Source organism: Acinetobacter sp. (assembly GCF_041919735.1).
In the GTDB taxonomy this organism is placed as follows: Bacteria; Pseudomonadota; Gammaproteobacteria; order Pseudomonadales; family Moraxellaceae; genus Acinetobacter.
In genome coordinates this window covers 1-52,823 of the sequence record NZ_JAYRTF010000023.1, presented here as the reverse complement: position 1 = coordinate 52,823, position 52,823 = coordinate 1, and the positions used below count along the sequence as shown (strand labels likewise).

52 protein-coding genes and 1 tRNA gene are annotated in these 52,823 nt (G+C 44.1%); 22 read left to right on the top strand and 31 right to left on the bottom strand.

Annotated features, from left to right (window positions below):
* From ACE3T3_RS12990 to ACE3T3_RS12980, 3 genes are all read left to right on the top strand, one after another.
* On the top strand, positions 1 to 386 hold a 386-nt coding region (locus ACE3T3_RS12990), incomplete at its 5' end, for an FAD-dependent oxidoreductase (RefSeq protein ID WP_374667060.1).
* 463 nt (positions 387 to 849) lie between these two features.
* Positions 850 to 1,098 (top strand): hypothetical protein, encoded by a 249-nt coding sequence (locus ACE3T3_RS12985; RefSeq protein WP_374667593.1) that lies wholly within the window; start codon positions 850 to 852, stop codon positions 1,096 to 1,098.
* Between the two features lie 319 nt (positions 1,099 to 1,417).
* Positions 1,418 to 1,612, top strand: a complete 195-nt coding sequence (locus ACE3T3_RS12980) for a hypothetical protein (RefSeq protein WP_374667591.1) — start codon at positions 1,418 to 1,420, stop codon at positions 1,610 to 1,612.
* Here the strand turns inward: ACE3T3_RS12980 and ACE3T3_RS12975 are convergent.
* Positions 1,603 to 2,241, bottom strand: coding sequence for a LysE family transporter (locus ACE3T3_RS12975; protein WP_374667589.1), 639 nt, complete (start codon positions 2,239 to 2,241; stop codon positions 1,603 to 1,605). The genes ACE3T3_RS12980 and ACE3T3_RS12975 overlap by 10 nt on opposite strands.
* A gap of 136 nt (positions 2,242 to 2,377) precedes the next feature.
* Positions 2,378 to 2,953: an FxsA family protein gene (locus ACE3T3_RS12970; RefSeq protein WP_374667587.1), complete on the bottom strand. Its 576-nt coding sequence runs from the start codon at positions 2,951 to 2,953 to the stop codon at positions 2,378 to 2,380.
* 122 nt (positions 2,954 to 3,075) lie between these two features.
* Here ACE3T3_RS12970 and ruvC point away from each other — a divergent pair, with 122 nt between their 5' ends.
* A complete protein-coding gene (gene ruvC, locus ACE3T3_RS12965; protein WP_374667585.1) occupies positions 3,076 to 3,621 on the top strand; it encodes a crossover junction endodeoxyribonuclease RuvC in 546 nt (181 codons plus the stop codon).
* Positions 3,622 to 3,744: 123 nt separating this feature from the next.
* On the opposite strand, the gene ACE3T3_RS12960 is transcribed toward ruvC, so the two are convergent.
* The 3 genes from ACE3T3_RS12960 to ACE3T3_RS12950 form a co-directional block, all read right to left on the bottom strand.
* Positions 3,745 to 4,146 carry a hypothetical protein gene (locus ACE3T3_RS12960; protein WP_374667583.1) on the bottom strand — a complete coding sequence of 134 codons (402 nt, stop codon included), beginning with the start codon at positions 4,144 to 4,146 and terminating at the stop codon, positions 3,745 to 3,747.
* A 123-nt stretch (positions 4,147 to 4,269) separates the two neighbouring features.
* Positions 4,270 to 4,548, bottom strand: a complete 279-nt coding sequence (locus tag ACE3T3_RS12955; RefSeq protein WP_374667581.1) for an acylphosphatase — start codon at positions 4,546 to 4,548, stop codon at positions 4,270 to 4,272.
* A gap of 39 nt (positions 4,549 to 4,587) precedes the next feature.
* Positions 4,588 to 6,060 (bottom strand): NAD(P)H-hydrate dehydratase, encoded by a 1,473-nt coding sequence (locus ACE3T3_RS12950; protein WP_374667579.1) that lies wholly within the window; start codon positions 6,058 to 6,060, stop codon positions 4,588 to 4,590.
* A gap of 22 nt (positions 6,061 to 6,082) precedes the next feature.
* On the opposite strand from ACE3T3_RS12950, the gene queG reads away from it, so the two are divergent.
* The 7 genes from queG (at position 6,083) to ACE3T3_RS12915 (ending at position 14,455) form a co-directional block, all read left to right on the top strand.
* Entirely contained in the window at positions 6,083 to 7,177 is a 1,095-nt protein-coding gene (gene queG, locus ACE3T3_RS12945; protein ID WP_374667577.1) for a tRNA epoxyqueuosine(34) reductase QueG, read from the top strand.
* Between the two features lie 287 nt (positions 7,178 to 7,464).
* The gene (gene bioB, locus ACE3T3_RS12940) at positions 7,465 to 8,454 is read left to right on the top strand and encodes a biotin synthase BioB (RefSeq protein WP_374667576.1); all 990 of its coding nucleotides are present in this window, start codon (positions 7,465 to 7,467) and stop codon (positions 8,452 to 8,454) included.
* 597 nt (positions 8,455 to 9,051) lie between these two features.
* Positions 9,052 to 9,585, top strand: a complete 534-nt coding sequence (locus ACE3T3_RS12935) for a fimbrial protein (RefSeq protein ID WP_374667574.1) — start codon at positions 9,052 to 9,054, stop codon at positions 9,583 to 9,585.
* Positions 9,586 to 9,661: 76 nt separating this feature from the next.
* Complete coding sequence (locus ACE3T3_RS12930) at positions 9,662 to 10,393, top strand: molecular chaperone (RefSeq protein WP_374667572.1); 732 nt, start codon at positions 9,662 to 9,664, stop codon at positions 10,391 to 10,393.
* Positions 10,394 to 10,454: 61 nt separating this feature from the next.
* The gene (locus ACE3T3_RS12925; RefSeq protein WP_374667570.1) at positions 10,455 to 13,025 is read left to right on the top strand and encodes a fimbria/pilus outer membrane usher protein; all 2,571 of its coding nucleotides are present in this window, start codon (positions 10,455 to 10,457) and stop codon (positions 13,023 to 13,025) included.
* Positions 13,022 to 14,047, top strand: a complete 1,026-nt coding sequence (locus tag ACE3T3_RS12920) for a fimbrial protein (RefSeq protein WP_374667597.1) — start codon at positions 13,022 to 13,024, stop codon at positions 14,045 to 14,047. The genes ACE3T3_RS12925 and ACE3T3_RS12920 overlap by 4 nt, the downstream gene beginning before the upstream one ends.
* Positions 14,048 to 14,188: 141 nt before the next feature.
* Complete coding sequence (locus ACE3T3_RS12915) at positions 14,189 to 14,455, top strand: hypothetical protein (RefSeq protein ID WP_374667568.1); 267 nt, start codon at positions 14,189 to 14,191, stop codon at positions 14,453 to 14,455.
* Positions 14,456 to 14,489: 34 nt separating this feature from the next.
* Here the strand turns inward: ACE3T3_RS12915 and ACE3T3_RS12910 are convergent, their stop codons facing one another.
* Positions 14,490 to 14,717 (bottom strand): hypothetical protein, encoded by a 228-nt coding sequence (locus ACE3T3_RS12910; RefSeq protein WP_374667566.1) that lies wholly within the window; start codon positions 14,715 to 14,717, stop codon positions 14,490 to 14,492.
* Between the two features lie 558 nt (positions 14,718 to 15,275).
* Between ACE3T3_RS12910 and ACE3T3_RS12905 the strand changes: the two genes are divergently transcribed.
* On the top strand, positions 15,276 to 15,554 hold the full coding sequence (locus ACE3T3_RS12905; protein ID WP_374667564.1) for a hypothetical protein: 279 nt from the start codon (positions 15,276 to 15,278) through the stop codon (positions 15,552 to 15,554).
* Positions 15,555 to 15,713: 159 nt separating this feature from the next.
* Here the strand turns inward: ACE3T3_RS12905 and ACE3T3_RS12900 are convergent, their stop codons facing one another.
* The 9 genes from ACE3T3_RS12900 to dsbD all read right to left on the bottom strand — a co-directional run bounded on the left by ACE3T3_RS12900 (position 15,714) and on the right by dsbD (position 26,563).
* Entirely contained in the window at positions 15,714 to 16,445 is a 732-nt protein-coding gene (locus ACE3T3_RS12900) for a 5'-nucleotidase, lipoprotein e(P4) family (protein WP_374667562.1), read from the bottom strand.
* A gap of 191 nt (positions 16,446 to 16,636) precedes the next feature.
* Positions 16,637 to 17,224, bottom strand: coding sequence for a nicotinamide riboside transporter PnuC (gene pnuC, locus ACE3T3_RS12895; protein ID WP_374667560.1), 588 nt, complete (start codon positions 17,222 to 17,224; stop codon positions 16,637 to 16,639).
* A gap of 13 nt (positions 17,225 to 17,237) precedes the next feature.
* Positions 17,238 to 19,409: a TonB-dependent siderophore receptor gene (locus tag ACE3T3_RS12890; RefSeq protein ID WP_374667558.1), complete on the bottom strand. Its 2,172-nt coding sequence runs from the start codon at positions 19,407 to 19,409 to the stop codon at positions 17,238 to 17,240.
* Positions 19,410 to 19,613: 204 nt separating this feature from the next.
* Positions 19,614 to 20,780: a phosphotransferase enzyme family protein gene (locus ACE3T3_RS12885; RefSeq protein ID WP_374667556.1), complete on the bottom strand. Its 1,167-nt coding sequence runs from the start codon at positions 20,778 to 20,780 to the stop codon at positions 19,614 to 19,616.
* Between the two features lie 342 nt (positions 20,781 to 21,122).
* Positions 21,123 to 21,815: a GntR family transcriptional regulator gene (locus ACE3T3_RS12880; RefSeq protein WP_374667554.1), complete on the bottom strand. Its 693-nt coding sequence runs from the start codon at positions 21,813 to 21,815 to the stop codon at positions 21,123 to 21,125.
* A gap of 222 nt (positions 21,816 to 22,037) precedes the next feature.
* Entirely contained in the window at positions 22,038 to 22,481 is a 444-nt protein-coding gene (locus ACE3T3_RS12875) for an Sbal_3080 family lipoprotein (protein WP_374667552.1), read from the bottom strand.
* A 517-nt stretch (positions 22,482 to 22,998) separates the two neighbouring features.
* Positions 22,999 to 23,745, bottom strand: coding sequence for a thiol:disulfide interchange protein DsbG (gene dsbG, locus ACE3T3_RS12870; RefSeq protein ID WP_374667550.1), 747 nt, complete (start codon positions 23,743 to 23,745; stop codon positions 22,999 to 23,001).
* A 17-nt stretch (positions 23,746 to 23,762) separates the two neighbouring features.
* Entirely contained in the window at positions 23,763 to 24,605 is an 843-nt protein-coding gene (locus tag ACE3T3_RS12865) for a prolipoprotein diacylglyceryl transferase family protein (protein ID WP_374667548.1), read from the bottom strand.
* Positions 24,602 to 26,563, bottom strand: a complete 1,962-nt coding sequence (gene dsbD / locus ACE3T3_RS12860) for a protein-disulfide reductase DsbD (protein WP_374667595.1) — start codon at positions 26,561 to 26,563, stop codon at positions 24,602 to 24,604. The genes ACE3T3_RS12865 and dsbD overlap by 4 nt, the downstream gene beginning before the upstream one ends.
* A gap of 117 nt (positions 26,564 to 26,680) precedes the next feature.
* Here dsbD and ACE3T3_RS12855 point away from each other — a divergent pair, with 117 nt between their 5' ends.
* A complete protein-coding gene (locus tag ACE3T3_RS12855) occupies positions 26,681 to 27,343 on the top strand; it encodes a response regulator (protein WP_374667546.1) in 663 nt (220 codons plus the stop codon).
* Positions 27,344 to 27,348: 5 nt separating this feature from the next.
* On the top strand, positions 27,349 to 28,713 hold the full coding sequence (locus ACE3T3_RS12850) for a sensor histidine kinase (RefSeq protein WP_374667544.1): 1,365 nt from the start codon (positions 27,349 to 27,351) through the stop codon (positions 28,711 to 28,713).
* Between the two features lie 114 nt (positions 28,714 to 28,827).
* Here the strand turns inward: ACE3T3_RS12850 and ACE3T3_RS12845 are convergent, their stop codons facing one another.
* The 12 genes from ACE3T3_RS12845 to paaA form a co-directional block, all read right to left on the bottom strand.
* A complete protein-coding gene (locus ACE3T3_RS12845) occupies positions 28,828 to 29,430 on the bottom strand; it encodes a gamma carbonic anhydrase family protein (RefSeq protein WP_374667542.1) in 603 nt (200 codons plus the stop codon).
* A 59-nt stretch (positions 29,431 to 29,489) separates the two neighbouring features.
* On the bottom strand, positions 29,490 to 30,431 hold the full coding sequence (paaX, locus tag ACE3T3_RS12840) for a phenylacetic acid degradation operon negative regulatory protein PaaX (protein WP_374667540.1): 942 nt from the start codon (positions 30,429 to 30,431) through the stop codon (positions 29,490 to 29,492).
* A gap of 65 nt (positions 30,432 to 30,496) precedes the next feature.
* A complete protein-coding gene (gene paaK, locus ACE3T3_RS12835; RefSeq protein WP_374667538.1) occupies positions 30,497 to 31,789 on the bottom strand; it encodes a phenylacetate--CoA ligase PaaK in 1,293 nt (430 codons plus the stop codon).
* Between the two features lie 62 nt (positions 31,790 to 31,851).
* The gene (gene pcaF, locus ACE3T3_RS12830; protein ID WP_374667536.1) at positions 31,852 to 33,063 is read right to left on the bottom strand and encodes a 3-oxoadipyl-CoA thiolase; all 1,212 of its coding nucleotides are present in this window, start codon (positions 33,061 to 33,063) and stop codon (positions 31,852 to 31,854) included.
* A 12-nt stretch (positions 33,064 to 33,075) separates the two neighbouring features.
* Positions 33,076 to 34,629 carry a 3-hydroxyacyl-CoA dehydrogenase gene (locus tag ACE3T3_RS12825; protein WP_374667534.1) on the bottom strand — a complete coding sequence of 518 codons (1,554 nt, stop codon included), beginning with the start codon at positions 34,627 to 34,629 and terminating at the stop codon, positions 33,076 to 33,078.
* A 3-nt stretch (positions 34,630 to 34,632) separates the two neighbouring features.
* A complete protein-coding gene (paaG, locus tag ACE3T3_RS12820; protein ID WP_374667532.1) occupies positions 34,633 to 35,424 on the bottom strand; it encodes a 2-(1,2-epoxy-1,2-dihydrophenyl)acetyl-CoA isomerase PaaG in 792 nt (263 codons plus the stop codon).
* Positions 35,424 to 36,212, bottom strand: a complete 789-nt coding sequence (locus ACE3T3_RS12815; protein ID WP_374667530.1) for an enoyl-CoA hydratase-related protein — start codon at positions 36,210 to 36,212, stop codon at positions 35,424 to 35,426. Before ACE3T3_RS12815 ends, paaG begins: the two co-directional genes overlap by 1 nt.
* Positions 36,213 to 36,255: 43 nt before the next feature.
* Complete coding sequence (gene paaE / locus ACE3T3_RS12810) at positions 36,256 to 37,314, bottom strand: 1,2-phenylacetyl-CoA epoxidase subunit PaaE (protein WP_374667528.1); 1,059 nt, start codon at positions 37,312 to 37,314, stop codon at positions 36,256 to 36,258.
* Between the two features lie 67 nt (positions 37,315 to 37,381).
* The gene (gene paaD, locus ACE3T3_RS12805) at positions 37,382 to 37,882 is read right to left on the bottom strand and encodes a 1,2-phenylacetyl-CoA epoxidase subunit PaaD (protein ID WP_374667526.1); all 501 of its coding nucleotides are present in this window, start codon (positions 37,880 to 37,882) and stop codon (positions 37,382 to 37,384) included.
* Positions 37,883 to 37,910: 28 nt separating this feature from the next.
* Positions 37,911 to 38,666 (bottom strand): 1,2-phenylacetyl-CoA epoxidase subunit PaaC, encoded by a 756-nt coding sequence (gene paaC, locus ACE3T3_RS12800; protein WP_374667524.1) that lies wholly within the window; start codon positions 38,664 to 38,666, stop codon positions 37,911 to 37,913.
* An 18-nt stretch (positions 38,667 to 38,684) separates the two neighbouring features.
* Positions 38,685 to 38,975, bottom strand: a complete 291-nt coding sequence (gene paaB / locus ACE3T3_RS12795) for a 1,2-phenylacetyl-CoA epoxidase subunit PaaB (RefSeq protein ID WP_374667522.1) — start codon at positions 38,973 to 38,975, stop codon at positions 38,685 to 38,687.
* A 28-nt stretch (positions 38,976 to 39,003) separates the two neighbouring features.
* Positions 39,004 to 39,945: a 1,2-phenylacetyl-CoA epoxidase subunit PaaA gene (gene paaA, locus ACE3T3_RS12790; RefSeq protein ID WP_374667519.1), complete on the bottom strand. Its 942-nt coding sequence runs from the start codon at positions 39,943 to 39,945 to the stop codon at positions 39,004 to 39,006.
* 261 nt (positions 39,946 to 40,206) lie between these two features.
* Between paaA and paaZ the strand changes: the two genes are divergently transcribed.
* From paaZ to ACE3T3_RS12775, 3 genes are all read left to right on the top strand, one after another.
* On the top strand, positions 40,207 to 42,318 hold the full coding sequence (gene paaZ, locus ACE3T3_RS12785; RefSeq protein WP_374667517.1) for a phenylacetic acid degradation bifunctional protein PaaZ: 2,112 nt from the start codon (positions 40,207 to 40,209) through the stop codon (positions 42,316 to 42,318).
* 198 nt (positions 42,319 to 42,516) lie between these two features.
* Complete coding sequence (locus ACE3T3_RS12780; RefSeq protein WP_374667515.1) at positions 42,517 to 43,947, top strand: spinster family MFS transporter; 1,431 nt, start codon at positions 42,517 to 42,519, stop codon at positions 43,945 to 43,947.
* A 187-nt stretch (positions 43,948 to 44,134) separates the two neighbouring features.
* On the top strand, positions 44,135 to 44,407 hold the full coding sequence (locus ACE3T3_RS12775) for a hypothetical protein (RefSeq protein ID WP_374667513.1): 273 nt from the start codon (positions 44,135 to 44,137) through the stop codon (positions 44,405 to 44,407).
* 180 nt (positions 44,408 to 44,587) lie between these two features.
* Here the strand turns inward: ACE3T3_RS12775 and ACE3T3_RS12770 are convergent.
* Positions 44,588 to 44,664, bottom strand: a tRNA-Ile gene (locus ACE3T3_RS12770).
* An 801-nt stretch (positions 44,665 to 45,465) separates the two neighbouring features.
* Here ACE3T3_RS12770 and ACE3T3_RS12765 point away from each other — a divergent pair.
* Positions 45,466 to 46,035, top strand: coding sequence for a 1-acyl-sn-glycerol-3-phosphate acyltransferase (locus ACE3T3_RS12765; protein ID WP_374667511.1), 570 nt, complete (start codon positions 45,466 to 45,468; stop codon positions 46,033 to 46,035).
* Between the two features lie 105 nt (positions 46,036 to 46,140).
* On the top strand, positions 46,141 to 46,890 hold the full coding sequence (locus ACE3T3_RS12760) for a YebC/PmpR family DNA-binding transcriptional regulator (protein ID WP_374667509.1): 750 nt from the start codon (positions 46,141 to 46,143) through the stop codon (positions 46,888 to 46,890).
* A 309-nt stretch (positions 46,891 to 47,199) separates the two neighbouring features.
* Here the strand turns inward: ACE3T3_RS12760 and ACE3T3_RS12755 are convergent, their stop codons facing one another.
* On the bottom strand, positions 47,200 to 47,670 hold the full coding sequence (locus ACE3T3_RS12755) for an Lrp/AsnC family transcriptional regulator (protein WP_374667507.1): 471 nt from the start codon (positions 47,668 to 47,670) through the stop codon (positions 47,200 to 47,202).
* A 365-nt stretch (positions 47,671 to 48,035) separates the two neighbouring features.
* Positions 48,036 to 48,800 carry a glutathione S-transferase family protein gene (locus tag ACE3T3_RS12750; RefSeq protein ID WP_374667505.1) on the bottom strand — a complete coding sequence of 255 codons (765 nt, stop codon included), beginning with the start codon at positions 48,798 to 48,800 and terminating at the stop codon, positions 48,036 to 48,038.
* A gap of 249 nt (positions 48,801 to 49,049) precedes the next feature.
* On the opposite strand from ACE3T3_RS12750, the gene ychF reads away from it, so the two are divergent.
* Both ychF and ACE3T3_RS12740 read left to right on the top strand, forming a co-directional pair.
* Entirely contained in the window at positions 49,050 to 50,141 is a 1,092-nt protein-coding gene (gene ychF, locus ACE3T3_RS12745) for a redox-regulated ATPase YchF (protein ID WP_374667503.1), read from the top strand.
* Between the two features lie 324 nt (positions 50,142 to 50,465).
* Positions 50,466 to 50,858: a hypothetical protein gene (locus ACE3T3_RS12740; RefSeq protein ID WP_374667501.1), complete on the top strand. Its 393-nt coding sequence runs from the start codon at positions 50,466 to 50,468 to the stop codon at positions 50,856 to 50,858.
* 130 nt (positions 50,859 to 50,988) lie between these two features.
* Here ACE3T3_RS12740 and ACE3T3_RS12735 read toward each other — a convergent pair whose 3' ends face one another.
* Positions 50,989 to 51,522 carry a DUF962 domain-containing protein gene (locus ACE3T3_RS12735; RefSeq protein ID WP_374667499.1) on the bottom strand — a complete coding sequence of 178 codons (534 nt, stop codon included), beginning with the start codon at positions 51,520 to 51,522 and terminating at the stop codon, positions 50,989 to 50,991.
* A 135-nt stretch (positions 51,523 to 51,657) separates the two neighbouring features.
* Here ACE3T3_RS12735 and ACE3T3_RS12730 point away from each other — a divergent pair, with 135 nt between their 5' ends.
* Positions 51,658 to 52,359 (top strand): Crp/Fnr family transcriptional regulator, encoded by a 702-nt coding sequence (locus tag ACE3T3_RS12730; protein ID WP_374667497.1) that lies wholly within the window; start codon positions 51,658 to 51,660, stop codon positions 52,357 to 52,359.
* The last annotated feature ends 464 nt before the right edge of the window (positions 52,360 to 52,823 follow it).

Sequence of the window (52,823 nt, the reverse complement as noted above, 5' to 3'; positions counted from 1 at the left end):
AAGTGCTGCAGGACAAACTGCACAGCTTGCCGAACACCACAGTGATCATGAATGCATTATCAACTGAAGTCGTCGGTGACGGTTCACAAGTGACTGCATTGAAATACAAAGACCGCGCGACCGATGAGATCAAAACAGTTGAATTGGCAGGGATCTTCGTGCAAATCGGTTTATTGCCGAATACGGATTTCTTAAAAGAAAGCGCTGTAGAGCTTTCAAACCGCGGCGAGATTGTGATTAACGAACGCAACGAAACCAATGTGAAAGGCGTGTTTGCTGCCGGTGACTGTACAACTGTGCCGTACAAGCAAATCATCATCGCCACAGGTGAAGGCGCGAAAGCATCGCTGTCTGCATTTGATTACATCATCCGTTCTGGACAGTAATTGCTGCTGAATCAAACAGCCAGTCCCCGTGACTGGCTGTTTGATACGTGTTTTTCCCGCCAGTTTATAAGCTTTGGTATTTTCTCCTTTTATTTGCTCTTTTTTCTTGATAGCTCTCTGTTTTGCAATGAAGCCTTTCGGTATCAGCCTTTACCTGCATAAAAAAACCTTTAAATAACCGTCATCATCCAGTCATCTTCTCCGTGTTTAATGGCACCAAAATCAATCTTGCAGATGCGGCCCCAGCCGAATATTTGTAACAATCATTGAATTGTAAAAACTGTAATTTATTTTTAAATCAGCGCCTTAAGCCGCAGAATCAGCATCCTTTAAAAATGTGACTGTACAAGGCAAATGACCGCGCTTGTCTATCTGCATTTCATCCCCTAAGATAAATAATCGGTCATGAAAATATGATTAGAAATAAAAAAACAAACGATGTCAGAAAAACAAGGAGAAGAATATGCACTATCAGTATCACTGTGCTTGCTGCAATAAAGTTGTTGCTTCTACTGACAAAGAATGTGCCGATTGCGGATCACATAATATTAAAAGCCCCTACGGATTTTGGATTTTTTGCATTATGACCTGCCTTATTGCTGCAATCGTGTTTAAAACTGCGCGCGTCTATCTGCAAGATCACCAAGAGGTTCCTGTACAGCAGTCTCTGTTTGATGTCTTGCAGCAAGATGGAAAAACACCCGGAAAGTAGCTTTATACAACTGGAGTGTAAAAAGCCTGAAATCATTTCAGGCTTTTTACAGCGATAAGCTTCATTCTCATCATCCCGCAATAGCATTGCACTTCAAATCGAACAGCAGCCACGCTTTGCTTTAGAGGTGAGTTCAGTATTGAGCGCTCTGGCCCACTCGAAAAGAGATTTTTTATACAGGCCTGCATCTGAGCAGTATTCGATACTTATTTTCTTAAACTAGCCAATTTTTCATACTTAACTGTTTTGAACTTTCATTTGGCTGAAGCGCTGCAGGAAAATTCGTTTAGAATATGCAATTCAGACAAAAGGTTCAGTTATGGTTCAACTCATTAAAAAAGGCGGATTGCGTGAGCGCGCCAACCGCAGCCGCAGCTACAAAGGTTCAGAAAACACTGAAACAACTTTACAGCCCAACCGTTACCGTACAGATGAAAAAAAAGAGGAAACTGCTGTTCCCTCTTCTGCTCATGATCAATCTAACGCTGAAAGCTCCAGCGCCAATCAGGCATAAAATATTTTAATGGCGTCATACCAGAGCCAAACCGCAAAGACCAAAAACAGTACGCCTGAGATAACATCAATGTAACTGCCTGCATGCTGATACAGCACTTTAATTTTTGGCATTGAAACGATCATCATCAGCAGGCTGAAGACCAGAAAAGTTTGAATTGGAATAATAAATGCCAATTGGGTTTTTAAATCTGAACCCGCAGATGAACTCAAGGCCAAAGCAAATACGCTGCTGAAATAAATCAGCGTTTTGGGATTGGATAAATTGGTAAACAGCCCCTGTAAAAAATAATTCTGCGGTTTTTCCAGTTCTTCAGGACTATCCAAAGCAACATCTTGCTTGAGTGTCTTTAGCCCGGCATTGAGCATACCCCAGCCCATTTTTGCTAAAAACAAGCCACCAACCAGCATGAGTACTTGCTGAATCCACGGGAACTGCTGTACCAAAACAGTAAAGCCCATGAGCGTGAGTACCACCCAAACCACAATTCCTGCGGAGATGCCTGCAATAATTTTTAATGTATTGATACGTGTATTGGACGCTGCGCTTTTTGCAATCAGCAATACATCTGGCCCTGGACTGAGCTGCGCCACAAAATGCAGCAGGCAAATGGTCAAAAGAAGTGACATAAAAGCAGAACAGAAAGTATAAAAACCGCATTATATCGTCTGTTCAAAATAAATGCGCAGGCAGATAAAATTCCGGCAATAAAAAAACCGAATCATGCGATCCGGCTTTTCATGCATTCAATTGCATCCAAACTTTTTATTTTGGATTGATGTCTTTCATTTCAATTTTTTTGGCTTCTGGCGATACTTCACGCGCTTCGCCATCAATCACGCTGGAATCGCGGCTACCGCCCTGCTGTTTTTGCATTTCCTGCATTTGACGCATCATGTCTGCAAATGGGTTCTGACCTTGAGCACCGCCCATGCCTCCCATATCCCCCATCATGCCGCCCATCATTTTTTCCATCATCGCTTGCTGACGTTTTGCCATCACATTCATCATGGTCGCTTTAAGCGCATTTTGCACAGGCGGAAGTAAAATCAGCACTGCTAAAACATCAGAAATCAGACCAGGAATCATTAACAGGAAACCAGCAATAATCATTGGCAAATTGCCTGAAAGCGCTGGATCTGCACTCATCTGACCCGCTTGCATCTGCTGCATTTGCGGCATTAAGCCGGCAGCATGCTTACGCACGATATTCAGCCCGATGAAGAACGCAGCAATAAACCAGAAAAATACATACCACATGCTGCCGACGAGGTCGCCCACGCCGATCCATACAAAGACTTCAAGAATTAAGCCCGCAAGGACAATTAGAAATAATTTCATGAAAATTAATCAAATCTCTATTAAATAAATAAGGTGCATCACTCAAGCGGTCAAACCGTATCAAGCTTTTTTGATCTGCTTATGTAACAATATGGGCGTTATTCTATTTTTAAAGGGCCAGCATGTCATTAATTATCGGTATCGATCCCGGTTCGCGCCTGACCGGTTATGGCATTATTGAACATGAAGGCTCTAAACTGCGTTTTGTAGATGCAGGAACCATCCGTACCGAAACCACTGAGATGCCAGAACGCTTGAAGCGAATTTTTGCTGGTGTCGACCGCATTGTTAAATTTCATGGGCCGACCGAAGCTGCCGTAGAGCAAGTCTTTATGGCGCAAAACCCTGACTCAGCCTTAAAACTCGGCCAAGCACGCGGTGCAGCCATTGCAGCTTTAACCAATTTGGATTTAAAAGTAGCCGAATATACGGCGCGTCAAATTAAGCAGTCTGTGGTCGGCTATGGCGCTGCAGATAAAGAACAAGTTCAGATGATGGTGATGAAACTGCTCAGCTTGGATATTAAACCGCAGCAGGATGCGGCAGATGCCCTCGCTGCAGCCATCTGCCATGCGCATGCTTCTGGCAGTATGAGCAAAATGGCGGTGCTGAATGCCTTAGGCGGCATGGCGCGCGGACGCAGCCGCTACAGCAGCAGACGGCGTTAAGTTCAATTTAGCCGAAACCGCTGTTGTATTTAATTTAGCCTGTGATCAAAAAACTAGCCTTATAATAAGAGGCTTATCGAATAAAACAGCCTTAGCAAAGATATGGGGTAAAATCAGCGCGCATTATTTCTTCAACAGATACTGCTGTTTCTTGGCATTGTATTGATGGCGATGCACCGCATTAACCGGCGCTGCTTTCTGCTTTCCACCAGAATCTTTTAATTTTGTTCCGCTATATTGAATTTCTATATCGTATAAACCGTCATGCTGACTCAAGTTCGACGTGCTATTGAGCAGCTTATACCGGGCTTTCTTATAGTAAGTCACTTCCTCACCAGAATCTTCATGATCACTGTCCAAATCCAGTGCATTGGACTGCATCAAGGGCTGATCATCAGCTATCGGCATCACGTAGAGCTCGCTAATACGCTCACCATGGGTGGCTTCTGTAATTTCTTGAAGTATGCCTTGCTGTGCCGGACCCAGCCTGCGCATATTTTTAGCAATCTGAGCGGGGTAATACATTTGCTGTTCATATGCTGGCGCATACCAGCCATGATTTTCTGGCGAACGCGCCGTCAGTTGAAATTTACCATCTAATGATTTTTTAAATAAAAAACATCCGTCAGCAGAAAGTTTGCGTGACTGCTAGTCACGCTGTATCTGAAAGCTGTGACATGCAGATGCCTCTATAGAAGGCTCAGTACATTCAATGTGATGCACTTTTGCATGCAATGGCCCCTCCATACTGATTTCAAGCAGCTGATTCACAGCATCCTCAACACCGCAAATCACAGCTTCAATATCGCCATTTTCTAAATTTTTCACATAGCCTTTTAGGCCCAAAGCAATCGCCCGCTGTTCAAACCAGCGGCGGTAACCGACACCTTGCACTTTGCCGTGAATCTGCAATTTCAACGCTTTCATATAGGGCCTGTTTTATATCAATACTTTTTATGAGCAGATTTATAAGTTGACGGCATGATAAACCGCTTGCGCCATATCCTGCGCCTGCAAGCCGCGCATGCCGCGCTGCGCCAAATAGTCACCCGCCAGCGCATGCAAAGTCACAATTTCATGCAAATGCACAGCTTGATGAAATTGGGCTTTCAAACTGGCGGTCATGCCTGCCAGCACATCGCCCATGCCGCCCGTTCCCATGCCGGCATTTCCTGCGGTGCAAATCCAAAGCTGGTCTTGCAAAATCAAGCTGCCAGCGCCTTTCAGCACCCATTGACCTGCATATTTTTCCTGCAGCTGATGAATCGCCTTGATGCGGTCAGCTCCCACCTCTTGCACTGTGATTCCGAGCAATTTAGCGGCCTCCCCAGAATGCGGCGTGGCATAACTGTTTACTTTTAATTGTTCTGGAGATTCAGCCAAGAACCATAAGGCATCCGCATCTAAAACGGCTTCTAAATCCGATTGCTGAATTAAAGGAAACCAAATATCAAATTGCTGTTTTGCCCAATCATCACGGCCCAGCCCCATGCCGAAACTGATCGCATCGACATGCTGTATTAAGCCTTGAACATCTTCAGGTGATAAAGCATTCATGTCGCGCAGCATAATATTCGGTGCGCGCGATAAGATTGCCGTATGATGCCGCGCATCACACACCACCGTGACTTTTCCAGCGCCCGCATGAAAAGCAGCTTCTGCCGCCATAATCACGGCGCCGCCCATGGTGGCATGGCCGCCTGCAATCAGCACATGTCCATAACTGCCCTTATGCCCAAAAGCCTGACGCTGCGGCAAATGAATATCCGTTGGCGAAAGCTGGGCAATCGGCTGCAGTTCAGCATCAGCTGGAATGGCATCAATCACCTGCACATGACCGCTGTATTCCTTGCCTTGCCCTGTAAACAAGCCTGCCTTCAAGCCCAAAGCAGTAAAGGTATAGTCAGCCTTTATTGCGCAAGGCAACGGCTGGCCGCTATTAGCGTTCAAACCGCTTGGAATATCAATCGCGATTTTCAAACCCGGCTGCGCATCAATACGCTGAATAATGCTTTGCCATTCAGCATTTAATTCACGGTTTAAGCCAATGCCAAACAGTGCATCAATATAGGCATCGTATGCCTGCTGAAAATGAAAGCCTGAAAGAATGCGCACGCCTGCTTCACGGGCTTCCTGTTCTGCGGCATGCAAATCTTTGGACATGCCCAGCGGCGCAGCATAGACATCCACACGCAAACCCGCTTGCAGTAAATACTTTGCTGTTAAATAGCCATCGCCCGCGTTATTGCCTTGACCGCAGCAGATAGCCGCTTTTTCAATGCCCTGTTCGCGGAAAATAACGATGAGGCGCTGCGCAATCGCCCACGCCACTTGCTGCATCAAGCCATAAGAACTATTTTGCTGAGCAAACCAGCGCTGCTCCCAAGCTTGAATACTTTGGCTATGATAAACAGGGCTATGGTAAACTTGCTGCTGCATTCTTCTTTCTTCCAAATGGTTTATGGCAACTTCTGCTCAGTCAAAAATTCAGCTCAATCAAGATGATCCTGAAACGCTTAAAGCATGGATTAAAAATCAAGCGCTGGCTTTGGGTTTTTCTGATTGTGTCATTGCCAAACCGGATGCTCAAGCGGAATTGCCGCGTTTTAAAGAATATTTAAAGCGCGGCTATCATGGCGACATGAAGTTTTTAGAAGAAAATTTAGACAAGCGCGCCGATCCGACATTGCTCATTCCTGGCACCAAAAGCATCATTTGCGTGCGCATGGATTATCTGGTCGAACCCCCAAAACCCCGTTATGTGCCATTTGAGCCGAATGCCGCCATTATTGCCCGCTATGCGCGCGGCCGTGATTATCACAAAACCATGCGCGGGCGCTTAAAAACACTGGCATCGATCATTCGTAAAAAAGTGGGCGATTTTGAATCACGCCCCTTTGCCGACTCTGCGCCCATTTTTGAAAAATCACTGGCTGAAAATGCCGGCATGGGCTGGACAGGCAAGCACACCCTGCTGATTCATAAGAAATCCGGTTCTTTCTTTGTCCTTGGCGAGCTATTTACCGCTTTAGATCTGCCTTTTGACAGCCCTGCAGAAAAACACTGCGGTTCTTGCACCGCCTGCATTGATATCTGCCCAACGCAGGCCATTGTTGAACCGTATATGCTGGATGCCCGAAAATGCATTGCTTACTTAACCATCGAATATAAAGGCATTATTCCTGAAGAATTACGCCGAGGCATTGGCAACCGCGTATTTGGCTGCGATGACTGCCAGCTGATCTGCCCGTGGAACAGTTTTGCTAAGAAAACATCCATTGAAGATTTTCACCCGCGCCATGGTTTGGATCAGGTGTCCTTGCTAGACCTCTGGCAATGGGATGAAGCAACGTTCTTGGCTTGCACCGAAGGCAGTCCCATCCGCCGCACAGGCTATCAAAGCTTTATGCGCAACATTGCCATTGGCCTCGGCAATGCAGATTATTCGCAGGAAATCATTCACTCTCTGAGCCAAGGCCGTGAATTGCATGATGAGATTGTGCAAGTCCACATTGATTGGGCGATTGCTGAACAAATTGTTAAAAAACCAGCATAACAGGTTTTTTCTGGGCGGATTTCTGGGATCCAGTTCTTCTCCAAGTTTGCAAGATTCAAAAGCCGAGCCTACCTATTCTCAGCAAAATTTATTTTTCCATAAAAAACTTTGCAGCAAATGAACAAGTATTTCCCTTAACTTTGCAGGCAAATATACAATCTTATATTTCAATTCTTTTCTGTATTTAATCGATAGATACTATCAAATTTGACGTATATTGCCTTTGGCTTTGGCATGCTTTCTGTATGATAAACGGCACAACATAACAATGATGATGGACAGCAATCATGAACTTACGTAATGACTGGTCTCGCGAAGAGATTCAGGCTTTATATGAGCAGCCTTTTTTAGATTTGGTTTTTGAAGCGCAGCGCGTACACCGTGAAAACTTCAGCGCCAATACCATTCAGGTCAGTACTTTGCTGTCGATTAAAACCGGCAAATGCCCGGAAGACTGCAAATACTGTTCGCAGTCCGCGCATTACGACTCGAACTTAGAAGCCGAAAAGCGCATTGCGGTAGATAAAGTTATTTCTGAAGCGAAAGAAGCCTTAGCATCCGGCTCTTCACGTTTCTGCATGGGCGCAGCATGGCGCAATCCGCATGAACGCGATATGCCTTATGTCTTGGAAATGGTACGCGAAGTCAAAGCATTAGGCTTGGAAACCTGCATGACTCTGGGCATGCTGAATGAGTCGCAGGCTGTCCGCTTAAAGGATGCGGGGCTGGACTACTATAACCACAACCTCGATACTTCACGCGAGTATTACTCACACATTATCAGCACCCGCACCTTTGATGACCGCTTAAATACATTGGAATATGTTCGCGGTGCAGGTATGAAAGTGTGCAGCGGCGGTATTGTCGGGCTAGGTGAAAACCGTAATGACCGCATTGGCTTATTGCAGGAATTAGCGACTTTGCCGATTCACCCTGAATCCGTACCGATCAATATGCTGGTGCCAATTGACGGCACGCCATTGGCAGATGTGGAAAAACTGGATGTCACTGAATGGATCCGCACCATTGCCGTAGCGCGCATTATTATGCCGAAAAGCTATATCCGCCTGTCTGCAGGCCGCGAGTCTCTTTCCGATTCTGACCAAGCTTTAGCGTTTATGGCTGGCGCCAATTCACTGTTCTCGGGTGAAAAATTGCTGACCACACCAAACGCAGGCGAAGGCAAAGACCGCCAGCTGTTTGATAAACTCGGTTTAGTCGCAGAAAAAGCTAAACCGAATGCAGCTCAGCTTTCTGTCGATGCCATGGCAAGCTAATCATGCATACAGCCAGAACATGCTTGCTCACCAAAAAGTATGTTCTGGCCAGCCTCTGCTGATCCTCCGCATAGGCTCGGATCATAAAATCATCCGCGATTTGATACCGTGCTCCAGGCTAAAAATCCCCTCCCAAATTCGTTTCCTCCTCGCCAATTAGTATTTTTTTATTTTTATTCTTATAATTTCAGCCCAAAATACGGATATAAAAAGCGCATTTACCGCGGTTTAATCATAAATTAATCTGATAATAAAATTACATTTACTCAATAAAATTGATCAAAAAGTGGAAAAATAAAGTTTATTTACTTTGTAAAAGAAAATCATTCTTAACATTTACAATTCTTTTTTAACGCATTTATTACATGATATTTCAAGTAATAATGATCACATTTCAACCTAAGCTTTTATTTTCTATCAGATTAATAATTCTTAAACATTTGACATAAAACCGTTAACACATATGCAAACAATCAAACATATTTTATTATTTATGTGATGTAGTTTACATTTTTTAAAACTCTGGTTAACCTTTACATACCAAAACGGTACACCATCAACTACGAACAAAACCTATTTTTTTTTGGGAAAAGTACAATGAAAAAGATTGCTCTTATTGCTGCAACAACAATTCTGGGTATCAGTGCAGCACATGCGGCTGATGGCACAATCACAATCAATGGTTTAGTTACTGACAAAACCTGCGACATCATCACTCCAGCAGGTAAAGACTTCACAGTAACTTTACCGACTGTATCTAAACAAACTCTTGCAAATAATGGTGATACAGCTGGACGTACTCCGTTCACTATTAACCTTGGTGACTGCTCTGAAGGTAAAGTAGCGACTTATTTCGAACCAGGCGCAACTGTTGACTTTGCTTCTGGCCGTCTGAAAAACCAAGACCTTGCTGGTGCCACAAATGTGCAAGTTCAACTATTAGGTGAGAACAACCAATTTATTCCAGTGCTTGCAGCTGGCGCGAATGGCGCTCAAGAAAACTCTCAATGGGTTGATGTTACTGAAGGCGGTTCTGCTGACCTTAACTACTATGCTGAATACTATGCAACTGACGCTTCAACAGCCGGTAAAGTAACAACTTCTGTTCAATATACAATTATTTATCAATAATTTATTGAATTAAGTCAAGCTAAGGTGATTCGTCACCTTAGCTCTTCCTTAAACTTCCAGTTTGTGAGAATCCGTTATGCTGCTGAAATCATCCCTTTTCAAAACTGGACTTTTGGCCTGCCTATTCCCCTTTACTGCTGCAAATGCCGAAATCATCATTCACGGCACACGCGTGATCTACCCTTCTGATGCCCGTGAAGTCACCTTGCAAGTCAGCAACAACGGTAATAAGCCAGCATTAGTACAGGCTTGGATTGATGAAGGCGATGCAAAAAGTACGCCGGACCAATCTCAAGCGCCATTTATGATCACCCCGCCAATTTCTCGTGTAGATGCAGAAAAAGGCCAAACGTTAAGAATTGCAGCCTTGCCTAAAGCAGGTGCATTAAGCAAAGCTCAAGAAACCTTATATTGGTTAAATGTTCTCGATATTCCGCCAAAACCGACGGCAAAAAATGCAGATGAAGTGCCTGAAAACTTTTTACAGCTTGCCATCCGTTCACGCATTAAAGTTTTTTACCGCCCAAGCGAACTTAAAGAAAAAGTAACTGAAGCGCCAACAAAACTGCAGTGGTCTGTGCAGGGCTCTCAACTGATCGTTAAAAACCCGACCCCATTTCACGTCACCTTAACCACAATCAATCAAGACAATGCAGGCAAACGCACTGACCTCATCAGTGAAGGCTTAATGCTGAAACCATTTTCAGAAGACAAGGTTTCATTAAAATCATCAAATACTTCAAAAATGGTATTCACAAGCATTAATGATTACGGCGGCCGCACAGAGTTTCCGATCAAATTTCAATAATTTTTTATAAGTAAATTTACTTTTAAATACTCCTATTTTTAATTAGTAGGCGGACAGTTTCATGCAAAAAAAACAACAAAGCCTAAAATGGGTTAAACGCAGCATCAGCTATTATTTAGCATGCGGTGTAATTACGCTCAGTATGCCAGCACTTGTTCATGCAACAGAAGCTGAGAGAGAATCCCCTGTTGCAGAGGAAGCTGAGTTTGATTCCGATTTTTTAATCGGCGATGCAAAGAAAATCGGTGTCGACCGTTTCAAATATGGCAACCCTATTTTACCTGGCGAATATAATCTCGATGTCTATGTAAATGGCAGTTGGTTTGGCAAACATCGTATGGTGTTTAAAGCCTTAGATAACAAAGAGAGTGCCTTTACATGTTTTTCTGCAAGCTCTTTGCTGCAATATGGTGTCAAATCTGAAGTCTTGAAAAAACAAGGTGAAATCACCAGTACTGCACCTTGTCAAAAAATTGAACAATGGATCGATGATGCCTATTACGAATTTGATAATTCTCGTCTTCGTATTGATATTTCAATTCCTCAAATTGCAATGCAGAAAAATGCACAAGGCTATGTCGATCCCAGCGTATGGGATCGCGGCGTAAACGCCGCATTTCTTTCTTACAATGCCAATGCATATAAAACATTTAATAAATGGCAAGGCCATGAAGAAAATACCAATGCCTTTACTTCTATTTATGCAGGCGCCAATTTAGCCGGATGGCAATTTAGACATAATGGTCAATGGCAGTGGCAAGAACATGCTGATAATAATGAAGAAAATGGTAGCCAAAGCAACTACGATTCTATCAGCACCTATGTGCAGCGCGCCTTCCCTCAATATCGAGGTGTGCTGACTTTAGGTGACAGCTTTACCGACGGTGAAGTCTTCGATTCATTTGGGTACCGCGGTCTAGATTTTTCCAGCGATGACCGCATGTTGCCAAACAGTATGGTTGGTTATGCACCGCGTATTCGAGGTAATGCTAAAACCAATGCTAAAGTAGAAGTCCGCCAACAAGGCCAATTGATTTATCAAACTGCTGTAGCTCCAGGCAGCTTTGAAATCAATGATCTATACCCTACGGGTTTTGGAGGTGAATTAGAAGTTTCTGTTTTAGAAGCTAATGGTGAAATTCAAACTTTCAAAATACCTTATTCATCCGTTGTACAAATGCTGCGCCCAGGCATGAGCCGCTACTCGGTAACAGTTGGTAAATTCCGTGATAATGATATTGATTTAGAACCTTGGGTTGTTCAAGCTAAATATCAGCGCGGGATCAATAACTATCTCACTGCCTATTCCGGTATTCAGAGTGCGGAAGATTATACTGCTGTAACATTAGGCAGTGCATTTGCAACACCGATTGGCGCTGTCTCTCTCGATGTCACTCATTCACAGGCTGACTTTAAGAAGCGCGAAAGTGAATCTGGCCAAAGTTACCGCTTGAGCTACAGTAAACTCATTACGCCAACCGATACCAACTTAACACTTGCAGCATATCGCTATTCGACTGAAAACTTTTATAAGTTGCGCGATGCCCTGATCGTTCAAGATTTGGATGACAAAAGCATCAACTCAACCCATGTCGGCAAACAGCGCAGTGAGTTCCAAATTACCTTAAACCAAGGTTTGCCAGACAAATGGGGCAATATTTATGCCACAGGTTCATGGATCGATTACTGGAACCGTAATGAAACTGAACGCCAGTATCAGATTGGCTACAGCAATACGTATTCCAGCTTAACGTATGGTTTGTCTGCAATTCGACGTGTCATCGAAGACAATGCCACCAATGAAAGCTCCAATGATACTGAGTACATGCTTACGCTGTCCATGCCATGGTCTTTCAAGAAAAATACAGTCAACTTCAACTCGATCACTACCCAAGACAACGTAACTGTGGGTATGAGCGGTACTGTAGGTGACCGCCTGAACTATGGCACATCTTTTTCACAGCAATATGCTGAGAATCCAAGCCTGAACTTGAATGCGCAGTACCGCACCAACTTTGCGACTGTAGGCGGTTCTTATAGCGTTTCAGACCGCTATGAACAAGCGATGGTATCAGCGCGGGGCAATGTCGTTCTGCATTCTGATGGTGTTTTATTTGGCCCTGACCACGGTCAAACCATGGTCTTGGTTCATGCACCGGAAGCTGCAGGAGCAAGAGTGAATAATGCAACTGGCTTAAGCATTAACAAGTCTGGCTATGCGGTTATTCCTTATGTTACGCCTTACCGCTTAAATGACATTACCCTTGATCCGCAAGAAATGTCGACAAACGTTGAGCTGTCTGAAACGAGTCAGCGTATTGCGCCATATGCAGGCGCTATCACCCAAGTTAGTTTTGCTACAAAAACAGGTAAAGCTATTTATATTCACGGCCTCTTAGCTAATGGTGAAACATTGCCGTTTGCATCTGAAGTTTACAATGAGCAAGGTGAAAATATCGGCATGGTTGCACAAGGCAGCATGGTGTATTTGCGTACCGAGCAAACGGCTGGAACTGCCATTGTTAAATGGGGTGATGAACCCGATGAACAATGCCGAATCCAATATGACGTAACAGCGCAAGACGCAGATAAAAACTTAAACATGATCACGACAGAGGGTGTATGCCAATGAAACTGAAAATTGTAAATACGCTATTGTTGCTCGCCGGAACTGCTGGATTGTCTGAAGCATATGCTGCATGTGCACCGTCATCTGGTTTTAGACCTCAGGATGTCCTGATGTCTGTCGGGCGTGTAGTCGTTAAACCAAGCGACCCTGTTGGCAAGGTATTAAGAAAGGCAACTTTTCCAATTTCATCAAATGGTTCAGAAATCAAGTGCGATCGGGGTACTCCATCATCAATTAATGCCGTATTGACTCAAGGCTATCCAGCAGCCCCTTCAGGCGGTCCAAATGTCTATAGTACCAATATTCCTGGTATCGGCATCCGCCTTTATCGTGAAGCCGAAGGCGCTCAACAATTTTCTGGTTATTATCCATATAAACGCGCTTTAGAAAGAAATAAAACCTACACTTTAGCTACAGGCTATTTCGTTGTAGAAATTGTCAAAACTGCTCCGACGACAGGTTCCGGCACCTTAGTTCCTGGGCTATACAGCACGTATCATGTAGATGGCTATCCAGATAAGCCTTTACTGACCAGTACTGTCCTTGCCAATGCAATTACGATTGCCTCTTCTTCCTGTGAAATTCAAGGCAACATTAATAAAGTTGTCCAGCTGCCAACGGTGAAGAAAGCTGATTTTAACGGTGTAGGTTCTACACAAGGTGAACAAGCCTTTAACTTGAATATTTTATGCAATGGCGGCGACAACCCAACGGGTATTGACGTAAGCAATGACATTAGCTTAAGTTTTGATTACCCTGCTGTTTCAGGCACCAATAATCAGGTAATTCTGAATGATGCTCCAGAAAGCACCCGCGCCAAAGGGGTCGGTACGCAAATTGTTTGGAACTATGAAGGCGAAAACAGAGTGATCGCCAAAGGAGATAAATTAGCAGTTGGAACAGTTCATTCTGGTCAGCAGACACAATACGATGTGCCATTGATCGCCCGCTACTATCAAACAGAACCAACCGTTTCTGCTGGAACTGTCCGCGGTATGGCTTCCGTCACAATTGAGTACGATTAAGTTGATATGCATCACAATTTATAATTTTTATTTATGAATAAAATCAGCTTATCTTGCTTTTAGTAATATAGTCATGTATTTACTTAGCTAAACATCTCAAAATGGGGCTTAGAGATGAAGTTAAATAAATATATGACTTCAATGAGTGTACTTATATTCTGTGGTATTGGGGCAATTTGTCATGCTGAACAAATCAGCTTCAATGGCTCAATTGCAGAATTTACCTGTACCCAGCAATCGCAGGATCAAGCTTGCCAAGACGTGCAAAAAGCAATGTCTAAAATCAAGCTTCAGCAGGTTTCCGACAGCTACAGCGCTGCGCAAAAGCAAGCGACAAAAGCGGCAAACCTCAGTATTGAATCGACGGAACACCAATACAAGAAAGTCCTGGTTGTCAATTACAACTGATCCATTCGTTCTTGATCAGCTCAGCCTTAAGCCTTTAAGGCTGAGCAAAATTATGCGCAGTAATAATAATTCCATATTTGGCATTTAAATAATCGCCTTTCTTAATCACATCCTGCCCATTCGCATGCACAACAAGCAGCTCTTGGGTAATGGCATCATAAGTAAATGACTCGAAGCAATCTTGATGATGGCATAGCCACGCAAGCGTATCCTGCAGCTGCCCGTCAACAATATAGGTTTCGGCTTGGAAATCTTTAGGCATATCAGCTTTAATCAGTAATGATAAAATATGGTCTTGGATTCTATCGCTTAATCACTTTAAATATAAGATAAATACAGCAATAAAAAAGTGAGCTTTCGCTCACCTTTTTATTTTGTCACGCCGCACTTCCGGCATTCCTTGTGTGCGCCAATTTCTTCCATTTGTTCATATTCGTAAATATGCATGCAGAACATTTTTCTAAATAATTGAAGCATATTGTTAAAACTCCTGTTTAATTTTATGAGTCGCTTCTTGAATATTTCATCCTGAAATATCCGGGCTGCATAAAAACAGCCACCATTATTTATTAACATATTTTTCTTTTTAGTCAAATATCATTCATCTGAATTTTACCAATTTTAAACCGAATAAATATCACACTTTTATTTCAATAATGATATTTAAATCACAAATTTATTGATTAAATTGAACCTTAAATCTATGATGCAGCAGAAAACAGGTTTTTATATTAAAAAAACCATATTTAAAACAACAATTTAAAAAATCAGCAGCACTGCGGATTGATGATAAAAACGTATACCATCTATTGAGTAAAACATGGCCGCCTATTTAATTAGTTTAGAACAGCGCACTAAACGTGAGTTTTCAAGCCTTGAAAAAAAGATCATTCAGCTCAGCGCTCATCCTCCTGTAATTCCGCTTAAAAATGCTTGGCTGTTGCAAACGGACTTAACAGCAGAACAAGTGCGCGATGAACTGTTGGTTCATGTACATGCCAAAGATGCGCTGCTTGTCATCCGAGTAGATGCAAACAATTGGGCTTCTTGGAATGTCCATAAAAATACGGAAGTTTGGCTGAATCAAGAAGCTGTTTAAATACATTCCGCTCAATATTTTCAGTCTTTGCTGATACTGCTGATTCAGGCGATGCAGTTTGCATTTTTTCGTCATAAGGCATAAAAAAACTGCAAAATAAAAAGAGCGGATTTCCCGCTCTTTTTTGTACTAGATCATAGCGCCTTAAAAACCTCAGCCTTATTTAGCTTCTGACCAAGCGCCATAGCTGACATTCGGCAGCACAATAAAGCGCTCACCAAATTTTTCTTTATTTTGAGCAACCGCTTCTGCCCGCTCTGCAGGTGTTTGATGGTTGCTGAACGCATCGGAAAAGTCATGCAAGGTATCGCCAAGCAGCAGCACAATCTCATAATCCTTGGCTGCCATCTGGCGGCGCTGCTCTTTTGATGTGCCGTACAGCAAAATTTGATCACTTTGCACTTGCGGCAGATTCAGCTGCTGCATCATGCGCATAGCAGAGGCGCGGTATTTTTCAGAGCGGTCAGAAATATAAAAAATTTTCACGCCCTGCTGATTAGCATAATTCAGAAAATCCAAGCTTCCTGGAATCAGCTTTGGCTGTCCAGACTGCTCCCACGCATCCCAAGATTTCCAATTGGTATAATCTTCACAGCGTTTCAGATCACTCACAAAAACATCGGTATTGTCTAAGACGGTTTCATCTAAATCGGTGACAACTGCAAGATTCTTTGCATCTGGATGTTCTTTTAAAATTTCCTGCAAACGGTGCGTTGCAATATTAAAAGCTTGCAGCTGCAGCGCCTGCACTTCTGCAGAACGGTTTTGAAATTTCAGACTCATGCCAAATTGCTGTACCGCAGCGCAGCTTGGCGCTTCTTTTGCCTGCAGCGGTACTGCAGAAAATACGGCAGTTGCCAGCAGCATGGCTGTTAAAGTCTGTTTCATCATTTTCGTGTTCAATTCTGTTTCATCCATCTATTTAAGGCAGTTTAAGGCAACGTATTGCTGTGCCTCAATGCTTAGCTTTGAGCCCTTGAACTGAATCGTTAATTTTCCAGTCTCTAGCATTTGACTCTGAGTTTTGAAATTTTGATGAGAACATAGCTTAAACCGCAAACATCTCATCAAGCTCATCATGTTCATCCGCCAAGAGACTGAATTTCAGCTTGCCGATCAGCCTTCCACTTCATCCTCCACATACGCCAGCCATTGAGCGCCAAGAGAATAAAAATAAAATATAAAAATGCAGTAAGGTTTAAAGACTTATGCAGATACATCAGCACATAAATCGCATCCAGCACGCACCACATGGCCCAGCTTTCAATGTACTTTTTCGCCGCCCAATAGCTGGCCACCAAACTGAACGACGCCAGCATTGAGTCCAGCCAAGGCAAAGACGCATGGGTATAGGTTGCAAACAGCATCCCTAAAAATAAACCGCCTGCAATACCGATCACCATGCTGCGCCCCAGCACTGCTTTATGCATATAGCCCGCATGCAGCGGCTCAGCGGCAGTGGCTTTCGACCAGCTGAACCAGCCGTAGATTTGCATGATGATAAACACGCCCTGCAGCGCAGCGTCGGCCAATAAATGCACTTGATAAAAAATAATCATATAGAGAAACACGGCAGCAATATTGACCAGCCAGCAAATGCGGTACTGCTTGGAGGTGAGCCAGACACCCAGCACATTCAAAATAAAGGCGGCGATTTCTAAATGAGACATCTTCTCTGCCTGCTTAGAAATTCAGTTTCAACGCCAGATTGGCGGTGCGCGGCGCGCCAAGGAACATGTAGCCATCGCCATCCGATTCACCGACGTCACGCCAGTATTGTTTATTAAACAGGTTATCTACATTCAAGCGCAGTTCTGCATCCGTTTTATTCCATTTAAAAGCATAGGCTGCGCCAGCATCAAATACGCTGTAACCGCCGACTTTGGCTGTGGCTTCACGGTTGGCATATTTGCTTGAGCTGTAGCGGCCGCCGGCTATCAGTTTTAAGCCCTCAACTTGCGGCAGATCATACGTGACAAAGCTGGCAACGCGGAATTTCGGCGCATTTTGCATTTGGTGCCCCGCATAGGCTGCATTCGAAATATCTTCCAAACGTGTGCGGGTGAATGCCATGCTGCTGTTCATGCTTAGGCGCGATGTGATATTGCCGGACACTCCAAGCTCTAAACCTCGGCTATGCTGTTCGCCCTCTTGAACAAAATAGTACTTATCATCTGCTGGATTTAAAGCGGTATATTGATTGTCCTGAAGCAAGTCAAACAGCGCCGCAGTAAAAAGGAACTGATTGATTTGCTGTTTATAGCCCAACTCATACTGTTCAGACTGAATCGGCGCCAAAATATCATCACCGTTCTCTGCATACCAAGCGGCAGAACGACCATCTGACAAACCTTTGGCATAAGACACATACACAGTTGCATCTTCGGCTGGGCTGTAGCTGAGCGCCAGCTGCGGCAGGAATTTATCTAAATTGGTGTCACGGGTTTGCACGCCTTTACGGCTATAGGCCTGTTCATCCAAATGAATCCATTTTCCGCCCAACAGCGCCGACCATTGTTCGCCAAATTCGATGCGGTCAGAAGCCGTGATCGCCCATTGCGAACTGTCCAGCGCTTTAGTACGTGCGCCGACTTGTTCTGTCGTTGGCTCAAAGTCGACAGTATCTTCATAGATATTGCCCACACCAATATACTCATTGACACGGTCAGAACGCTTGCGGGATTTATCCATTTGCGCCAGTTCAAGATTTAAATGATGCACAGTATTGGCCAATGACCATTGCCCTTGCAGCTGCGCTTTCAGCTGACGGGTGACATAAGTATCGTCTGGGTTTTGATAGTCATAAATATCATAATTGCCATTGGCGTCAAAACCATTGCCTAAGCCGCTGTACTGGCAGACACTGCTGTAGCAGCCCCATGCAAATGTCGAGTAATCGTCAATTTTTACGCGGCTGTAGGCGCCAATCAGATTGGCCGTCCAGAGATCATTCAGGGCATAACTGTATTTTAGGCTGCTGTTGATGCTGTCCATGGTGACGGGTTTGCCCCAGCTTTGATAGGCCAGCAAGCGCTCTGGCTGTACATTTTGCGGCACTTTTCCATCCAGCAATTGATAGCCCGGCACAGAACGCTGCTGCTGGCGCTGCGCTTCAACATCAAACTGCAATGCAGACTGATCTGTGATATTCCAATCCAGCGCCAACGAACCCATATAGCGGTGGCCGCTGACATGATCGACATAACTGTTGATGCGCTCATCCACCAGATTGACCCGGTAGCCCAGCTGCTGTTCTGTTCCGGCAAAACCGCCGACATCTGCCGCTACCGAGAACTGGCCGTTTTCATCGGCATTGATACTGACCGCTTTCACCTCTTTTGGACGCTTGGTCACATAGTTCACCACGCCGCCCGGCGTTGACATGCCGCGTTGAATGGCTGAAATGCCTTTGAGAATTTCGACCCGTTCTTTATTTTCCAAAGACAGGTTTTGTTCCCCGCGCACCACATTGCCATTCAGCAGGTAGCTTGATCCTAAATCCAGCGCAAAGCCGCGCGATACAAAATTCGAGTAGTAGCCAATCGGTGCATAGCCGTCACCGACTGAGGCATCATTTTTCACAATATCCGCTAAAATCCGCGCATGCTGATCTTCAAGCAACTCCGCATTCAGCACCGTGATTGACGCTGGCGCTTTTTTGAGTTCTTGGGTGCCAAAACCTTCCAGCGCAACAGTATTTTTGTCTTGATCCGCCGCTTGCGACACGCTGACCACAATTGTTTCCAGCGTCTTAACCGTCTCTTCCGCAAAGGCTGCCGGCGCCCAGCACAGCTGTGACAGAACCGCAGCTTTGACTGCCAACACCAATGAATTTTGCTTAAATTGAAGATTCATGTTTAACCTTTCCGTTTTTCCCTAAAGCGCGGTGCATCAAGCGGCTCTGAACAGCGCTGATGGCTTGGCGATGAAATCGATAAAATTGTGAAATTGAATAACATCTGCGGCCTGCAGCGGCATTCTGCAGACCGTAGAATACAGCTCTGCAGCTCATCCAAGCAGGCTGAGTGATTAAAATAAATTTGAAAATGCATGGCATCATCATGGCTCAAGCATCCGATACGGCTGAATCAGCTGCGCCAGTTTTTGACAGAATTGCTGTCCTTGCGGCTGGAAGAACCAAGCGGTATGCGCAATCATCCAGTCATAATAGGCCGCATCGGCATGCTTGAAATTTTGAGTAATGCCCACGAAGTATTCCAATTCCGACAGGGCAAAATCACTATGCACAATTTTGATCAGCTCAGGCAGCATTTCCAGCGCTGAACTAAATCCTGCCTGCGCAATATAGGCCTGAACAAAAGCCGCTAAACCCGCTTCATCGATATACAGATCTGGGCCCTGCTCCAAGGCCAGCCAATCAATAAAGTTGCGCTCAATCGCCACCGCCAAATCATAAATGGCGCTGCAGCGGTCCGCTAAGCCAAAATCAATCACCATACTGATTTCTGCCGCATCACTCGAATCAGACCAGAGCAAGTTAGAGGCATGAAAATCGTTGTGTGTCCAAATTTTGGGCGCCTGCTGTATTGTGCGTTTAATCTTTTCATGCACAGTAGCCAGCTGGTTCAGCCATACGGAATCCAGCACCTTATCTGCAAAATATGCACTCAGCGCAGGACTGTTTTGAATGCGCTGCAGAATGGCCAAATGAATGTTTTCGCTTTCCAGCAAATCCTGATTTGAAATCAGCTGCTTGGCGCCTCGCCCCTGAGTGACTGGATAATACTTTGCCGCTAGATGCAGTTCTGCTAATTTTTTGCCTGCTTTTGCAGCATGCTCTGCATAGAAAAACGGTTTCCAAGAAATCTGATTAGCATAAGGATCTACACCATGTGCTTTTTCATGCACTTCATAGCTCCACTCTCCCAATTCCACTGCAGTTGCGCCATCATGCGCATGCAGAATTTGAGGTACCGCAATGCCTTGCGCATCCAAATAGCGGATCAGCTGATGTTCCTGCTGCAGATCTTGAACCCTGCGGAATAAACGGCTGCTGCGTTTGACAAAATAAACCTGTGCATCCACCTGAAGCAGCAGCGCGGCTGAAAATGGCCGCGGGCTGCGCCATAAAATAGTCTGCTGGCCTGATAATTGCGGATACAGCTGCTGCAGCTGGCATAGATCATGACTAGAAATATCCAGCCAGTCTTTGGTTTCCGGGTTTTCTCCCATGCCATGCCCCAGATTTGCGGTCTGCGCCATCATGCAGCCTCATCCAAATGCCGAGCCTGTTTAGGTGCCGTCAGCGGAGGCTTAAAAAAACTCAATGGCGCCAAGCCCAGCCATAGATTTCTGCTGTTACCGCAATATTGAGAACATTGAGCCATGCATCATCCCGCACCCATTAAAACAGTGCGAAATGTAGTAGATATAAGTGGTACATACCAATATTATTTACTGATCAAATTATTTTTTTAAACTATTTATTCGATGCATCATTATATTAATAGCTTATTTATTTTTTTAATTCCGCTTACATCATCTGCAAAATAAATCATCTGCATATTTGGAAGAATCCGCACTTCAGCCTATCGGCTCAATAACCGCTTAAACGATAATCTCCATGTTCATCTCTATTTTATCTTCTGGCCATATTTCTACATCAAATTCAATTACCTGATCATCAGATTTAGAAATCCGCTCAATGCGTATCGCAGTTTGGCTGGACGGAATTCCCAGCTGCTTGCCGTCAAATTCTTCGGCTGCGGTATTTTTAATTTTTAACCGGCTGCTGCTGTAACTCAATTGAAAATGCGTTTTAACCACATCTTCCACGGATGGAACAACATCAAAATCGAGGAAATTCGGAAATAATGCTGCAGGCAGATAATTATATTCCAGCAAAACTGGAACATGATCGGCATAGCGCAGACGGATAATCTCAAAAAAACCGTCCTGACTGATTTCAGGATCAAAAAACTCAGCGCCGGCAAAGGCGGCATCGACCAGTTTGGCGGAAATCAATTCCGTTTTAGCGCTAAAACCCTGCGCCTTTAAATAGCTGTTAAAGTTTTCAATCGATGCCGGGTAATACTGAATTTTTTTATTGCTGACAAACCAGCCGACATTTTGCACTTTGTAAATTTTGTCTTCAGCGCGCAGCTGCTCATAGGCTTTACGGATGGTCTCTCTGGAACATTGATATTTCAACGCCAAATAACGCTCCGATGGAATCAGCTGATTAGGAGCATATTGCTGCAGCTCCTGCCCAATCAAATCTCTGATTTCCATGTATTTCATGTTAAAAACCTATGCTGCTGTGAATGTGCATCAATTCATTCAAGGCATTATATCCTACAGCTTTATGCGGCTGAACCCCAGTCCAAATGCATTTGAGAGTTAAACGGCGCAGTGAGATGTTTCATCTGTGCAGTGCATGCAGGACTTACTGGTTTAAGGCCATTTCTCCCAAAATAATTGAAGACAAAAAGAAACCGCCATGCAGACGATAATCCTTAAAGCTTATTGGGCCTTATTCGAAGCAAGCAGCTGATCTACCAGCTCATCAATTTTAGTATCCGTACTGCGCCATTTATTTAAAGCCAAGCCGCCTTTCCCTCTTAATCTGAATTCAGCTTCTGAAACGGTTCGGCCATCCTTCATCAGCATGAACTTTGCATAGCTCATGTAGGTGACCACATCCCAAGTGCGCAGCGCAGTATAAGTCATTGTTGTTTCACACAGCACTGGTTTTGAGTTTTCAGGATATATGCGGGCATTGATATTATAGCGAGCAAAACTTCGAACAATTGATTGATCAAAACCTTGTATCGTGACTTTTGGATTATTGATCACACAAATTTGCTTTACTGACTGCGGCTGAAATCCATCATTGTGATTGACTTTAATGGATGTACAGCCTGTAAGCGCCAATGCAGCAAGGCCTAAACTGAATAATGTCTTCATCATTTACCCCTATTATAAGGGAGATAAATTAATCATTTTTCAATAAAAAAACTACTCTTTTGAGTGGCTTGCTTTAGCCGATTGCATAAATAAATGATCATATTCATTATTCATGCTGACACCGGTCTTTTGCGCTGTGAATGGCGGCGGGTGCAGCGGTACTGGTTCAGACCAATTCCTTATGCGCCCTCTTTCCCCAAAGCACATTGATATGGGCTGATTCGGTACCTGGAATTTTATAATTCCCTTTCTCTATATTCCCCTTAAAAGCATTCCGTTCACGAATATCAATAGTTGTTTAATTGATTAATAATCAATGTCATTTATTCGCAAGTACCTGAATGCAAAATCAGCAACTGCTTGAATATTTATTCGAAATTATATAGTTGAATGAGCAGTTAATGAAATGTTTGCACAGCCAAGCCATTGAATGTTAACCATCATTGATGATGATTAAATCAATATTTGAGCACTGCCCAGACAGTGCTCCTTGAATGGTTCTGTGAGTGATTAACTTTTACTTTTCAAAGACAGCCTTTAAATCACTTGGCATGCCCTGCGCAGACTGGAATGTTCCTGCGCTGTCGCGCCACGCCATGGATGGTGTAGAGAAAAAGCCATATTTCCCCATTAAGCTTTGGTTGAAATCTATTTTTTCAGCAATGCCTGCAGGAATGCTTGCCGCTGGTTTTAACGATTTTTGAGCTTTATTTAAATTAATGTCATGAAACATCGCTTCTGGATCTTTCGACAGCAATAAACTGGCGACTTGAGCGCGGCTTTCTTCACGAATAACACCGACTTGAATGTGACGCAATTGCACCTTACCTGACTCTACCCATGGACGCGCACTCTGCCAGAATTTATGGCAGTACGGACAGTTCGGGTCTGAAAACACATACACAATGCGGGGAGCATCTTTCTTGCCATCCTGAATCCAAGTTGAATTTTCAAGCGTTTTCCAGACATCATCTAAAATCGCTTTCTTCATATGGGTTTCAATGTACTGATTCGACAGGTTTTCCCCTTGAGCATTGTACAATTCGCCTTTGATGTAATTTTTTTGATCTTTAGAGATAAAAACCGTATTGGAATATTGATCTTCATGCCCGACCCAGCCAATGAGCCCCTCGGGTGCAGGAACTTGTTTGACAAATTTAAAACCTTCTTTTTCCAGCGTTTTCTGAATTTCATTGGCGCTGATACTGCCAGCACAGCTGCTGATTAAAGTTCCTAAAAATAACGACTTAAATAGATTATTCATCAAAATTTCCTGATCAATTAGGGATAGAGTTTATTCAAATATTGCTGCAGCATCGCAGGGGTCAGCTCGCCCATATGGCGTTCCAGCAGCCGGCCTTGCGCATCAAAAAATAGCGTACTCGGCAAACCGAACGTGTTCATTGCTGCAGGCATGTCCCCATTCGTATCTAGCAAGACATGTTTAAAATCAAATTGATGCTTTTTTAGATAGGCGCTGACGGCAGCACTACCCTCACTTTGGTTCAGCATAATAAATTGTACTTGGGGATACTGATTCTGTGCACGGGCCAGCACAGGCATTTCACGATGGCACGGCGGACACCAGCTCGCCCATAAATTCACCACTGCGGGCTTACCTTTAAAACTGCTGAGTGATGCTGGTCTTGCTGATACAGAACCATTTTCCTGCAAGGCGCTAAAATGCAAATCAGGATAATTCGTTTCCTTCTGTAATGTATTTTTCAGCAGCATGCCTGCGCCTGCAACGATAACAAAACTCAGCATGAGCACAACTTTAGCTTTGGTCATCAAATTGCGGTTTTTCCAAAAGAACCATGCACCGCCTGCGATCACACCTCCAATCAGATGAAAACCTTTATCTTGAATTTTGATCATATCGATGGGTGAGGCAGCATAAGCATCAATATTCAGCAAAACAAAAACGAGTCTTGCACTGATCAAACCAATCCAGACACTTGTCCAAATGGAATCTTGCAATTCGCTTTTAATACTCTCTGGCCAACCCAACCGCTGGCCCGCATATCTTGCAAAAAGCGCCATGACAGTTAACGCTGCAATTAAAATAATCAGCGTCCATGGCAGCATCAATGGCCCCAAATGCAAGGCTTCGCTTGAGATCATGGCTGTCCTCCATGTCCTAAACGGCTCAACAGCTGCGCAGCGCTGAATGTGCCTGTCAAACGCAAGTCACGCTGTTCCTGATGCGCCGCATCCAAGAAAATCATCGTCGGCGGGCCAAGCACCTGCCACTCTTTGAGCAAGATATCCTGACTTGCGTGATACTCCGTCAAATCAAGCTTAATCCTGGCAACATCAGCAAGCGCTGCTTGTACATCCGCACGGGGCATAACCTCTTTTTCAATGGGCTGACAGGCCACGCACCAATCCGCATAAACATCGATTAATACCCGCTGGCCTTTGACTTGTTCAAGAGCCTGTTCGAACTCATCTGCCGTGGTGACTTTTTGCCAAGCTAAGCGTTCAGAAGCTTGTGCCGTACTCAGCTGTGTCCATGCCTGCAGCAGATAATTGCCTGCAAAAAATGCCGTACCTAGGCTGAGCATGACCAAAAGCACTTGCACCATCCGTTTGGCCGTATACGGGCGCATCTTCAGTAAAATATATAAACTGAGCAGCAGCAACAGTACTGCCATCAACAATAAAAACAGCACACTTGGCAATAATGGACGCAGGAAATACACCGCCAGCAGCAGCATGACAAAACCGAAACTGAACTTCAGACGGTCCATCCATACCCCTGGTTTTGGCAAATACTGAGCGCCAAATACACAAGCAATAAATAACGGCAAACCAACACCCACACCCAGGACAAATAAATAGCTGGCCCCCATCCATGGATCAGGCAATTGCGACACAAACAGCAATGCTCCTGCCAAAGGTGCACTCATACATGGGCCGACAATCAGCGCTGCGATCATTCCCATAATAAATGAGCCGATAAAGGTTCCGCCTTTTTGGCGCTGCTGCCATTGGTCAAGGCGCTGCAGCAGGCCTTGCGGTAATGAAAATTGAAATGCGCCAAATAAATTCAAGGCAAAAGCCACAAAGAGCAGTGCAAAAATACCGATAAAGACTGGGTTTTGAAACCAGCGCTGGAAGTTATAGCCTAGCCCTGCCACAGCCAAGCCCATCAAGGCATAAATCAATGCCATCCCCAAGACAAACACGCCTGCAATGATGCCAGCCCGATAGCCGCGATGACGCTGCACTAAAATACTGGATAAAATTGGAATCAGCGGCAGAGAACATGGCAGGAATGCCAGTAACACACCTAAACCTAAGAAGATGATTAAATTCAAAGCAATATTTTGCGTTGAAAGCAGATTAAAAAAGAACTGATCATTATTCCAATCGGTTTGGCTGTTCAGCTGTGCCGCACTTGACGCTGCATCCGGTTCTGAACTTGCCTGAGTCATAAGAGCATGTTGCACTTCTGACGCACTGACATTTTGCACTTCGCTTAATGCCGCCGCTTCCGAAGAGGCGTTCTTGATGCGGTCTTCGGTTTCAGACTGCGGTTGGCTGGATTGGGGTTCAGCCGGTACAGCATCTGCCTTTTTCGGGATAGGCTCGACCGGTGCAGCTGCAGTTAATTGCGAGGCAGATGCTACCGAGGCGAGCAATGCCTTTTGTGCAGTGCCCTCCATTGCAGGCAATAAACCATCCGCATCGATGTGAATGGTGGTACGCTGAACTGGGTAACATAAGCCGCTTTCGGCACAGCCTTGCCACTCGATTTTATAACTCTGGTTGGGCAGCACCGAGACCGTCGTTTGCACCTGCCCATAATGCACATGGGTCATGCCAAAATTCGGGTCATCTTTCTCACTCGGACTCGGCAGTTTTAAAGACAGCGCTTTTCCGCTTTCAATGACTTTAAACTGATCATGATACAGATAATAGCCATTGGCGATTTTCCATGTCAGGGTTGCCTTGTCTTGAGCGGCAGATGCTGCCTGAAAGGCAAAAGCTTGATCGGGCGGTAAAAACCCAGCTGACGTGCTTTGCGCCGCCAGAGCGGTGAATATCCCAAAGAGTCCAGATAACCAAATCCGCATCATTAACTTAATTGTCACCATCAATATGAATATGCCTATTATGGAAAAGCCAAAATTAAGAGAGCATTAACAGAGGAAATCATTTATAAAATACAGCGATGATGATAGGAAAGCGTTATGTTTGTCATTTTGGTCGAAGATGATCCCTATATTGCTGAAAGCATTTGCGCAGCCTTGGACTACTTAAATATTTCAGTAGAGCATGTTAGCACTGCCCGCGATGCAGATTATTTCATGCGCCATAGCGCAGCCGATCTCTGCCTGCTGGATCTAGGCCTGCCCGACCAAGATGGTTTGACTCTGCTCAGACAATGGCGTCAAGATCAAATTCACACACCCGTTTTGGTCTTGACTGCGCGTTTGCAAACACAGCAATGTGTTGAAGCCCTGAATTTGGGGGCGGATGACTATCTGACCAAACCATTTGAGTTGGATGAGTTAATTGCCCGAATTCATGCCTTAAGCCGCCGTCACCGCGGTTTTTCTTCCAATCTGATTCAGTTTGATCACCTGATTCTGAATAAAGATACTCAAGAAGTCAGCTATCAGCATCAGCCTATTCAGCTGTCACGCCGTGAATATAGCCTGCTCGAAACACTGATGAGCCATCCCAACCAAGTGCTTAAAAATGAAGTCCTGCTCGATAAATTGTATGGTTTTCAAGACAGTATTGAAAGCAATGCGCTCAATGTGCATATTTACCATTTAAGGCAGAAATTACATGCAGACTATATTCAGACCATTCGCGGTGTCGGATATATGTTTAAAGTTCCTGAGTAGGCCCTATGCAAAAACGCAACAGCCTGAAATGGCGTTTGGTCAGCAGTCTTTTAGCCGTCATGATTTGCCTTTGGAGCATGGTCTTTATCTGGCTGTATATTGATTTGCAAAAACGCCTGCAGGACACTTTAGATCAGCGCCTGCTGGCGTCTGCACAAATGGTGGCTCGGCTGATTCAGCAGCTGCCGATACAAAATCTGAGTGACAACATTTTAAACAAGCAGCATCATGCCGCCGATCCAGAGCAGCTGATTGCCTGTGAGGTGTCATTATTCAGCTCAGATATCCGTATTGGACAGCAAGTTATAGCAAAAACACGCGGGGCACCAGCCGATTTAAGCCAGCAGGCAGCGGGCTTTAGCACGTGGCAGCAGGGAGAAACCGAATGGCGCAGCTATGTCCTGCGCCGCGGCGATATTCAAGTCGTGGCTGCGGAACGCATGTTCTTGCGGGAGTCACTGCTCAAGCAAATTTTACAGTCGGTTCTGATCCCCTTAGTTCTATCGTTGCTGCTGTGCATCGCATTGATTATTTTAATTATTCGCCGTGAGTTTAAAACCTTGGATGACATTTCTATTTTTTTAAGTCAGCCGAATTTATCTTTAACGCACGCTACCCAATATTTATACACTTTAGATGCTGAAAATCTGCCCTCTGAGGTACAGCCCTTTGCCCAAAATTCAAAACTTCTCGTGCATAAGCTGCATCAGAGCTTAGAAAATGAAAAAGTCTTCAGCGCCTATGCGGCGCATGAATTACGCAGTCCGCTGACCGCAATAAAAACCCGTGTGCAATTGGCTCAGCTCATGGCGCAGCAAGATGGCAGCGCAAAATTGCAAAACAGCCTTGATCAAGCCAATCAAAGCATTCGCCGCTATGCCGAATTATTGGAACAATTATTAATGCTGTCCAATACAGATCAGGCCCTTGAGCATCAGTCTGCAAATATAGACGTTGAACCGGTTATCAACAAAGTCATTGCTGATTTAGAACATCTTTATCCAGACGCTGAACAGCGCATTCACATAGAACGGCAAGGTTTGGCGCAGATGCCTTTACCTGAATTTTCCCTGTATACCGTACTGAAAAATATTCTTGAAAATGCCCTGCTGCATGCGCCTGCCGCACAGATTAAGATCCACATGCAGGGACAGCAGTTGGTGATTGCAGATCATGGCAGCACTTTAAGTGCCGATGACATTCAATTTTTGGGACAGCGTTTTTGGCGTAAATCCGCGCAGCAAAAAGGTTATGGTTTGGGCTTGTCTTTAGTCAAAATGATGCTGAGCAAATATGGCTTCGATTTAAGTTTCGAAACCAATTCACCATCAGGCTTGCAAGTAATTATTCGACCCAACCCTGATCCATAAAACGGCTCCGGACTGAGAGTTTAAATTCCAAGTTTTTAGATTTTAAGTTTTTAAATTCTCAATTTTAAAAAAACGCACATATTCAATAAAAACATCTATAGAACTAAAACAGCATTATCCATGATGCGGTTTAGTTTTATGAGCAGATTGAAAATGCTGATGCGTTAAACGCTCAGGAGTACGGGCTGTCAGCGGCTGAACTTCGGCCATGCTATTGATACAGCGGCTGGTCAATTCAATATATTGCTGCGTGCCAAGCGTTTTCCACGCTTTTTCACTTTCACTCAGTTCACGCAGGACACGGGCAGGACTTCCTAAAGCCAGCACATTTGCAGGAATCTGCGCCTTGGCTTTTACCGTACTATTGGCGCCAATAATACTATTTTCGCCAATGTCAGCCTCATCTAAAATAACGCTGTTCATGCCAATTAATACATTTCGGCGAATACGGCAGCCGTGTAAAATCGCGCCATGCCCGATATGGCCATATTCCTCAATCACGGTCACATAATTTGGAAAACCATGAATAATGCACGAGTCCTGCACATTGGCATTTTGATGAACATGGATACCGCCAAAATCAGCCCTTAAAGCCGCAAATGGGCCAATATATGCACCCGCCTCCACAATAACATCCCCAATCAGTACCGCAGTCGGATGCACATAAGCTTGTGGACTGACGACAGGAATAACCCCGTCAATAGCGTAACATGGCATTGTTTCTTCCTTAAAACATGTCTTTAGATTGATCCAAACCCAATGTTTGGGTCATTTATTTATGAACTTAACTCTTCCTGTTTTAATCCGCCAAAACGCTTATAAAAATGTGGATGTGCAGGCGGCATCGAACCCTCTGAAGTTCGAGCAATCTCCATAAAGAACTCTTCGCCTGCATGCACCAACTTTTGATATAGATTGCTGCTTAAATTACGCGCATTTAATGACAGCCAATTCGACGGCAGCAGCTCAAAGGGTAAGTTTGGATCTTTCAGCAAAATACGGCGATATTGATGAATCAGTAAAATACGAATTTGAAAGGCTTGTACTGGATCTAATTCGTCTTCATTTTCAACTAAATATAAGAATTCTCTAAAATCGTTAATGAATTTTTCATAACGCTGATGCAGCTCCTGTATCGGCCAATTGGTTTCAATCATCCGTTTTACCGTCGGATAAGACTCCTGCCATAGCTGCAGCGCTTCAGCTTTAAAAACCACCACCTGATCAGTCATTTTCAGGTTTAAAAGCAAATTCTGCAGTTTTTGATGGTCACAGCCCGGATAGCCCATTACATTGGTTGCAATATTGGCGAAACCCAGCCATTCCAGCTCTTTCTTCAGCAGCATTTTATTTTCAAGTTCAACCGAACTGAGTAACACCAAATCCCACTTTTGATCCCATTCACGATGGCTAAAGCTATAAATTTTCTGATCCGCCATAATAAAGCGCTGGCGGCTGCTTTCAGTCACACGGTAATAGCTTGTTCTGCCGATTTTTTCTGAAATCAGCCAGCCATTTTGTACCAGCCGAAAAACTGCTGTACGGACTGAGCGTTCATTGAAACCAAAAACATCTATCAGCTGAATCAAGCTGGCTAAGCTGATGATGCCGCCGCGATGAAAAATGCAATCACCAAAAACGGTCATAATTAATGATGTACCACTCAGCGCTTCCGTATGAATAAAATCATCAATTACTTGTTTTAATTTCGGATTCATTTCGTTTAACTATTACCTTGTTTGATTTGGGGAATACCTCATCAGACCTATTCCCCCATTGGAGCTTATGCTGATTTACGAATATCAAATACTCGCTGCGCTTTCCCTTCTGAGCGAGGCAAGCTGCCCTCGGGTAAAATTTCGACACAGACGGTAATACCGACCATAGTTTTAATCTGGCTTTTCAGCTGCTTTTCCAACTGATGACCCAAAGTTTGACTAATATCTTTACGCATTTCAGCACGAATATGCAATGTATCCAAATGCCCGTCTTTACATATTTGAATCTGATAATTCGGTACAAGCTGCGGGATATGCAAAATTTGCTCTTCAATTTGTGATGGGAACACATTCACACCGCGGATGATCATCATATCATCACTGCGCCCAAAAATTTTGTCCATACGGCGCATTGTACGCGCAGTCCCTGGCAATAAACGTGTTAAATCGCGAGTGCGGTAACGAATGACCGGCATGCCTTCTTTAGTAATTGTGGTAAAAACCAGTTCACCCAACTCACCATCCGGCAGCACTTCACCTGTTTCAGGATGGATAATTTCAGGATAAAAATGATCTTCCCAAATGGTTAAGCCATCTTTGGTTTCAAGGCATTCCATCGCCACACCTGGCCCCATCACTTCTGACAGGCCATAAATATCCAGTGCATCAATACCAAAGCGTTCCTCAATTTCTTTGCGCATTTCATTGGTCCACGGTTCTGCGCCAAAAACACCGGTTTTAATAGAACTATTTTTGGCTGTACCAAATTTCTGCTCTAAGGCTTCAATAATGTTCAAGCAATATGAAGGCGTCACCATAATGGCTGTAGGTTTAAAATCATGAATCAGCTGAGCTTGACGTTCAGTTTGTCCGCCAGACATGGGAATCACCGTTGCCCCCAAACGCTCTACACCATAATGCGCACCTAAACCGCCCGTAAATAAACCATAGCCATAAGAAACCTGAATGGTATCTTTATCGCTTAAACCGGCGGCACGCAGTGAGCGGGCCATAACATCTGACCACATATTAATGTCATTTTTCGTGTATCCCACAACTGTCGGCTGGCCTGTCGTGCCTGAAGAGGCATGCACACGCAAAATTTGCTCTTGCGGTACGGCAAACATGCCAAATGGATAGCTATCACGCAGATCTTTTTTGGTCGTGAATGGAAACTTCGCCAAGTCATCTAAAGATTTCAAATCATCAGGATGGACTCCTGCTTCATCAAACTTCTGTTTGTACACAGCGCTATTTTGATAAGCATGCTGCAGTGTTTTTTTCATGCGTTCCAATTGCACACTGCGCAGCTCATCCAATGATGCTGTTTCAATTTGTTCCATTGCTTTGTTATTCATATTCTTTCTCCCTGTGCAGTCATCCTGACTGCACTTTTATCTCTATGCTTAGAATAAAATCCTTAGTCCGCATTCTCTAAAATCAATGCCACGCCTTGCCCAACACCGACACACATGGTGCAGAGCGCATATTTCCCTTTACGGCGCTTTAGCTCCTTCATTGCAGTAATCACCAGACGGGTTCCGCTCATGCCTAATGGATGTCCCAAAGCAATTGCGCCGCCATTCGGATTGACACGTTCATCATCATCAGACAAACCCAATTCACGCATCACCGCCAATGACTGAGCGGCAAAAGCCTCATTCAGCTCAATCACATCCATTTGATCTAAGCTCAGCCCTGTTTGCCGCAATATTTTTTGCACTGCGGGAACAGGCCCGATGCCCATATATTTCGCTTCGACACCTGAACTGGCCATCGCAACAACTTTCGCTAAAGGCTTTAAATGATGTGCCTCAGCAAAGCGCTGATTGCCCATCAAAATACAGGCTGCGCCATCATTTACGCCTGAGGCATTCCCTGCTGTCACCGAACCGCCCGCTTTACGAAACGGCGCCTTTAAGGCAGCCAGCGCTTCCAATGTTGTGTCTGCCCGCGGATGTTCATCTGCATCAATGATGACGGTATTTTTCTTAGCATTTTGAATTTCAACAGCTAAAATCTCTTCAGAAAAAATACCCTTTTGCTGTGCAGCCGCTGTTTTTTGCTGGCTTCGATAAGCAAATAAGTCTTGATCTGCCCGGCTGATTTGATATTTTTCAGCCACATTTTCAGCAGTTTCCGGCATGCTGTCGACCCCAAAATTCGCTTTAAACTTAGGGTTGATAAAACGCCAGCCGATCGTGGTATCAAAAATTTCAGGAGCCCGGCTGAATGCGGCCGTCGGCTTAGGCTGGACAAAAGGTGCACGGCTCATCGACTCTACGCCGCCTGCCAAAATAAACTGCGCCTCGCCTGATTTAATTGCACGGGCAGCCAGACCCACAGCATCCAAGCCGGATGCACATAAACGGTTTACGGTGAATGCAGGAACACTATCTGGCAGCCCCGCCAGCAATGCCGCCATGCGGGCCACGTTGCGGTTATCTTCACCGGCTTGATTGGCGCATCCTAAAATAACCTCATCCAAAGCAGACCACGGCAGTTCAGGGTGCTGATTTTTTAAATATTCGATTGGCAATGCAGCCAAATCATCTGCTCGAACACTGCTTAAACCGCCCGCATAACGCCCAATAGGGGTGCGGATGGCATCAAAAATATAAACTGTTTCCATGTTGTTTTCCTTTTAGCCAGCAGCACGTAAATTCGAAATCGGCTGACTTTGCTGCATCCGTCCTAACGCAGCTTTCTTCTTCAAATATATACTAGGTCTATAGCGTTCTTCACCATAAATACGATACATATTTTCAAGATTTTGTAAAATTATGTTATACCCTATTTTATCCGCCCACTCAAATGGTCCTTGCGGATAATTCACGCCATATTTCATTGCTGAATCAATATCTTGTTCGGAAGCAATATTGTGCAGCACAGCTTCGCAGGCTTCATTGACCAGCATTGATATTGTCCGAACCACATAAAGCCCTGCATGATCTCCTGTCCAAATCGGTATCACATTTAAAGCAGCAAATAATTGCTCAACGCTGCGTAGATCTTGTTCTGTACATGCAGGTGAAGCTGTTACAGGAATCGCCTTTGCATTTTCCCAATTGGCATGCCAATCCATCAATACGACTTTTTCATGAGCATGATCAATGACCGCAGACTGACCGAGTGTTAAGCGTAAAGAAACCTCTCCAATCAAGATTTCATCAGGCCCATCTTCAAAACTCAGCTCGACTTGCCCTGATTGCTTGAATTGCTCAATCAGCGCTGCAGAGTGCAGCCATGTACCGCGAACAAGCAGCTTCAATTTCTGCAATGATTTGACATAGCAAACCGGCAATTCATATTTGGGTTGCATCTCTGTTTGGTTGTAATCATAAAAACCTTGCTGAGACTTGCGGCCAAGGCATCCTGCATCCACCAATTCTTTTTGAATCAATGACGGGCGATAGCGCGGTTCATCAAAAAATGCGCGGTAAACACTTTGCGTCACTGAAAAATTGACATCCTGCCCGATCAGATCGGTCAACTCGCACGGTCCCATCGCAAATCCGCCGCATTCGCGCATGATAAAATCAAGCTGCTCCGGCGTGGTGACATTCTCCTGCAGTGCACGAAAAGCTTCGGCATAGTAAGGACGCGCAACGCGGTTCACAATAAAACCGGGCGTTGATTTTGCTGTCACTGGCACTTTTTTCCACCCTGCCATTAAAGCCATCAGCGCATCTGCAACCGCAGCGCTGGTTTTCAGTCCCCGGATAATTTCGACCAGTTTCATTACCGGTGCAGGATTAAAAAAATGCAATCCGACAACACGCTCTGGATGCGGAACTTCCGAAGCAATGGCAGTAATTGAAATTGAAGAAGTATTCGAAGCTAAAATTGTCTCAGTGCTGCAAATTTCTGACAGCTGTTTAAATAACTGCTGTTTAACCTCTTTTTTTTCAACAATCGCTTCGATCACCAGATCCGCTTCTGACAATTGCTGTAAATCTTCAACCACAATTAAATTTTGCAATATCGTCTCAAATAAGGACTGCGGCATTTTGCCTGCATGAACGCGTTTGGTGAGTTGAGCTGAAAGTGCGGTTAATGACTGATATGTTCTGGAGGCATCGACATCAAACACATACGTCGTATGTCCATGCATGGCTGCCAATTGGGCAATCCCCATTCCCATGGTTCCTGCACCGATGACAGCGATTTTTGCTTGCTGCAAATTGATCTGCTGCATGAGTTAGCATCCTTTATATTCTGGTGTACGCTTTTGCATAAAGGCTTGCACGCCCTCACGGTAATCACTTGAACGCCCAGCTAAGCGCTGCAAATCACGCTCTAGAAGCAATTGATCATCCAGATTATTGTCTGCGGCGGCATGAATGGCTTTTTTGATTAAAGACAAGCCATAAGTCGGCTGTTTGGCTAAATGCTCTGCCATTTTTTCAGCTTCAACTTTGAGTGCATCATCTGCAGTCACCTGCCAAATCATGCCAAGCTGTACCGCTCTTTCTGCAGAAATTTTATCGCCCAGCATTGCCAGCCCCATCGCTTGCGCACGGCCAACCAAACGCGGTAAAAACCATGTGCCGCCAGAGTCTGGCACTAGCCCCAAACGGCAAAATGCTTGAATAAATGAAGCTGATTGGGCGGCAATCACAATGTCGCATGCCAAAGCAATATTTGCCCCGGCCCCTGCAGCAACGCCATTCACTGCACAAATCACAGGTTTAGGCATTTCCGTAATCACTTTAATTAACGGGTTGTAATATTTTTCAATGGATAAGCCTAAATCAGGCGCATCGGCATTGGGATCAACCACGCGGTCATTTAAATCCTGCCCTGCACAAAAACCGCGGCCTTCGGCAGAAATAACCACCGCACGAATGGCTTTATCTTTGGCCCATGCTTTCAGTACAGCGGACACTTCTTGGTGCATGACCTCATTAAAACTGTTGAGCTGCTGAGGACGGTTAAACGTTAAATAACCCACTGCATTTTTTTCTTCGACAATAAGCGTTTGGTAATCCATTACACACCTCTAAATTCTGGTTTTCTTTTTTCCAAAAAGGCGCTGATGCCTTCTTGACGATCTTGAGTTGCAGCCAGCCATACAAAATGCTGACGCTCCAGCTTCAAGCCTTGACTTAATGTCACTTCGTGAATTGATTTCAGCGACTGTTTAATCACACGAATCGCAAGCGGCGCTTGTTCTGAAATTTTTTCAGCTAACTCAACCGCATATTGAACCGTTAAAGCGGCTGGGCATATTTGGCTGCTGAGCCCATGGTTTAGCGCTGTCGATGCATCCAGCATTTCGCCGGTCATCGCCCAACGCATCGTTAACTGCTGTCCGACCAATCGAGCCAGACGCTGCGTTCCGCCTGCACCCGGCAGCATGCCTAAGCCAATTTCAGGCAAAGCAAACTGAGCATTGTCTCCTGTGAGCACAATGTCGCCATGCAAGGCAAGCTCAAAGCCAGCGCCAAGCGCATAGCCATTGACAGCCATAATCAACGGCTTAGAAAATTCATCTATGCTTTTCCACAGCTGCGGCCGCTGATCTTGCTGAATGCGGATAACATCCAACTGCGCCAGTTCATTTAAATCTGCACCGGCGGCAAAACATTGCTCATTGCCCGTAATCACCGCTGCTTTAATGACTGGATCGGCATCAAGCTGATGCAGACACGCGCTCAAAGCTTGCAAAGTTGCATTATTTAAAGCATTCCGTTTTTCTGGGCGATTCAGCTCAATCAGCGCTACACCGGTATGGGGAAAACTGATTTTTATATATTCCACATCTGACTTCCTTTTCATGTCTTTGATTGAACTTTTAAAATGGCAGCGCCGTATTTAAAAATTACTCATCAAAGCTTAAGCGCACATTCGCGGTAGTCGGACGCGCCTGACAGCTCAGCACATAGCCTTTTTCAATTTCTTCTGGCTCAAGGCTGTAGTTAATTGCCATCTCAACCTGCCCTTCGAGCACCTTGCATTTACAGGTTGCGCAAACGCCCCCCTTGCATGCATATGGCAAATCTGCACCTGCACGCAAAGCGGCATCTAAAATGCTGTCATCCTGTTTTGAAACTTCAACAATCAACTCACGGCCATCTAAAACAATATTGACCTTCTCTTCACTGCGGCGCTCAATCTGCTGCGCAGTCGCTTTAGGCGCTGTTCCCGTATTAAAGCGCTCTGTATGAATTTTGCTCCGCTCAATGCCTAAAGCCGGCAATACCGTCTCTACCGCATTCATCATCTCTTCAGGGCCGCAAGCAAAACAATGATCTGTCTGGGCATCAATCAAGTGACTTTGAAAAAGCTGCTGCAGTTTTTCAGCATCAATACGGCCATTAAAAATTTCACTGTCATTAAATTCACGAGAGAAAATATTAATAAGCTGCAAACGCTCTTTAAAACGGTCTTTTAAATCCATAATTTGCTCAGCAAACATGGTTTGTTTCCAAGAACGGTTGCCATAGACCAACGTAAACTGCGACTCTGGCTGACGGTTCAGCACCGATTTCACGATGGATAAAATTGGCGTAATACCGCTGCCGGCAGCAAAACCTAAATAATTTTTCCCGCCTAATTTAGACGCTTTTTGAAAAAACACGCCTTGCGGCGGCATCACTTCCAGAACATCGCCAGCTTTTAAATGATCATTGGCCCATGTTGAAAATTGGCCTTGATCAATTTTTTTAATCGCGATACTCATATCTTCTTGCGCATCACTGCAAATTGAATAACAGCGGCGCAGCTCTTCGCCCTCTCTCAGATGACGAATGGTCAGATGCTGACCTGGTTGATACTGAAAGGCATCCAAGTGTTCTAGCGCCAAATCAAATGAAATACAGATTGCTTGGTCAGTTTGAGGCTGAATGGCTTTAATCGTTAACGGTACAAATTGGCTCATGTGAAAATCCTTCTTTCTTTTTTTGACTATGTCTGTTTGACCTCAGTGATTCAAAATGATCAAGGCATTAAATACATTTGAAATAGTCAAAAGGTTCTAAACAGTCTTGGCATTTGTATAAGGCTTTGCATGCTGTAGAACTGAATTCGCTTAATAATTTGGTCTGCACGCTGCGGCAATGCGGGCATTCAATACCATCTGCAAGGGCAACATGCGTACCGCAGCTGTATGATTCACCTTTGGGCGGCGCAATGCCATATTGCTGCAGCTTTTGTTTTCCTGATTCACTCATCCAGTCCGTGGTCCATACTTCAGACAAATCCACCATGACTTGGACAGGAACCAAACCTTTTTGCTCAAAGGCTTGTGCAATTTCCGCTTTTAATAGATCTGTGGCTGGGCAGCCGCTGTATGTCGGTGTGAGGCGTACAACAATTTCGTCTTGCGCATTCAGCTCTACACCACGGATCATGCCCAAATCAAGTACAGACAAAACCGGAATTTCTGGATCAGAAATCTGCGCTAAAACGTCCCAACACTCATCAGTTACCTGCCGAATTAAATTCATACAAATCACTCCCTGTGATGCAGCTGAATTACCATGTCATATTTGGATAAGAACGCTGCATATATTGCAGTTCAGCCAAAATAAAACCGAGATGTTCTGTATGCAGCCCTTGTTTCGCACCGCTGCGGTAAGCACCATCTTCCGGCAGGCTCAATTGCATCCTGCTTAGTTCAGCTTCTACTGTTTCCAGCCATTTAGCTTTTAAAATATCGAGCTGCGGAATCAAACCAGCTTCTACCAGCAGCTGCTCATCTGCGGTAAGCGCATAGAGTTCTTCGGTAAAACGCCAAAGCTGATTCACTCCAGTCTGCGTTTTTTCATGCGCTTCAGCAGTTCCTAAACTTAAACGCTCCATCCATGCCGTCGAAAAGCGCAAATGGTATTTCACCTCTTTCAAACTTTTGGTCGCAAATGCAGACAGAGGTGCATACTGACTATTGCTCAGCGCCGCAAAAAGCAACGCATGGTAATGATCCATCAACCACTGACGCACGATCGTTTGAGCAAAGTCACCATTTGGCTGTTCACACAGCAATAAATTTCGATATTCACGCTCTGTACGAAAATACGCTAATTTATCTTCATCACGTCCTAAGCCTTCAACTTCGCCGGCCAGACTCAATGCTGTACGTGCCTGCCCCAGTAAATCCAAACCAATATTGGCCAAAGCAATATCCAGTTCAAGTTCTGGCGCATGTCCGCACCATTCAGCCAAACGATGTGACAAGATCAGCTGACTATCCGCCACATGTAACAGGAATTGTGTAAATGCTGTATTGCTCATAATGTTCCGCTCCTTGCTTTACATGTGCTCAATGCCATTTGGAATATGATAAAACGTTGGATGACGGTAGACCTTGTCTAAAGACGGGTCAAAAAACTCTGGTTTTTCATCAGGTTGAGAAGATGTAATTAACTCAGACTTCACTACCCAAATACTGATCCCCTCATTGCGGCGGGTATAGACATCACGTGCATTCTGCAAAGCAATTTCATCATCTGGCGCGCGCAAACTGCCCACATGACGGTGGCTTAAACCTTGTTTGCTGCGCACAAATACTTCATACAACGACCAATTATTCTTGTGATTCATGACCATATTTCCCTTATGTTCTAATGTGTTATGCTACTTTTTGAGCGGTTTGCTGTGATTGTTTCTGCGCATAAACCGCAGCCGAATCACGCACCCATTTCCCGCCTTCCCAAGCTTTGCGGCGCGCTTCAATACGTTCATGATTGCAAGGGCCTTTGCCTGCAATCACAGCAAAAAACTCGTCCCAATTCACTTCACCAAATTCATAGTGGCCAGTTTCTTCATTCAGCTTTAAATGCTCATCTGGAACAGTCAGTCCGAGCTGGTGAACTTGAGAAACTGTGTTATCGACAAATTTTTGACGCAATGCATCATTGCTGAATAATTTAATTTTCCAGGCCATGCTTTGCGCGCTATTTGGTGAATGCTCATCGCTTGGTCCGAACATCATCAGTGCCGGCCACCAGAAACGATTGACTGCATCCTGCGCCAATTGCTTTTGCTCTGGCGTACCATTTGCCAGCTCCATCATGGCTTCAAAACCTTGACGCTGATGGAAGCTTTCTTCTTTACAAATACGGACCATCGCCCGTGCATATGGACCGTAAGATGTCCGGCACAATGCGACCTGATTGACAATTGCAGCGCCATCCACCAGCCAGCCAATCGCCGCTACATCTGCCCAGCTCAACGTTGGATAATTGAAAATAGATGAATATTTCATGCGCCCTGCAATCAGCTTATCCATCATGTCATCACGGTCAGCGCCTAATGTTTCTGCTGCGCTATATAAATACAGCGCATGACCAGCTTCATCCTGCACTTTGGCCAAAAGCACGGCCTTACGCTTTAAAGATGGCGCACGCGTAATCCAGTTGCCCTCTGGCAGCATGCCTACAACTTCAGAATGTGCATGCTGCCCAATCTGACGAATTAAAGTTTTACGGTAAGCGTCTGGCATCCAGTCCTTCGGCTCGATTGAAATATCCGTTTCAATTTTTTGTTCAAATACTTGTTTCTGCTGATCCATGATTCCCTCACTTATCCCAAGTGTTGATACATTCAAATTAAAACGATACAGATTTAAAATCAATATATATTTTCAGGTATCATTTATTTTAAAACACCAAAATAACATAAAATGTTGTTTATTAATGTTTTATATTTTTATTATTTTTACTTAGATTATTTTTAGCACGAATTTCGATTGACTTTTTTCTTTTTTAGACACAAATTATGAAACATCAAAACAAATAAATATTTTAATTCGTATCATAAAAGGAGTTTTACGATGCTCGAGCTAGAAAATAGCGACTCAGCTGCACAGCATTCTGCAGATTCAACGATTGCTGCGGCCGCGCTTAAAACCTTAAGCTCGCTGGTATACGGTCAGCAGTTTGCCGCTCAACAGCAGTTACGCACGGTCTATCATGCAATTTCAGGCGACGCCATCTATCAAGTCGGCAGCCACGGCATTGATACTCAAGCAGTTGTTGAATATGCCAAGCAAAAAGGCGCAGTGATGGCGGCATGGACATTTCATCAGCGCGCCAATGCCCTGAAGCAAGTAGCGCAATACTTGATGGAACGTAAAGAAGAATTTTACGCATTGGCGCAAGCGACAGGATGTACACGTAAAGATGCTTGGATTGATATTGAGGGCGGTATTGGCACTTTATATGCCTATTCAAGTTTAGTCCGCCGAGAACTCAGTGATGAAACGGCTTGGGTTGAAGACGCATGGATTCCGCTGTCCAAACAAGGGAATTTTGGCGCAAAACATATTCTGAGCCCTAAAGCGGGTGTTGCAGTACATATCAACGCATTTAACTTTCCAATTTGGGGCATGCTTGAAAAAATTGCCCCGACACTTTTGGCTGGCGTGCCATGCATTGTAAAACCGGCGACTGAGGGCGCAGAACTTACCCATGCAGTTGTAAAAGCAATGCATGAAAGCGGTTTTCTGCCAGAAGGCTCATTGCAGTTAATCTGCGGCCAAATTTATGATTTATTTGATCATTTAAATGCTCAAGATACTGTAACCTTTACAGGATCGGCAGCAACAGGCCAGCAGCTTCGCGCCCACCCTCACCTTAATGCTCACTCTATTCCATTCAGCATGGAAGCCGACTCGGTGAACAGCGCCATTTTAACTGAACAAGCCAATGATGAAACCATTGACCTTTTTGTTCGTGAAATTTTCCGCGAAATGACCACCAAAGCCGGACAAAAATGTACGGCGATTCGACGCGCTTTTGTCCCCGCCGCGCTTTTAGATACTGTACAAGAGCGTTTGCTGGCTAAATTGCAAAAAGTAATCGTTGGTTCTCCTGAACAAGACCATGTCACCATGGGCGCTTTGGCCAGTGTGAAGCAAAAGCATGACGTGGCGGTTAAAGTTGAACTGTTAAGCCAGGACGCTGAGATTGTTTATGGCAGCCACTTGCGCAAAGATGTTGAGATTCAAGCCTCAAATTTAGAAAAAGCCGCGTTTTATCCGCCAACCGTTTTACGCTGCAATAACCCGAAAGACGCTGCAAATATTCATCGTGTAGAAGCCTTTGGCCCTGTTATCACGCTCATGCCCTATATAGATTTAGCTGAACTTGCAGATTTGACTGCACGCGGTGAAGGCAGTCTGGTCGCATCAATTGTTCGAAACGTAGATGACAATATTGAAGGCTTATTGGCTAAAATTGCACCTTGGCATGGCCGTGTTCATATTTTAGACAGTGAAAGCGCTAAAGAAAGTACAGGTCATGGCTCACCGCTTCCGCATCTGGTACATGGCGGCCCTGGCCGTGCAGGCGGCGGAGAAGAACTTGGCGGATTACGTGCTGTGAAACACTATATGCAGCGCACTGCAATTCAGGGTTCGCCGAATGTGATGACTCAAGTCGGACACAGCTGGACAGCTGGCGCCCAAGTATTTGAAGACCGTGTTCATCCATTCAAAAAATCATTTGATGAGCTTCGTATCGGTGAGCGCCTGCTGACTGCAAGACGCACTGTCACCGAAGCGGATATTGTGCATTTCGGCTGTCTAAGCGGTGATCATTTTTATGCCCACATGGACAAAATCGCGGCAGCTGAGTCTTTATTTGGCGAACGTGTCGCACATGGCTACTTCATTGTTTCTGCAGCGGCGGGTTTATTTGTAGATGCCGCAGCTGGCCCTGTCATTGCAAATTACGGCATGGACAATTTACGCTTTGTGGAACCTGTGAAAATTGGCGATACCATCCAAGTGGAGCTGACTTGCAAGCAAAAGACCCCTAAATTACAGCGTGATCCTGAACAAAAACCGCATGGTGTTGTGGTCTGGGATATTAAAGTAAAAAATCAGCGCAATGAGCTGGTTGCAACTTACGATATTTTGACCCTTGTTGAACGCGAACTGTAATGCAAAAACAGTCACTTAACAAAAAAGGAATCAAAATGATTCCTTTTTTTATTTTTTAAAACTTATTTGTATCTTTTTCTGCATTTTTCATTGACGGAAGCATTATTAGGCCATAGATTAAACAAGGACGATACAAAATAAAAATAATAAAATATTAGAAGTATCAAATTATTTAACACGATCAGCACAGGAAGCTGCATGATGAATGATAAGTCGCTAGACATAGAAACGGCTGAAGGGAATGCTCAGCCAACTCACTTAAACTTTGAATCAAGCTCCCCGAGCACTCCGGTTCAAACAAACGCTTTCGAGCAAAGAAGCGCCTATCAATGGTATGTCGTGATTATTTGTATGGCAGCGTACATTCTGTCATTTGTAGACCGGCAAATTTTATCGCTTATGATTGAACCCATTAAACATGATTTAATGCTCAGTGATACGCAGTTCAGCCTGCTGCAAGGTTTAGCATTTTCATTATTTTATGCTTTTATGGGGGTTCCAATTGCTGCTTTGGCGGATAAAAAATCACGGATTAAAATTATTTCAGCGGGCATTGCCTTCTGGAGTTTTGCAACAGCCGCTTGCGGTCTAAGTAAAAATTTTATTCAAATGTTCTTGGCCCGTTTAGGTGTTGGAGCGGGTGAAGCAGCACTATCCCCTGCATTTTATTCCATTGTTGCAGACCTATTTCCTAAAGATAAATTAGGGCGCGCATTAGGGGTTTATGCGATTGGCGCATTTATTGGCTCTGGCCTTGCCTTTTTAATTGGCGGTTATGTTATTGGCTTACTCAAAGATGTCAATTTTGTTGTGCTGCCGGTAATTGGTGAAATTAGAACATGGCAGTTAACCTTTATGATTGTGGGTTTACCAGGAGTTTTATTGGCTTTGCTTATGATTCTGACGGTACGTGAACCAAAACGTAAAGGATTGAAAGTCGGTCAAGATGGCCAAATCGTAAAAGCTTCATTTAAAAACTCAGTCGCTTTTCTTAAAACCCATAAAAAGACCTTCTTCTGCCATTTTATTGGTTTTTCATTTTATACCATGATGCTGTATTCATTATTAGGATGGGCTCCGGCATTTTATATGCGAAACCATGGCCTAGATGCCAGTCAAACCGGTTACATTCTTGGCATTATCATCTTAGTTGCAAATACAGCTGGAGCATTGTTCTGCGGCTGGCTCATCGACTTTTTCTCAAAACGCGGCTATAGCGATGCAGCAATTCGCACCGGCATGATTGGCTGTGCTGCTCTTATTGTTCCGAGCGTTCTTTTTACTCAAGTTGAAAGCATGCAGCTATCATTTGCCTTAATTTTTGTCGCAATGTTCTTCTCTACCTTTCCAATTCCTGCGTCTGCAGCAGCAACGCAAATGCTTACTCCGAATCAATTGCGCGCTCAGGTTTCTGCAAAGTTTCTGTTAACTTCGAACTTAATCGCACTGGGTATCGGTACAACAGCGGTTGCTCTGATTACCGACAAGTATTTTGAAAATACGGTGATGGTTGGAAACTCTATTTCCATTGTAAATGCTGTTGCTGGTGTACTGGGCGTGTTTTTACTTTATAAAGGCTGTCAGTATTACCGTGACAGCATGAAAGCTGAGAATTTAAGTGAAAACTGATCTCTCTATGAGATTTTAACGAAAACTCTATTTAAGCCAATGATTGCATCCTATGAATCATTGGCTTTTTTAATAACAGCATAGACCCGCGCATAAAGCGCTTAAATGCTTTCTAATCTTTCTAATACTTTACACTTTGCTTACATACATATATTCCCAATAAAACCGCGAATATACTGGACTGGTAATGGATACAAATAAGTACCCTGAAGGTCTGCAAACATATTACAAAGACAACCACACAATCGATGTACAGCAGAATCAGGTCATTATTTTAGACATGTACGGTGCAGACAGCGGCAGAGGCTCTGGTGAGCGTTTAAAAGTAAAGCATACGAATACTGCTGAAGAAGTTGTTACTTTCAATCTTGATGTTGGAGTTAAAGGCCAAGGCTGGAAAAATGGAGGCAACTCAGGTACTGACGGCGGAATTGGTTTTGTTATCGTTACTACGAGTTAAATAAAGCTTTCTGCACTATCTGGAAAATCGTTAGATAGTGCAGAAGAACTGCAAAACATCAGTGCAAAATAAACCGAAAATTTACAAAAAAATTTAATTTTTTGTACCTACATAGTGCTTACATGGAATCAGACATTAAAAAACCGCTTAGGGTTAATGCACCTAAGCGGTTGTTTTATATGGTGGGCCCACACAGACTTGAACTGTGGACCAACGGATTATGAGTCCGCTGCTCTAACCAACTGAGCTATAGGCCCTATAAGCTGAAATTGTTATATATCAACAAGTTCAGGCGCAGAGAATACTATCGGAGATTATTTCAAAACACAAGCCTTTTTCATGCCGCTTGCACACTAAGGCAACAATTCAAGCCGCGCCTTCAACGGCCAAAATTTCAGCAAAGAATAAACATGACCGTATAAGGTTAAAATTTCGAGACCGCCGCAAAGAAGAACTTAAAAATTGCAGACCTTTCACTTTCCGCTACACTTGTTCAGTATAGGTATTTATTGATCGTTATTAAATCTTAAAAAACTGATAAATAAAAGATGAATGAATCGAAACTTTTATTTATAAAAGCTTTAAATTTCACATGATTGAAATATCAAAGCTTTGGATTCAGTCAAATTGCTCGATTTTCTTCGACTCTGTATGAAATTCAACCAAAGACCAAAGTACAACAAGCGCAAAAATTACAGATGCAAACAGAAAAGCAGTAATGTAAGTCATTCTTTCCAGTCTCCAAGGACAATTCACTTGAATAAAATTCACAGCTCAATATTTAAGCCTACGACAAAAGTCTAATAAGATTTCCGCTTGATGAACAGTCAAAAAAGATCTTTATTTATAATTTTTTTATATCAATTAATATTTATTTTATATCAATATATTTTTATTTATCGTATCTAAGTCTAAGTTGAATCCATTTACTGCAATCTTTTCCTAACCAATACAACTGTATTTTATTTGTCAGCTCATGCCATTTTTCTATTGACTGAACCTCAAAACAGGCAGAAATTAACGCACACTGTTTTATAGACACACTTTGACTTTTTATTATGCTGAAAAAACTGATTGGCGAAACCTCATTCAAATTGGCTGGCTGGACCTATGAGGTTAAGCCAGATATCCTTGAAAATAAGCAAGTCATTGTAGGCTTTGAACACACCTCCATGATGGATGCTGTACTGTCGCTTGCCCTGTTCCAAATTTATGACATCAAAATTCACACTCTGATTAAAAAGGAATTATTCAAAGGGCCGCTCAAGCCTATCTTAAATGCGATTGGCGGCATTCCTGTTGACCGCAAAGCCAATAAAGATATTGTTTCGCAAATGGTTGAGCATTTTGAAAGCAATGAAAAATTCAATTTAGTGATTGCCCCGGAAGCGACCCGCGCAGAACGCGGTGAAGCGCGCAAGGCGATCCGTACAGGCTTTTGGCATATCGCCAAAGCAGCCGGTGTGCCGATTGTTTTAATGTATGCCAACTCTAAAACCAAGCAAGGCGGAATCTTCGGCAAAATCTATCCCACCGAGCTGGATGATGACCTGGCATTGCTAAAAAAACTGTATAAAGAAAATGTCGGTTTGGATATTGTCATTCCTGAACCGAAAAATCAGGCATGATTGTCTAAAAACTCGAAAGCTAGCCCTTTATCAAAAAAAAGGGCTTATGGTAGAATTTGCACAATCTGATAGGCATAAGGCCAATCTACAAGGAGCATATTTCGCATGGCGGGTCATTCCAAGTGGGCTAATACTAAGCATCGTAAAGCAAAACAAGATGCGAGCCGCGCTAAAGTATTCACAAAATTCATTCGTGAAATCGTTACAGCTGCCCGCTTAGGCGGCGGTGATGTTGCGTCAAACCCGCGTTTACGTGCTGTCGTCGAGAAAGCATTGGTCGCAAACATGACACGTGACACCATCAACCGTGCAATTCAGCGCGGTGTAGGCGGTGAAGAAAATGCTGATTTAAAAGAAGTCACTTACGAAGGTTATGGCGTTGGCGGCGTTGCTGTCATCATTGAAACAATGACTGACAACTTGAACCGTACCGTTCCTGATGTCCGCCACTGCTTCTCTAAAACTGACGGCAACTTAGGCACTGCCGGTTCAGTGGCTTACATGTTTACTAAACGCGGTGAAATTACTTTTGAAGATGTTTCTTTAGAAGACAAAATCATGGACATCGCTTTAGAAGCTGGCGCTGAAGACATCGAAGTGGATGAAGATGAAATTCTGGTCATCACCACTCCTGAAACTTTTGGTGAAGTTCAAGATGCACTGACCGCTGCTGGCTTAAAATCTGACAATGCTGAAGTAGTGATGAACCCTTCAACCAAAGCGTTGATTTCAGATGTTGATCAAGCGAAAAAAATCGTAAAAATGATTGATATGTTTGAAGATCTTGATGATGTTCAAAACGTGTACACCAACGTGGAATTCACAGAAGAAGTTTTAGCTCAGCTTGATGACTAAACTCTATTCTGCATAAAAAAACGCGCCCTTGAGCGCGTTTTTTTATGCCATGATTTCCAATATGACTGTCTTTATTTTGAATGAGCTTGCTACAGGCCTGAGTGCAGCATACTGAATCAAGCAGACTGAGATTTGAGTAAGAACTAGGCGTCACTCAAAAATATCCAAACCGCCGTTCATATCAATAGCCGTCAGCGGATTTAAACAAATTTGCATTCTGTACATATCATCCATCACTTAAACCCATCTACACCCTATCTAATATTCAGACCAAGGTTGCGATTGCGCAGCATGCTCTGCTGAACGTCCTTAGGCTTTGCTCAGCAGGCCCGTACAGTTAAATACATTATATTCCTTAATGACAAAGCTGGAATGCAGCGCAACCACATGTTCAATTTTACCAATACGCTTGAGCAGCACATCACTGTAATTTTCCATATCTTTAGCCACGACTTCCACGATAAAATCAGCCGACTGCCCTGTCACCAAAAAAGCGCTGATGACTTCTGGGATATTTTCCAATTCGGCTAAAAATTTTGCAAAGGTATCGGTGTCATGCTTGCTGAGCGACACTTGCAGCAGCACATGCAGGCTAAAGCCCAGCTTCTGATAATTCAATTCACGCTTCAGGCTGGAAATCACGCCAGCATCAATCAGATGCTTAATCCGTCGGTGAACAGAACTGACCGAAAGATTAATGCGCTCAGACAGCTCGTTCAGATTCAAATCTTCGTGGGTTAATATTTCCAGCAGCTGCTTATCAAAGCGGTCTAATTCCATTTTATCTCCCAAACTGCACAATGCCGGCTTTTGTTTCAGCCACGCATGCGCTCAATGCCGATGAACTGCCATTTTTAATTTTTCAAATGAAGATGGTCGATTCAAATTTTTCTTAAAACACGTTTGCCAGACTGCAGATTATTTTCATGTTCTATTTATATATAAAAAAATTACGCATGTTTTGCAAATATTTTCGAATAATTTTCTCCAACACTTGCCCACGCCTCCTGCTGTGATTTGCGCAAAGCATGACAAGCCTAGTCAGACCATGCTTTTTCGACCCTGCAAAACCCTTTAAAGCATTTTGCGTGCGTGCATGCTGCACATTAAAAAAAACGCACCGAAATGCGTTTTTTATTTCCCGATCAAACACCGCGCCAATCCACTCTGGAATTACGCTCAGTCTGATAAATCCGCAGCACATACTGACCCAAAGGCAAATCGGTTAAATACGCTTTATAGGCTTTAAAATCATCGGACAAATTTTCAGAAGATTCTTTTTCCCATGGCGTGCCCGCAATTTCCAAAATCGGCGCCAGCATTGAGCACACAGCAATATCCGCCAAACCCAAACGGTCGCCGACAAAATAACGGCAGCCATGCTGTATCAATCGCGCATTCAGCTCTTCAATGATGCCGTGCATCAGCGCTTTAGACTGATCCACTTTTTCCGAATCCAGCTGGTAGCCTTTAGAAACCAAAGCTTTCAGCAGCGGTTTCGAGTATTTTTCAAATTGGCGCAAATAGCCTTTCTCGCCAATCAATATATCCAGTGATTCATCATTTTCTTTCAAAACATGCGACAGCGCCCAGCGCCGCACATGACGGCCCAATTCTGAAGACAAATCATTAATTTCCAGCGCTTGCTGCCGCAGATCCACATCTGCACGGAGCAAAGCATGTTCTGGATAGTGTTCATCCAGATACAAGGCAATCTGCGTAGAATCCGCAATCCATTGTTCTCCATCACGCAAAATAGGCAATTTATTCTGCCCGGTTTTCAACTGCGCAAATGCGCGATGCACGCCCGGCATCAAATTATGAGCGGTATACTCCAGTTCTTTATAATCCAGCAGCCAGCGCGCCTTCTCACAAAAATGCGATAATGGAAACTGGTATAACGTACGCATAAATGCTCCAAATTTATTGTTTTACTTTACTCAGCATTGCTGAGTATTTTAGCTGGATACTTTAGTCACACCCTTTTAGAAAAACAATGTGCTTTTTACCCAAAATTAAATCTTTGCATGTTATTGCAGTATACACATTCCGGACAATCCGCTTCGTCAGTTTAAGCGCGCATCCAAGCCATGACTTTGCCATGGCTTTCATGTAAAATCATCGGCAATTTTTATATATAACACTGTGTGAGTTATTTCATGGGTTTTAATTGCGGTATTGTCGGCTTGCCGAACGTTGGTAAATCTACACTTTTCAATGCTTTAACTAAAGCTGCTATTGCTGCTGAAAACTTCCCGTTCTGTACGATTGAGCCAAACACAGGCATCGTTCCTGTTCCGGATCAGCGTTTAGACAAACTCACTGCAATTGTTAAACCGCAGCGCGTCCTGCCGACAACGATGGAATTTGTCGATATTGCCGGCTTGGTTGCAGGCGCATCAAAAGGCGAAGGCTTAGGCAACCAATTCCTTGCCAACATTCGCGAAACAGATGCCATTGCACATGTTGTGCGCTGCTTTGAAGATGAAAACGTGATTCACGTAAATGGCAAAATTGATCCGCTGGACGATATTGCCACCATCAATACAGAACTGGCGCTGGCAGATTTAGAAACCGTCACTAAAGCCGTGACCCGTTTAGCAAAATCTGCAAAAGGCGGTGACAAAGACGCTATTGCAACTAAAGCCGTTTTAGACAAAATTCTGCCATTGCTAGACGAAGGCAAGCCTGCCCGCGCTGCAGATTTAGACGACGATGAGCGTAAATTGGTCCGCGGTTTCGGTTTAATGACTTTAAAGCCAACCATGTACATCGCCAACGTTGCAGAAGACGGTTTTGAAAATAACCCGCATCTTGAAGCCGTTAAAAAATTGGCTGCCGAAGAAAATGCGATTGTGGTGCCGCTGTGCAACCAAATCGAAGCGGAAATTTCATTGCTTGAAGATGAAGACCGCGCAGAATTCCTAGAAGCTTTAGGCATGGAAGAACCTGGCCTGAACGTTGTGATCCGCGCAGGTTACGGCTTGCTTGGCCTGCAAACTTACTTTACTGCCGGCGTGCAGGAAGTCCGCGCATGGACGGTGAAAATTGGCGCAACAGCTCCGCAAGCGGCTGGCGTCATTCACACTGACTTTGAAAAAGGCTTTATCCGTGCAGAATGCGTAGCTTATGATGACTTTGTTCAATACAACGGCGAAGCAGGCGCGAAAGAAGCTGGCAAATGGCGTTTAGAAGGCAAAACGTACATCGTTCAAGACGGTGATGTGCTGCACTTCCGCTTTAACGTATAAGCTGAAATTTTTAATTCAAGCTTGAGCAATGGCTTGTAAAATGATACAAGCCCATAAAATAAAGCTCCGGACATCCGGAGCTTTATTTTTTTCAGCGGTTTTATTGGCTGTGATTTATCGAGGCTTAAAATTACAGTACAGAATCATGAAGCCAGCCTTAAGCTTAAAAACATAAAACAAAGCCACAAAACTCTACAGCTTTTCACCTACACAGTTGCTGCTTAACTTTTTTCGATACTCATCTATCTTAGTAAATAGGCGCTAAGCCTTCCTACACCTCATTATAGATAATCAATTAAATTCGCGTTTTACGGAGTCAAAGAAATGAAGAAAATCAGCACTCTATTCGCAGCAGGTATGTTCAGCTTACTCAGCGCCACTGCATTTGCCTGCCCGCAAGGCACCACATTAACCGGCGGCACAGGCCCGAACCATAAAGGCGGCAAATGTGTAGCGGCAGCAACCGTTAAACACCAAGCCCAAATGACCAAAAATGAAGCCGGCCAGGCTCAGCAGCATGCAGCTAAAGCCAAACATGAAGCGGTAAAAGCTGAACAGCACCGGACAGCAGCGATGCAAAAAGATGTCAAACAGGCTTCACATGAACAAGCCAAAGCAGCCGCTGAAACCAACGCCGCAAAACATGAAGCAGCCAAAGCTAAAACCGCTGCCGCTCATGCCAAAATGGATGCACAGCATACCCCTGCGAAACCTTAAATTTTCTAGCCTAAAAAGCCGGTCATCAGCCGGCTTTTTTACGCATGCTGTTTTATAATTGATGCGCATATTACTTCAAATAGTTACTAACTTACTTTTAATAAGCCAGTATATTTGAGTTTGCTTGAACTTAAATATGCTGTACTTGCTTGGCATCCATCATTGCACGCTGCTTGCGCGCTTCTTGCAGCATGCGCTGCTCAATCTCTTTTCTAAAGCCCAGCATAAAGACCATTTCAGCCAATACAAATAATGGGCCTATCGCCAAGCCAATGACATCATCAAAGAAAGCCGGTTTTTTCTTTTCATAAAAATGGCCAATAAACTGAATCACCCAGCCCGCCACAAAAATGCCAATGCTTGCGCCCAGCCACGCCGCCATGCCCCATTGAGCAATCATATGCGCCAGCGGATAAGACACTGCAAAGATGAGCAGCATCAGCAGGCCAAAGATTTTATCCAGGCTTAAATAATAGATTACGGTCATGATAATAATCACCAGCGCCAATGTAATTTCATATCCAGAAACCATCACGCCAGCTCGGGCCGTTAAGCACATAATGGAAAACACAATCAGCGGAATGCCAACAAAATGCGTTGCGATATTTTTGTGATCCAGATGGTAAGCTGCATATTGGCTCAGCAGCTGTTCGAGTTTAGTCATAGTCATGCATCCTTGTATCCGTTATGCTTTCACGCGATATAATGACTATATAAGAAAGCGCAGCCGCAAGTTGTCGCGCAGACGACAAATGCAGCCCGGACAGCTGCAGCTCAATTGAAAATTGGAATTTCATCTATGCTTGACCCACAATATCTGCCGCATTTGAACAACAATTATTGGTATGCCCAGCTGAACCCAGACTTTCAGCGCTATATTTTAGAACATGCGCATTTACAGCAAGCGCGGAAAGACCAGCACATTTTCCTCTCAGGCGATGCTTTTGACGGCATCTATGCGGTTTTAGAAGGCGCCGTCCGCTTAGGCTATATTGATATCCACGGCAAAGAAGCGGTCGCCGCCATTGCAGAACCTATTATGTGGTTTGGAGAAATTTCACTGGTCGATCAACAGCCCCGCTCCCATGACGCCATCGCCATGCAGAAATCCACGATTCTGCATCTGCCTTGCGCCAGCATTCAGCCGCTGCTGCAAGATCATCCGCAGTTTTGGTTTCATATTGCGCAGCTGACCAGCCAGAAACTACGTTTTGCATTTTTAGAACTGATTTCCATCCAAACGCAGAGCATAACCCAACGTTTAGCGCAGCGCCTGCTGTTTATTTTAAATGGCTATGGCAATCATATTGAAATTGAACAGCACTGCATTCATTTGTCGCAGGAGCAATTGGCGCAGCTGCTGGTCTGCTCACGGCAAACGGTCAATCAGGAATTGCAGGAATTAGAAAAACGCGGAGTGCTGAAATTAGCTTTTCGGAAAATTGAAATTTTAGATGCCGCGCTGCTGCATCAAATTGCGCATGCTTGGCCTCAAGCTTAACGCCACATTTGACACTAGGCCGATGTGCAATTTCAGTGCAGTCGTATGCGCTATTTTAGAACATTTTATTTTTTTGATTTACAGCGGTGCAGCTTTAGGATTTAGCAGAATGTTTTGCTTTGATGCTTCAAGACAATAATTGGCAAACATTCACGCTGTCTACACCATTGGTGCATGATGCAACTTCATGCGAACTGGATTCTGATTCTGCATTAGTGCTGGCTTGAACATTCATTACCGCAGTTAAACATGCGGCCGTGAATAACATCATGCATACTTTTTTCATCTTCATCACCTCTTGATCTTTGTAAATTGACAGCTGCGAAATACTTATTTCAAGGTAATTTTCACACAATTTATCAAATAGCGATAATTCACATTTTTTATCATGTTATTGAATTTTTATATTATTGATTGTTTTAAGGTATTAAAAAATAAAATTATTGATTTATGAAATAAAAAAA

Bases quoted from the DNA above. Each gene is read 5' to 3' on its own strand.
- ACE3T3_RS12985 (WP_374667593.1), top strand. From the start codon at position 850: ATGCACTATCAGTATCACTGTGCTTGCTGCAATAAAGTTGTTGCTTCT.
- ACE3T3_RS12980 (WP_374667591.1), top strand. From the start codon at position 1,418: ATGGTTCAACTCATTAAAAAAGGCGGATTGCGTGAGCGCGCCAACCGC.
- ACE3T3_RS12975 (WP_374667589.1), bottom strand. From the start codon at position 2,241: ATGTCACTTCTTTTGACCATTTGCCTGCTGCATTTTGTGGCGCAGCTC.
- ACE3T3_RS12970 (WP_374667587.1), bottom strand. From the start codon at position 2,953: ATGAAATTATTTCTAATTGTCCTTGCGGGCTTAATTCTTGAAGTCTTT.
- ruvC (WP_374667585.1), top strand. From the start codon at position 3,076: ATGTCATTAATTATCGGTATCGATCCCGGTTCGCGCCTGACCGGTTAT.
- ACE3T3_RS12960 (WP_374667583.1), bottom strand. From the start codon at position 4,146: ATGTATTACCCCGCTCAGATTGCTAAAAATATGCGCAGGCTGGGTCCG.
- ACE3T3_RS12955 (WP_374667581.1), bottom strand. From the start codon at position 4,548: ATGAAAGCGTTGAAATTGCAGATTCACGGCAAAGTGCAAGGTGTCGGT.
- ACE3T3_RS12950 (WP_374667579.1), bottom strand. From the start codon at position 6,060: ATGCAGCAGCAAGTTTACCATAGCCCTGTTTATCATAGCCAAAGTATT.
- queG (WP_374667577.1), top strand. From the start codon at position 6,083: ATGGCAACTTCTGCTCAGTCAAAAATTCAGCTCAATCAAGATGATCCT.
- bioB (WP_374667576.1), top strand. From the start codon at position 7,465: ATGAACTTACGTAATGACTGGTCTCGCGAAGAGATTCAGGCTTTATAT.
- ACE3T3_RS12935 (WP_374667574.1), top strand. From the start codon at position 9,052: ATGAAAAAGATTGCTCTTATTGCTGCAACAACAATTCTGGGTATCAGT.
- ACE3T3_RS12930 (WP_374667572.1), top strand. From the start codon at position 9,662: ATGCTGCTGAAATCATCCCTTTTCAAAACTGGACTTTTGGCCTGCCTA.
- ACE3T3_RS12925 (WP_374667570.1), top strand. From the start codon at position 10,455: ATGCAAAAAAAACAACAAAGCCTAAAATGGGTTAAACGCAGCATCAGC.
- ACE3T3_RS12920 (WP_374667597.1), top strand. From the start codon at position 13,022: ATGAAACTGAAAATTGTAAATACGCTATTGTTGCTCGCCGGAACTGCT.
- ACE3T3_RS12915 (WP_374667568.1), top strand. From the start codon at position 14,189: ATGAGTGTACTTATATTCTGTGGTATTGGGGCAATTTGTCATGCTGAA.
- ACE3T3_RS12910 (WP_374667566.1), bottom strand. From the start codon at position 14,717: ATGCCTAAAGATTTCCAAGCCGAAACCTATATTGTTGACGGGCAGCTG.
- ACE3T3_RS12905 (WP_374667564.1), top strand. From the start codon at position 15,276: ATGGCCGCCTATTTAATTAGTTTAGAACAGCGCACTAAACGTGAGTTT.
- ACE3T3_RS12900 (WP_374667562.1), bottom strand. From the start codon at position 16,445: ATGATGAAACAGACTTTAACAGCCATGCTGCTGGCAACTGCCGTATTT.
- pnuC (WP_374667560.1), bottom strand. From the start codon at position 17,224: ATGTCTCATTTAGAAATCGCCGCCTTTATTTTGAATGTGCTGGGTGTC.
- ACE3T3_RS12890 (WP_374667558.1), bottom strand. From the start codon at position 19,409: ATGAATCTTCAATTTAAGCAAAATTCATTGGTGTTGGCAGTCAAAGCT.
- ACE3T3_RS12885 (WP_374667556.1), bottom strand. From the start codon at position 20,780: ATGATGGCGCAGACCGCAAATCTGGGGCATGGCATGGGAGAAAACCCG.
- ACE3T3_RS12880 (WP_374667554.1), bottom strand. From the start codon at position 21,815: ATGAAATACATGGAAATCAGAGATTTGATTGGGCAGGAGCTGCAGCAA.
- ACE3T3_RS12875 (WP_374667552.1), bottom strand. From the start codon at position 22,481: ATGAAGACATTATTCAGTTTAGGCCTTGCTGCATTGGCGCTTACAGGC.
- dsbG (WP_374667550.1), bottom strand. From the start codon at position 23,745: ATGAATAATCTATTTAAGTCGTTATTTTTAGGAACTTTAATCAGCAGC.
- ACE3T3_RS12865 (WP_374667548.1), bottom strand. From the start codon at position 24,605: ATGATCTCAAGCGAAGCCTTGCATTTGGGGCCATTGATGCTGCCATGG.
- dsbD (WP_374667595.1), bottom strand. From the start codon at position 26,563: ATGCGGATTTGGTTATCTGGACTCTTTGGGATATTCACCGCTCTGGCG.
- ACE3T3_RS12855 (WP_374667546.1), top strand. From the start codon at position 26,681: ATGTTTGTCATTTTGGTCGAAGATGATCCCTATATTGCTGAAAGCATT.
- ACE3T3_RS12850 (WP_374667544.1), top strand. From the start codon at position 27,349: ATGCAAAAACGCAACAGCCTGAAATGGCGTTTGGTCAGCAGTCTTTTA.
- ACE3T3_RS12845 (WP_374667542.1), bottom strand. From the start codon at position 29,430: ATGCCATGTTACGCTATTGACGGGGTTATTCCTGTCGTCAGTCCACAA.
- paaX (WP_374667540.1), bottom strand. From the start codon at position 30,431: ATGAATCCGAAATTAAAACAAGTAATTGATGATTTTATTCATACGGAA.
- paaK (WP_374667538.1), bottom strand. From the start codon at position 31,789: ATGAATAACAAAGCAATGGAACAAATTGAAACAGCATCATTGGATGAG.
- pcaF (WP_374667536.1), bottom strand. From the start codon at position 33,063: ATGGAAACAGTTTATATTTTTGATGCCATCCGCACCCCTATTGGGCGT.
- ACE3T3_RS12825 (WP_374667534.1), bottom strand. From the start codon at position 34,629: ATGCAGCAGATCAATTTGCAGCAAGCAAAAATCGCTGTCATCGGTGCA.
- paaG (WP_374667532.1), bottom strand. From the start codon at position 35,424: ATGGATTACCAAACGCTTATTGTCGAAGAAAAAAATGCAGTGGGTTAT.
- ACE3T3_RS12815 (WP_374667530.1), bottom strand. From the start codon at position 36,212: ATGAAAAGGAAGTCAGATGTGGAATATATAAAAATCAGTTTTCCCCAT.
- paaE (WP_374667528.1), bottom strand. From the start codon at position 37,314: ATGAGCCAATTTGTACCGTTAACGATTAAAGCCATTCAGCCTCAAACT.
- paaD (WP_374667526.1), bottom strand. From the start codon at position 37,882: ATGAATTTAATTCGGCAGGTAACTGATGAGTGTTGGGACGTTTTAGCG.
- paaC (WP_374667524.1), bottom strand. From the start codon at position 38,666: ATGAGCAATACAGCATTTACACAATTCCTGTTACATGTGGCGGATAGT.
- paaB (WP_374667522.1), bottom strand. From the start codon at position 38,975: ATGAATCACAAGAATAATTGGTCGTTGTATGAAGTATTTGTGCGCAGC.
- paaA (WP_374667519.1), bottom strand. From the start codon at position 39,945: ATGGATCAGCAGAAACAAGTATTTGAACAAAAAATTGAAACGGATATT.
- paaZ (WP_374667517.1), top strand. From the start codon at position 40,207: ATGCTCGAGCTAGAAAATAGCGACTCAGCTGCACAGCATTCTGCAGAT.
- ACE3T3_RS12780 (WP_374667515.1), top strand. From the start codon at position 42,517: ATGATGAATGATAAGTCGCTAGACATAGAAACGGCTGAAGGGAATGCT.
- ACE3T3_RS12775 (WP_374667513.1), top strand. From the start codon at position 44,135: ATGGATACAAATAAGTACCCTGAAGGTCTGCAAACATATTACAAAGAC.
- ACE3T3_RS12765 (WP_374667511.1), top strand. From the start codon at position 45,466: ATGCTGAAAAAACTGATTGGCGAAACCTCATTCAAATTGGCTGGCTGG.
- ACE3T3_RS12760 (WP_374667509.1), top strand. From the start codon at position 46,141: ATGGCGGGTCATTCCAAGTGGGCTAATACTAAGCATCGTAAAGCAAAA.
- ACE3T3_RS12755 (WP_374667507.1), bottom strand. From the start codon at position 47,670: ATGGAATTAGACCGCTTTGATAAGCAGCTGCTGGAAATATTAACCCAC.
- ACE3T3_RS12750 (WP_374667505.1), bottom strand. From the start codon at position 48,800: ATGCGTACGTTATACCAGTTTCCATTATCGCATTTTTGTGAGAAGGCG.
- ychF (WP_374667503.1), top strand. From the start codon at position 49,050: ATGGGTTTTAATTGCGGTATTGTCGGCTTGCCGAACGTTGGTAAATCT.
- ACE3T3_RS12740 (WP_374667501.1), top strand. From the start codon at position 50,466: ATGAAGAAAATCAGCACTCTATTCGCAGCAGGTATGTTCAGCTTACTC.
- ACE3T3_RS12735 (WP_374667499.1), bottom strand. From the start codon at position 51,522: ATGACTAAACTCGAACAGCTGCTGAGCCAATATGCAGCTTACCATCTG.
- ACE3T3_RS12730 (WP_374667497.1), top strand. From the start codon at position 51,658: ATGCTTGACCCACAATATCTGCCGCATTTGAACAACAATTATTGGTAT.